Origin of the sequence: Paraburkholderia sp. MM5384-R2, assembly GCF_014201025.1 — a bacterium.
In the GTDB taxonomy this organism is placed as follows: Bacteria; Pseudomonadota; Gammaproteobacteria; order Burkholderiales; family Burkholderiaceae; genus Paraburkholderia; species Paraburkholderia tuberum.
In genome coordinates, this window is sequence record NZ_JACHDI010000019.1 from 1 (window position 1) to 57,671 (window position 57,671).

Sequence of the window (57,671 nt, forward strand, 5' to 3'; positions counted from 1 at the left end):
GCGGATGGCCGTGCCGGCTTCGCGATGTTCGCGACGCAGGTGGCGACCGCCGCGGCGGCGCTTGCGTGGATGTTCGCCGAATGGGCGGCCAAGGGTAAGCCGTCGGTGCTCGGTATCGTGTCGGGCGCGGTCGCGGGTCTGGTGGCGATTACGCCGGCGTCGGGCTTCGTCGGCACGCTCGGGGCGCTCGTGATCGGTATCGTCGCGGGTGTGGTCTGCTTCTGGTCGGCCACGTGGCTCAAGCACAAGTTCGGGTACGACGATTCGCTCGACGCGTTCGGCGTGCACTGCGTGGGCGGGATCGTCGGTGCGCTGCTGACCGGCGTGTTCGCGGTCAAGGACATCGGCGGCGCGGACGGTGACGTGATGCTGCAACTCAAGGGTGTCGCGACGACGCTGATCTACAGCGGGGTGGTCTCGTTTGTTCTGCTCAAGGCAATCGACGCAGTGATGGGGTTGCGTGTCGCCGAGGAAGAAGAGCGCGAAGGACTGGACCTGGTGCTGCATGGCGAGGCGGTCGAATAACGGTTGCGCCGCGGATGGAGCGGGTACGACGGTCACCGCCCCTCCTTTGGATGGGGTGCCGCGTACCTGCCGGCATCGCTTCCATGCGGGGCAGGGCGCCAGCGTGCCTTGGGTTGGGGCCTGGCGCTTACAGCGGCCAGGCCGCGACAGAAGTCGGGGCACCCTTCGTACTTGAGAGCATGCGGGTGTCTGCCAGGTACGCGCCCGTACTGCCGAAGTTCGGCCGGACGAGCGAGGAGGTCGTGCCGGGTTCGAGCAACCGGATTTCCGCCAGCCGATGAAAAAGAATAATCAGCAGCATGTTGTCGTACTGGTTGTTCTCATATCGCAAATCGCCTTTTTGGCAATGTTCGCATTCGCCGAACCTGTCGTCAGGCATAACAGATGGCTCGCCGCAGGATTCGGATTCGACTTTTTATTCGGGCTGATTCTGTCGGTCGGCTTTGTCGGGATGTGGCGCACGCGCGCCGTCGATTCAGATTTTCTCGGATTTCTTCTGGCCAATCCGGTTGATCTGGCGATCGTGATTGCGACCGCCGGTCAGCTTGTGGCCATTCTGCTTGTTTGATGCGATTGGAAAGCACATTTCGATTTAGAAGGGCGATCGCAATGCCGCTTATGCGCGATGCGGCCCGACGATGCCTAGTCGCGCGATGCGCCGGTACAGCGTCGCGCGCGATATGCCTAATGCCAGCGCGGCGGCGTTAGGCCGCCACTGGCAACGCGTGAGTGCCGCGACGATCCGTCCCCGCTCGTCGTCGGCGCTGGCCGGCGACGTGGAGTTCGCCGCGAGCGCCGGCGTGACGGCGGGCGCGAGTTGCGCCGCGAACTCCGGCGACACGTGCCGCAACTCGACGCGAGCCGAATCGCAGACCGCGCACGCATAGCGCAGCACGTTGCGCAGTTGCCGGATGTTGCCGGGCCACGAAAAAGCGGCAAGACGCCCGGCGAATTGCGGATCGAGCATCAGCACATGCGTGCCCGCCTGGGCTTCCTCGTTGAACACCGTATCGATCACATCGCGGATATCGGTGCGCTCGCGCAGCGGCGGTATGCGCAGCGTCGCGCCGCTCAGGCGATAGTAGAGATCTTCGCGGAACGATCCCGCTTCGACCATCTGCATCAGATCGCGGTGCGTCGCGCAGATCACGTCGATATCGACGCGCACCGGCGTATCGCCGCCAAGCGGCACCACTTCGCCCTCGGCGAGTACACGCAGCAGACGTGTTTGCAGGCTGAACGGCATGTCGCCGATTTCGTCGAGAAACAGCGTGCCGCCATGCGCGAGGGCGATCTTGCCGCGCGCGCCGCGACTGCGCGCGCCGGTGAACGCGCCAGGCGCATAGCCGAACAGCTCGCTCTCGATCAGCGGCTCCGGAATCGCGCCGCAATTCACGGCGACGAACGGCCGCGTGCGCCGCGAACCCGAGTCGTGCACCGCGCGCGCGAACACCTCCTTGCCCACACCGGTTTCGCCGAGCAGCAGAACCGGGAGCCGCTTGCCGGCGATCCGCAATGCGACTTGCGCGTTGCGCGCGATCCGTTCGTCCGAGCTGTGCAAAAAGCGGCTCATCGCGCCGATGCTGCCGTCCGCATGCGGATCGGCCGGCCGTGTCGCGACGAGCGGGCGAGCCGTGCGTCTCATCGGCGCGCGAATGCGCGCATACAGCATCGCGCCGGTCGCGCGCAGCCGCAGCGCCACGATCATGCCGGTGCGCGCGACGTCGTGCAGACGGACCTCGGACGTGTCGAATATCTCGTCGATGTGACGCGGCCCGTCGAGCCCCGCGATGCTCTCGTGCGCCTTGCGGTTCGCGGCGGCGATGTTGCCGCATTCGTCGAATGCGATCAGTGCTTCGGGCTGCGCTTCGACGAAATGGCGGCTTTGATGGCCGAACAGGATCCAGTGCTGCGCGGTCTGATTCAGAAAGTAGCCATCCTCGATCAAACTCGCGCTTTGCCGCACCAGCTGAAAAACCAGCCCCTGGCTGTCGCGGTTGTCGGGCGATCGAATCGCCGATGCATCGAGCACGCCGATCAATTCGCCGGTCGGCGCGAAGATCGGCGAAGCGCTGCACGTGAGCGTCGTGAACGCGGCCCGGAAGTGATCGGTCTTGTGCACGGTGATCGGCGCGAGATCGGTGAGTACGTTCGCGATGCCGCAGGTGCCTTCTTCGCGCTCGGACCAGCACGAGCCGATATATAGCCCCGCATGCTTGAAATCGTTGCGCCGGTCGCGATCGATCCGATAGTCGATCGTGACGCCGTGCGCGTCGGACAGCATCACGCAATAGTCGGCGACACGAATCATTTCGTGCAGCCGCGTCAGGCACTGGCCCGAGGCGCGCAGAAAGGCTTCCTCCTTGCCCTGGACTTCGCGCAGTTCGGCGGACGTCAGCACGCGCGGGCCGATCACCGAACTTGGGTCGAGCCGGTACTGCTCGTACGACCGCTGCCACGACGACACGAGGCGCGACGAATTGGCAGGGGCCGGCAAGCGTCCTTCGATGGCCCCGCGTACGCGATCGACGTGCTGCGTTTGAGAAACATAGGGCATGGCCGGCTCCAGGCGAGCGACACCGAGTAGGGCGCGTCCCTGTCTTGTAGCACATCCACACTGAGCGATCACATTGCGGCGCAGCACGTCAGAGGCGTGAGACGAACGTCTCAGAGATGAGCGAGACGCTGGTCGCATCGAGCAAACCCTTGTCTGGCGCGGTATCGCGCAAGCGTCGCGACGTGCTGTGAGCCGCGCACCGCGTCGCGGGACGGGCCCGTGAGACACAGTGAACTGCGCGGCGCAGGTCTGATGAAAGCGGCCGCGACCGTCCGACTTCCGCGTCCACCCCGTGAATACGGCGCTTTCGGCGCGTGCGCACGACGCACAAGCAACTGGCCCGACCTTTGCAGTATCGCTGGCAGACAAGCAAACGCGAAAGCAAGCGCGCTTCATCACAGCAAGTCCGCTTCGCTACTCGCCCACAGGAGACAAGCCAGTGTCATCACCCATCACCGTCGGCGTGATCGCGAACCCGGCATCGGGCCGTGATATTCGACGCCTCACCACGCACGCTTCGGTGTTTCCGACCGCCGAGAAGGCGAACATGGTCGTGCGCCTGCTCGCGGGCCTCGGCATGCTCGGCGTCGCCCGCGTGCTGACCTTGCGCGACCGGACCGGTGTCGCTGCACTGGTACTGCGTGCGCTTGAAACGCACGCGGCCGTGGCCGAGCCGCAGCCTTGGCCGACCGTCGAATTTCTCGAACTGCCGATCACGGACAGCGCGGCCGACACCCATGCGGGTGTCGCGCGGATGGTCGGGTTGGGTGTCGATCTGATCGCGGTGCTCGGCGGCGACGGCACGCATCGCGCGGTTGCCGCGCATTGCGGCGAGGTGCCGCTGCTGACGCTGTCGACGGGTACCAACAACGCGTTTCCGGAACTGCGCGAAGCGACGGTGGCGGGCCTCGCGGGCGCGCTCGCCGCTTCGGGGCTCGTGCCGCCCGAGGTCGCGCTGACGCGCAACAAGCGTCTCGTGGTCAGTTGCGTCGCGGGCCCGAACAAGGGGCGGGAGGAAATCGCGCTGGTCGATGTGTGCCTGAGCCGGCAGCGTTTCGTCGGTGCGCGCGCCGTCTGCGAGCCGGCTGATATCGAAGCGCTGTTTCTGACCTTCGCGGCGCCGGATGGTATCGGCCTGTCGTCGATCGGCGGCGCGTGGGCGCCGGTCGAGCGCGGCGCGCCGTACGGGCTGCATCTGACGTTCGCGCGCGCGGGCGAATCCGGCGTGCCGATCTTCGCGCCGCTCGCGCCGGGCCGTGTCGATCGGGTGACGATGCGCACCTGCGAGCGCTTCGAAGCGGGCTGCTGGACGCCGCTGCATACCGAACAAGGGACGCTCGCCTTCGACGGCGAGCGCGAGATCGAGCTCGAACGCGACGACCGCTACGAGATCGCGCTCGACTGGGCGGGACCGCTCACCGTCGATGTCGGCCGCACGCTGCGCTATTGCGCGTCGCGGCAGTTGATGCGTGAAGCGGCGGCGCGTCGGAGGTAATCAACTCAGGAGGAAGCGAACGCCTGAAGCAAAGCTGGTTGAAGTAGCAGTGAACATCGAGATCATTCCCTGGAGACACACCATGTCTGTATCGACGCAGTTGAGCAAGGAAAAGCTGCTGGAAGCGTACCGGATGATGCGCACGATCCGCGAGTTCGAGGAGCGCCTGCACGTCGAATTCGCCACCGGCGAGATACCCGGCTTCGTGCATCTGTATGCCGGCGAGGAAGCGTCGGCGGTCGGCACGATGATGCATCTGAACGACGCGGACTATGTCGCCACCACGCACCGTGGTCATGGCCACTGCATCGCGAAGGGCGTCGACGTGCCCGGCATGATGGCCGAAATCTACGGCCGCAGCACCGGCGTGTGCCGCGGCAAGGGCGGCTCGATGCATATCGCCGATCTGTCGAAAGGGATGCTCGGCGCCAACGGGATCGTCGGCGCGGGTGGTCCGCTCGTGTGCGGCGCCGCACTTGCCGCGAAGCTCAGGAAGACCGGCGGCGTCGGCGTGTGCTTCTTCGGCGACGGTGCGTCGAACCAGGGCGTGATCTTCGAATCGATGAATCTCGCTTCCGTCTGGCGCCTGCCGGCGATCTTCGTCGCAGAGAACAACGGCTATGCGGAGGCGACCTCGTCGACGTGGTCGGTCGCGGCCGACAACATCGCCGACCGCGCGAGCGGCTTTGGCATGCCCGGCGTGATCGTCGACGGCTTCGATTTCTTCGCGGTGCACGAGGCGCTCGGCGCCGCGATCGAGCGGGCGCGCGGCGGCGGTGGCCCGACGCTCGTCGAAGTGAAGCTGTCGCGCTATTTCGGTCACTTCGAAGGCGATGCGCAAACGTATCGCGCGCCCGGCGAAGTGCAGAAGCTGCGCGACGAAAAAGACTGCCTGAAGCGTTTCGAGGAACGCGTGGTGCGCGCCGAAATGCTCAGCACCGACGAACTGCGCAGCGTCGATGCCAAGGTGAAGCAACTGATCGACGGCGCGGTGACGGAAGCGAAGGCCGCGCCTCTGCCGACGGCCGCCGACCTGCTGACCGACGTCTACGTGTCCTATCCGTAACCCGCGGCGCGAAACCATTCAATCTTGAGCTTTGCATAGGATCGGAATAAGTGCGTTGCATGGGACCAGAGTAAGCGCTAAAGCGCCAACTCTGTTCGACAGCTAAAGCGCTAACTCCGATCGACAGGAGACAGTCATGGCAAGGAAGATCACGTTTTCTCAGGCGATCAACGAAGCGCTGAGCCAGGAGATGGCGCGCGACGAAACTGTCATCGTGATGGGCGAGGACAACGCGGGTGGCGCCGGGTCCCCCGGTGAACAGGATGCGTGGGGCGGTGTGCTCGGCGTGACCAAAGGGCTCTTTCACAAGTATCCGGGGCGCGTGCTCGACACGCCGCTGTCCGAAGGCGGCTTCATCGGCGCCGCGGTCGGCGCGGCCGCGTGCGGCATGCGTCCGGTGGCAGAACTGATGTTCATCGATTTCATGGGCGTGTGCTTCGACCAGATCTTCAATCAGGCCGCGAAGTTTCGCTATATGTTCGGCGGCAAGGCGCTGACGCCAGTCGTGATTCGCACGATGCAGGGCGCTGGCCTGCGCGCGGCCGCGCAGCACTCGCAGATGCTGACGTCGATGTTCACCCATATCCCCGGCCTGAAAGTGGTGTGCCCGTCGACGCCGTACGACGCGAAGGGCCTGTTGATCCAGGCGATTCGCGACAACGACCCGGTCATCTTCTGCGAGCACAAGCTGCTGTATGGCCGCGAGGGCGACGTGCCGGAAGAGTCGTATGCGATTCCGTTCGGGGAAGCGAACGTGGTGCGCGAAGGCGACGACGCGACCATCGTCACCTATGGCCGGATGGTTCACCACGCGACGGATGCCGCCGAAAAGCTCGCGAAAGAGGGCATCCAGGTCGAGGTGATCGATTTGCGCACGACCTCCCCGCTCGACGAGGAAACGATCCTGGAAAGCGCCGAGCGCACCGGGCGCGTCGTCGTGGTCGACGAGGCGAATCCGCGCTGCTCGATTGCGACCGATATCGCCGCGCTGGTCGCGCAGCGCGCGTTCCATTCGCTGAAGGCGCCGATCGAACTCGTGACCGCGCCGCATACGCCCGCGCCTTTCGCAGGCGTGCTCGAAGATCTGTATATCCCGTCGGCCGAGAACATCGCCGCGGCCGTGCGGAAAGTAAGGAGCTGAGCAATGCCGATTCACATGATCACGATGCCCAAGTGGGGGCTGTCGATGGAGCAGGGACAGGTCAACGGCTGGCTGAAGGAGGTCGGCGAAAAAGTCGCGAAGGGCGACGAGATACTCGATGTCGAGACCGACAAGATTTCGTCGGGCGTCGAGTGCGCTTTCGACGGCACGCTGCGCAGGCAGATCGCGCAGCAGGGCGACACGCTGCCGATCGGAGCGCTGCTCGGCGTCGTCGCCGACGAAGCGAGCTCCGAGGCCGACATCGATGCGGCGGTCGAGGCGTTCCAGCGCGACTTCGTGCCGGCCACCGCGGACACGGCGGAGGCGGGGCCGCAGCCGCAAAAGGCGCAGATCGGCGGGCGCACCGTGCGTTACCTGAAGATCGGCGACGGCGGCACGCCCGCGGTGCTGATCCACGGTTTCGGCGGCGATCTGAACAACTGGCTCTTCAATCATGCGGAGCTCGCCGCGCACCGCGCCGTGTGGGCGCTCGATCTGCCGGGGCATGGCGAGTCGGGCAAGGCGGTCGACACGGGCAGCCTCGACGAACTGGCCGACAGCGTAATCGCGTTTCTCGACGACCGGGGCATCGAGCGCGCGCATATGGTCGGCCATTCGATGGGTGGCGCCGTGTCGATGACGGTCGCCGCGAAGGCGCCCGAACGCGTCGCGTCGCTGGCATTGATCGCGGGCGCGGGGCTCGGCGACGAGATCAATCGCGAGTACATCGAAGGTTTCGTCGAGGGCAGCAGCCGCAACGCCCTGAAGCCGCATCTGGTGAAGCTTTTTGCCGACGGGTCGCTGGTCACGCGGCAACTGATCGAAGACATCGTCAAGTACAAGCGGCTCGAAGGCGTGAACGACGCGCTGCGCAAGATTGCCGCGTCCGCGTTCGAAGGCGGGGTGCAAAGCCGCGTCTATCGCGAGCGGCTCGACACGCTCGCGCCTCGCACGCTGGTGATCTGGGGGGCGCAGGACCAGATCATTCCTGCCGCGCACGCGCAGGGGCTGCCCGCTCAGGTGCGTGTGCACGTGATCGACGGCAAAGGACACATGGTGCAGATGGAGGCTGCATCGGAGGTGAACCGCCTGCTCAACGAGTTCTTCGGATAACCGCGATGGACGCCGCTCCTCATACCGACAGCCTCACGGCGCTTGGCCAGCATGGCAAGCGCAACCGCGACAAGCTCGCCCGCATTCCGGTGAAGATCGTGCCGGCGGACCATTCGACCGTATTGCCGAAGCCGCCCTGGCTGCACGCGCGGCCGATGATGAGCGAAACCGTCGCGGGCATGGCGGCGGTGCTGCGCGAGCACAGCTTGCATTCGGTCTGCGAGGAGGCGATGTGTCCGAACATCGGCGAGTGTTTCGCGCAGCGCACGGCGACATTCATGATCATGGGAGGGATCTGCACGCGGCGCTGTGCGTTCTGCGACGTCGCGCACGGACGGCCGCAAGCGCTCGACGACGACGAGCCCGCGAGGCTTGCCGACGCCGTCGCGGCGCTCGGGCTGCGCTACGTCGTGATTACATCGGTGGACCGCGACGATCTGCGCGACGGCGGCGCCGCGCACTTCGCGCGTTGTATTGCGCTCGTGCGCGAGCGCGTGCCGGGCATTCGCGTGGAAATCCTGACGCCGGATTTTCGCGGGCGAATCGACCGCGCGCTCGATGCTCTGTCCGTGGCGTGGCCAGACGTTTTTAATCACAACCTCGAGACGGTGCCGTCGCTCTATCGGGCCGCACGGGCCGGCGCGGACTACCTCGGCTCGCTCGAACTGCTATCGCGCGCGAAACGCCAGAACGCGGCGGTGTTGACCAAATCCGGCCTGATGGCCGGGCTCGGCGAGACCGACAGCGAACTGCTCGCGACGATGCGCGATCTGCGTGCCCATGACGTCGACGTGCTGACGATCGGCCAGTATCTCGCGCCGTCGCGGTTTCACATGCCGGTGCGGCGATACGTGCCGCCCGCGACGTTCGACATGCTACGCGACGAAGGTTTGAAGTTGGGGTTCATGGAAGTGGTGTCGGGGCCGCTCGTGCGTTCGTCGTATCACGCGGATCGGATCGCCGGAAAGCTCTGAATGCATGTGTGCCGGACCTTTGGTGGCGCAATTCGACGAATACCTCCCCGTAACCTCGGCTTTTCGAACGATTGACCGCCGGGAAACTACTCGACAATTCGTAGGTATGCGAGGCGAGTCCCAGCGCGGGGCCGCTTCCCGAACGACGAAACGGTATTCGTCACCACGTGCACTTTGTCGAGGCAGGCATGTCAAGCAACATTACGATCACGGACGAACTCGTCGCTGAAATCGCAAACCGGATGGCCGAAGAGGGCGAGAAGGTGTCTCCGGTAGCCATCTGGTCCGAAGTCCATACAGGCTCGGTGGTCGCGGTGGCAGCGGCATTGCGCAAGTGGCGTGAAACGCGTGCCCCGCGGGTGCCGCAGGTCGTCGAACGTCCGGCTTTGCCGGAGACCGTGACCGACACCATGCGCGATGCGCTCGACCGGCTGTGGAGCTCAGCGCAGGACGAAGCGGAACGCGCGGTGGCGCGACGCCTCGCCGCGATGCGCCAGCGTGTCGAGGACGCCAGCGACGAGCGCGACGACGCGCTTGCGGAACTGCAAACCACCGTCCAGGAACTCGATGCGCTGCAAGTCCAACTGGATAAGATGACGAGCGCCTACGACGAGAAAGTCGACGCGGTAGCCGGTCTCGAAGAGGACATTGCGCTCGCCGTGCAACGGACCGACGCGGCGGAGAAGCGCGCGCAGGAACTTGCTGAGCGCGTTTCGCTCCTCGAAGCGGAACTGCAGAGCGCGGAACTGGCCGCGGAGCGCGGAGCGGTTTCGCACGAAAAGACCGACGCCGCGGGCGAGGGCGAGGTGGCGAACGAGTCGGCTGGGTCAGTCGTCGAAACGCCGGCCGACGAAACGGAGCGTGCGGCGCTGGAAGCGGCGCATTCCGAAGCGGTCGCTCGTCTTCAAAGCGAGCTCGAGGCGATTCGCGCGGAGCTGCAGGCCGAGCAGGAAGCGCACGCGGCCCGCCGGGAAGAGGTCGCGGGCGCGCAGGCTGAACGGAATGCCGCCGCACTTGAATTGCAGAATGTCCAGACGCAGATCGCCAGCCTGACCGATGAGCGTGACGCGGGCGCCTCCGAAATCGCGAGACTGTCGGCCAGCTTGTCCGAGGCGCAGGAGCGTGCCGACGCGGAGCAGCAGCGCGCGGCCGAACTGGCCGAAAGCGCGGTGGCGAGCGAGAACGTCGCGGGCCTGGAGTCGGCGTCGCCGGTGACTGCCGACTCTCAGCAGCTCGAGGCATTGAAGGCGCAGATGACGCGCGACGCGGACGCGCATGCCGCCGCAATTGCCGAAGCGCGGGAGACCGTCAGGAAATGGTCCGACTACTCGAACGCACTGAAGCAGCAACTGGCTCAGGCGAATGAAAAAATGGTCGTCGTCCTTGCCCGCGGCGCAGGTGAAGCGACATTGAGCCGCCGGCTTGCCGCTGAACTGGCCCAGCTCAAGCCGGAGCATGAATTACTGCGCAAGGAGATTCAGCAGCAGGTGCTCGTCGAAACGATCAGCGCTCAACTCGAGAAACAAGGCTACCGCTACGACGAGAAGACGGGTGCGGTGTCGAAGCTGAACACCGAAACCTCGCCAGCGTGACGGGATCGTTGATGGGATGGCGGCAGCGCCGATCGATTTTCTCTGTGCGCGGGAAGCCGGTGCCGTCGCATCGCGATGCAACCGTTCTCCCAGGTCGTTACCGGTGCACCCATATGCGACTTGCTGTCGTCGATCGAAGCACCGGTCGCAAGCTCAGTCAGAAGAAGTGCTGCACGCCAATGCGCACCGACGCCTGATCGCTGCGCGACGACGGCGACAACGAGAGCAGCGCCGCTTGCGCGCCGCCACCCGCGTGCTGATAAGTCAGCTCGGCGTAGAGCATGGTGCGCACCGAAAGGTGATACAGGTTCGAGAGACCGGCGGTCGTGTAGGTCTTTCCGTCGAACCACGTGCGGTAGCCGCCGAGCAGCACGGTGTCGAATGGCGTGACGTTCCAGTCCACGCCTAACTCAGTTGTCGTAGCACGCGTTGAATCCGTATCGCTGGCGATTTTCACCGTATCGACGACAGCGTGAAACGCCCATTGGCGATTGGGTATATACGTGCCGGCCACACCGAAGATCTCGGTATTGCGCGCCTTGAATGGCGTGCCGCCGGTAAGGTCCTGACCGAGGAAACTGACGTAGCCAAGCGACGTATTGAAGGCGTACGACTTGTTGCGGGTGTCGCTGTATACCGCGCCCAGTTGCAGCGCCGAGGTCTTGTAGAGGAGCGCGCCGCCTACATAGCGGCCCTGTCCCGTCGAAGGATCGGTGAAGCCGTACATCGCGCGCGCCGACACTCCATGCCACGGATTGCTTGCGTACTTCACAGTGTTGTTCACGGGGGTGACCGCATCGTTGTCGATGTTGGCGGGGCGGTACAGCAAGTAGTTGTACTGGACAGCGCCGTTCGCGTTGGGCAGAAGCACATCGTCGGTCAGATCCCACTGCCTGCCGAGTGTGAGCGTGCCCCAACGTTTGTCGGAAAGCCCGACGAAGGCCTTGCGGCTGAACAGTACGCCCGAAGTGGCGAAAGCGCCCGTATTCGAGAAGAAACCGTTCTCCAGCTGGAATACGGCTTTCGATCCACCCCCTAGATCTTCCGAGCCTTTGAAGCCGAACTGGTCGGGCACGCTGATCGGCCCCATGACGACTTGCGAACTTCCCTTCGCATTGGTCACGTAGCCAACGCCTTCATCGATGCTGCCGTACAGCGTGACGCTGCTTTGCGCGTGTGCGGACGATGCTGTCACACCCACACACAACACCAGACAACTCAACGAAACATAAGGGGTACTGATTGCGTATGCGAAAGGATTAGGTAACGGTCTCATGCCGATGGCAGGTAGGAAAAAAGAAGGAGGAGATCAGGTCGCAGGCCGGTTTGCACCGGCTCTGCGGCGTGTCATGCGTGGCGCGGCCTGCACAGAGCGATGGCGAGCGCGGCGACGAGGGCCGACGCGGCGAAGGCGATGAAATTCAGGCGCACGTCGAGATGCGACGCGGCGAACCATGCGCCGAGCATCGGCCCCGCCATCGCGCCGATCCGGCCTATGCCGACTGCCCAGCCCGTCGCGCTCGCTCGTGCGAACGGCCGGTAGAAGCTTGCGATATAGCCGAGCTGCACCATCGCCACTCCGATACTGCCCAGCCCGGCGAGCGCCACCAGCGCGTAGTTCGTGAACACGCCGCCCCTCACCGTCAGTCCGCAGATCGCGAGCGCGCCGATCACGTAGCCGCCGACGATCGTCTTGCGCGGGCCGAGCCGATCACCGACGCGGCCGATCAGAATGCCGCCGATCGCCGAGGAGAGCATGAAGACCGCCAGAAACGACAGGCTCGAGCCGAGGTCATAGCCGAGCTTGCGCATCAGTTGCGGCAGCCAGGTGCCAAGCCCGTAGATCACGAGTACCGCGGCGACTTGCGCGAGCCACAGACAAAGCGTCGACCACCAGTTGCCGTGCGAGAACACCTCGCCGAAGACGACGCGCAGCGACGGCTTGGCCACCGCCTCGACGGGAATGCTGTCGAGCGACGCGATCGACAGGCCGAGCCGTTGCGCGAGCTCATCGGCCTCGCGTCGCTTGCCGCTCGCCATCAGATAGGCGAGCGACTCGGGCAGCAGCTTGATCAGCACGGGAAGGGCGAGCAGCGGCAACGCGCCTACCGCGACGACGAAGCGCCAGCCATGCGACGCGAGAAACGCCATCCCGATCACAGCGGAAACCAACGCTCCGATCGCGTAGCCCGAATACATGATGGCGAAATTGAGGTTGCGCCTGGGCGTCGGCGAGTATTCGACCGTGAGCGCCGCCGCCGCGGAAATGACGCCGCCGAGGCCGAGTCCACCGATGAAGCGCATCACGCTGAAAATGAACGGCGTGGGCGCAACGGCCGCACCCAGCATCGACAGCGAGAACAGCGCCACGCACGCAATCAGGAGACGTTTGCGGCCCATCAGGTCGGTCAGAACGCTGATGAAATACGAGCCGAACAGCGTGCCGAACAGCGCCGCGCTACTCATCGCGCCGACTTCGATCGGCGTGAGCTTCCACACCGGGTCGGCGAGCATCGACGGAACGATAGTGCCCATGACGCCGATGTCATAGCCTTCGGTCACGATCGTAAGGAAACAAAGGGCCAGCACGCGGCGCGTGGTGCGCGCGGGCGGGTCGAGTGCGAGTGCGAGAGGACTTTCGGAGATGGCCGCCATGGGATGACTTTTTCGAACGAACTACCGGAAAGATCAGGCAAGCACGATGCCAGTCCCTCGTGGATGACCTCGTGGCCGAAAGCGCGGATCACGTGTCTATCCGCGCTTTGTGCGGCTTGCCCGCCCGGCGCAGGCGGAAGCTGTTGTCTGCGCTCGAATACAGAATGACATTCTATTTTCGAGGCGTCAAAGATTTCAAAATAATTTAGGCGTGGTTCGGGAAAATCCTGGGTCGAGGCCGCGTCGCCTGCTCAGCTTACGTCATGTCGCGGCGCCTCACCCAATAGCAGCGTGGTCATGAGCGCGGTGATGCGCTGGATGTCGCGGTGATCGCCGATACGCTGATTGATCACGAAGCCGTCGAACGCCATCCAGATCACGTGAGCGAACAGGTCGCCGCCGAGGGCCGCGACGCGCTCGGCGGGCAGCGCGTCTTTGAGGAGCTGCGTGAGGAAATTCTCGACCGATACGAGCAGATTGTTCGGTTTCGCAAGACCCGCGGGCGCGCTCGCGAGTGCGTCGATCAACGAGTTCGCGAAGGCGTTGTCGGCGGCCGGGATGTCGTCCCAGAGGCCCGCCAGGATGCGCTCGATCTTCCTGCGCGGACCGTTGAGCAACGCCACTTCGCTGCGCAGCCGATGCAATTGCTCGATCAGCCAGGGCTCGTAGATTTCATAAAGGATGACGAGCTTGGAGTCGAAGTAGACGTACAGATTGGCGACCGTGGTGCCCGCGAGACGGGCGATTTCGGTCATCGTCGTGGCTGAATAACCCTTTTCGCTGAAGGCGTTGAACGCGGCCGTCAAAATGGCTTCCCGCTTGACGGCTTTTTTGATTTGCGGCACTTGAGGGCTCTCTATCGGAAGGGCGGTGGTCGGTTCGGGGCATTCTATCAAGCCGCCACGCCTACGCCGGTGCGTGTCGGACGCTGCCGACCGCGACTTCCATTTCGTTCAGAAAAGCGCGCGACGGCACGGCTCGGCGGTGCCGTCGCGCGAGAGCTTCGATGAGCGCGCATTGGCGAAGTTCGCGTCGACGCCTGGAATGTCGCGCCAAAGACCGATACACCTCATAGAGGATCGCGAGCTTCGAGTCGAAGTACACGTACAGATTCGCCGCGGTCATGCCGGCGGCCGAGGCGATCTGCGCCATCTTCGTCGCCGTGAAGCCTTGCTGCTGAAAGAGCCTGTGTGCGGCTTGCGCGATCAACCCATGCTTCCCGTGTTTCATTACAGCGCTCCCGTTCGGATTCGCGCGGACATGCCCCTGTTTCGCGAAATCAGCAAAAGACACTTGACGATCAAAATTTTTCAAAACAGAATACTATTCATTAATAAACGACATTCGTTTTTGAGGTGAAGCTATCGTGTCCACGACCTTGCTGTCCCCCGAAGTCCCCGCGCCGGCAGGCACGCTGACCGGCCGGTATCCCGAACTCGGCTCCGGTCCGATCCCGGTCGAGCCGTACATTTCGCCGGAGTACTACGAGCGCGAGAAGCAACACATCTTCAAGAAGACGTGGCTGCAGGTCGGTCGGATGGAGGAGATTCCGAAGCCGGGCGACTACTTCGTAAAGGACCTTGCCGCGTGCGACACGTCGATCATCGTGGTGCGCAATCGTCAGGGCGAGATCCGCGCCATGCACAACGTGTGCGCGCACCGCATGAACGAGATCGTCTACGACAAGTGCGGCAACACCCGCAAATTCTTCTGCAAGTTTCATGGCTGGGCCTACGACCTCGACGGCAAACTCACGGGTGTGCCCGACGAGAAGTGCTTCTTCGGTCTCGATCGCGAGCAGTTCGGCCTCTCGCGTGTGGCGTGCGACGTGTGGCAAGGCTTCATCTTCGTGAACATGGACCCGAATCCGCCGGTCTCGCTCGCGGATTACATGAGGCCGATGTTCGGCGACATCGAGGGCTATCCGTTCGATAAGCTCACCGCCGGCTTCGGCTGGCAAACGGTCGTCAACTGCAACTGGAAGCTCGCGCTCGACGCGTTCCAGGAGGCGTATCACGTCGCCTACGTGCACGGCAATTCGATCGCGGACGCGATCGACAAAAGCGACAACGAAAGCATGCCGCCGCTCGACGCGCTGTGCGGCGAATTTCATCGGCGGCTCTCGCTGGCGGGCAACCAGAAGTCCGTCTATGGCAACCCGAAGGCGGTGACCGAGGGCGGCGCCGCCGCGCAGAACGCGTTGTCCGAGCAGGGGCATAAACGCCCGATCGCGGCGGCGGCATTGCGCGCGGGCATCGGCAGCGCGAAGCACGCGTTTGCGCTCGACGCGCTGCCGTCAGGCGTGAACTGGACCAGGAGCCCGAACTGGCTGTTCGACATGAACATCGTGTTCCCGGACTTTTACGTTTCGCTGCGTCCGAACTATTGCCAGGCGTACAACTTCCGTCCGATCTCGCACAACCAGACGCTCGTCGACGCACGCGTGTACTACCCCGAAATGACGACGCCCGGCGGCCGCTTCTTCCTCGAATACATGAAAGTCGCGCTGCGCGACGTGCTGCTCGAAGACTTCAGCACGCTCGAACGCACGCAACGCGCGGCCGAAACGGGCGCGAAAAAAGTGATGGTGTTGCAGGACAACGAACTGCTGGTGCGCCACGCGTATCACGTCGTCGAACGGATGCTGGCGCAAGGCGTCGCGGCCGGTGCGACGGTTTAACCAGGAATCGAACATGAGCACCGCAATGCCTACCCAGCCGGTCAATTTCGTCAGCAGAAAAGCGCCCGTCGCCCGCACATTGCCCGCGGGTTTCGAGTCGCTCGCGCCGTTCGTCGACATCTGGGCGCTCGAGACCGAAACCGCACGCAACGCGCAACGCCACGCGGTCGGCATGGAAGCCATTCTTGCGTTTCGCGACGCGATCCTGCCGCAGGTCGACGACGTCGTCGCATATCTGAACGGCTACGCGCTCGCGACGCTCGACGAGCATCCCGGAGCGATGACCTTGATGTACCTGCTGCTGTCGCTGGCCGAGATCGCGCCTGCAATCGAGTTCTATAACCAGCCGGCCGTCATCGACGGATACGAGTCCGCGCGTTTTCGCGCCGACGAGACTTTTGTCATGCGTCCGCTGCCCTGAACGTTGACGCGATCGGCCGGTGCGTCCGGTCTGAACCTGAAGGAGACAGCAAATGGCGAAATGCCGCGTGTTTGGCATCGATCACGGCCTGAAGACCGTGGTCGAAAACGGCCTGTACATGAAGACGATGATCGGCGCGACGATGAGTGTTGCGGTGATCAGGTTCGTCGAGCAGGAGGGCACGAATCTGCCCGCGAAGGCGCACGATCACGGCGAGGAAGCGTCGCTGCAGGTGCTCGGTTCGTGCTCGATCTTCGAGGTGCGGCCGGACACGCCCGACGTCGAGCGCACGCTCGCGCAAGGCGACGCGATGATCATTCCCGCAGGCCTCAGTCACTACGGCAAGAACTGCTACGGCGCGCAAGGCGTGAGCATGCGCTTGAACGTGGTGTCGCCGCCGCGCGCGGAATATGGCGCGCAGGACGACACGCCGTATTACCCGCTCGCCAATCGATGATGAGGGACGCAAATGAATAATCGCGCTGACAATCTGGCCGGCGACATCGCGCAATGCACGGCAGTTCAGGCAGGTGAGCGCTGGCGCGATCCGCACGCGGCGAGCCAAACGGTGCGCGCGCAAGGCGCGCTCTTGAGCACGGAGTTCGCGGTGTTCGAGCCGAGCGAAGTGCGCGACGAGGCAGCGGGAGCGCGCGGCGAGGAAGTCGTCGCGATTCTCGAAGGCCAGTTCGATATCGATGCGGCCGGCGAGCATTACCGGCTCGTCGCGGGCGAGGCGATCCTGATTCCGCCGCGCGAGCCGCGTCGCTTTACGTGCATCGGCGCCAAGGGCGTGCTGTATCGCGCCGGGACCAGTGTGTGAGATCGAATCATGAAGCACGATCCATTTGAACCGGATGACGTGAAGCACGTCGTCGTCGTCGGCGCGGGCCATGCTGGCGGACGCGTCGTGCAGCATCTCGTGTCGCTGGGCTTCGCGGGGCGCATCACGCTCGTAGGCGACGAGCGTCATCCGCCCTACGAGCGGCCCGCGCTCTCGAAGGAATGGCTGACGAGCGAAACCGAGCCGACGCTCGCGGCGTCGCCGCTCGTTCTGGCGCCCGCAGCGTTCTGGGAGCCGTCGGCGTTGCGCGATGCGCGTATCGACCGCCTGCAGGAACGTGCGGTCGCGCTCGATGCGACTGAGCGCGTGCTGACACTCGCGAGCGGCACCCAAGTGCGGTTCGATCGCCTGGTCGTGGCGACGGGCGGCGCGCCGCGCGACGGCGCGATTCCCGGCGCGAACCGGCCCGGCGTACACCTGCTGCGCACGGTCGACGATAGCCTCGCGCTGCGCCGCGCGCTGCGCGAGAGCCGTGGCCTCGCCATCATCGGGGCAGGCGTGATCGGCATGGAAGTGGCGTCGTCGGCGCTCGAGCTCGGCGTGCCGGTGACGGTGCTCGAAGCGGGCGAGCGCGTGCTCGCCCGCTGCCTGTCCCCCGTGATGTCCGAGTGGCTGCTGCGCGAGCATCGTGCGCGCGGCGTGCGGGTGGAACTGGGGGTCGCCGTCGAGTCGATCGCGGACGCAGCGCAAGCGGCGCAACTTGCCACCGACGGCACGCGCTATGTCGTGCGTTGCAAACTCGTCGACACCACGCAAACGCGATCACGCGAAGCCTTCGACGTCGCCGCCGACACGATCCTGATCGCGATCGGCGTCGATTGCGCGCCGGCGTTTCTCGCGGGCACGGGGCTCGCGGGACGCCAGGGCGTCGACGTCGACGAAACCTGCCGCAGTCCGCATGCGCCGTGGCTTTACGCGGTCGGCGACGTCGCGCATGTGCTCGATGGCGAGAGCGAGCGCGGTGGTCTGCGTCAGGAAACGTGGCGCAATGCCGAGAACCAGGCGCTCGCGGTCGCGCAGACCCTGATCGGCCGCGCGCAGGCGTATCGCGAAACGCCATGGATGTGGACCGATCAGCTCGGCAACAACATCCAGGTCGTTGGCCAGCCCGATCCGCGCGACGAGGTCGTGCTGCGCGGCGAACCGGGCGCTGGACCCTGCGCGGCGCTGAGCGTGCGCGACGGTCGCATCGTCGCGGGTGTGCTCGTCAACGCGGGCCGTGAGCGGCGCTTCCTCGAAAAGCTTGTCGCCAGCGCGATGCCCGTGGACCTCGCGCGCCTCGCGGACCCCGGCACGTCGCTCAAGGAGCTTGCCGCATGAGCGCGATCTCGATGGGAGTGGCCGACGCACGTACCCGCAACGACACGCCCACATACAGCGGCGCGCAGATGGCAGCGCTCGCGGCACGCGTCGAACGGCTCGAAGCGATCGAAGCGATTCGCGCACTCAAGGCGCACTACGGCGCGCTCGCCGACGCGAAGTACGGTGGCGACTACCGCAAGCTCGACCGCGAAGCGCTCGCGGACATCGCACACCAGCAAGCGGCCTGCTTCACCGGCGATGCCGTCTGGGCGGGCGGCAATGGTTTCGGCGGCGACCTCGTCGGACGTGAAGCGATCGAGCGCTGGTTTCTCAACTCGCCGTGGCGCTTCGCGATGCACTACTACGTCAGCGAGACGCTCAAGGTGGATGTCGCGCGCGGCGTGGCGCAGGCGAACTGGCGGCTGATGCAGGTGGCGCTGCGCGAGGACGCGGACACGCGCGCAGGGGCGGTGTGGCTGGGCGCGGTCACGAACGAACACTACCGGCGCGACGCGGCGAGCGGCCTCTGGTTGATCAGTTACATGAAATTCGAAGCGCTCCACATGATGACCCTGGCGGATAGGCCGCTGCCGATCGCCAGCAATTTCGCGGACCTCGACGCGCTGCGCGTCGACCGCACCGAGGACAATCAGTCATGACAGAAGTCATTGCGTCGCCCTGCGCGACCCATACGGATTCTTGCCGCGGTACTGTCGCGCTCGATATCGCCGAGCACGCGTGCCGCGTGCTGCAGAACATACCCGTCAACGCGGAGTATCGTCACATGATCGTCGCCGCGCCGATCGGCGCCGCGCTCGCGCAACCGGGCCAGTTCTTCCATCTCGCGTGCCCGCCGGGCGCCGCGGGCACGTCGTTTCTGCGGCGGCCGATGAGCGTCTACGGCGCCGATCCGCTGCGGCACACCGTCGAGTTTCTCTACAAGGTGCAGGGTATCGGCACGCAAGGGCTGGCGACGTTGCGGCCAGGCGACACGCTCGATGCGCTCGGACCGCTCGGTCGTGGCTTCGAATTGCCTGAAAAGACGCGCCATGTCTTGCTGCTGGCGCGCGGGGTAGGCCTTGCGACGCTCGCGCCACTCGCGGCGCATGCCATCGCGCGGGGCGCGTGCGTGAGCTCCGTGCTAAGCGCGCGCAGCCAGGCCGTGGTGATGTCCGCCGAGCGTTTGCGCGTGGCGGGCGCGACGGTTCATATCGTCACCGACGAAGACGGCAGCAGCGATCCCGCGCGCGTCGAAGCGCAACTCGAAGCGCTGCACGCCGAAGCGCCGTTCGACTTCCTGTCCACCTGCGGCTCGAACCGGCTTCTGATGCTGCTCCAGAAGCTCGGCAAGTCGTGGGGCGTGGCGGGACAAACCGCGATCGAGCAGCACATGGGTTGCGGAATCGGCTCGTGCTATGCGTGCGTGCGTCCATTCCGCGCGCATGCCGATTCCGACCGTCTGACCTTCCGGCGCGTGTGCTGGGAGGGCCCCGTGTTCGATTTGCAGGAAACGACATCATGGTAGACCTGAGCGTCAAGGTGGGCGGACTCACGCTCGCCAATCCCGTCATGCCCGCGTCCGGCACTTTCGCGCACGGCAACGCGCGCGTGTTCGATCTCAATTGCCTCGGCGCGATCGTCACCAAGACGATCACCGCCGACATTCGCGAAGGCGTACCGCCGCCGCGGGTTGCCGAGTTCAAGGACGCGACGCTGTTTTCGATCGGCATTCCGAGCAAGGGCGCCGACTATTACATCAATACGACGGTGCCGTTCTACCAGCGCTATACGCCGCCGATCGTGGGCAGCATCTCCGCGAATTCGGTGGCCGAGTTCGGCGAGCTGGCGGGGCGCATCGGTACGAGCGGCATTGCGGCGATCGAGGCGAACGTGTCGTGTCCGAACCTGAAAAAGAACGGCAAGGCGTTCGGCATGGACCCCGAGGCGACGTATCAGGTCGTGCGCGCGATGAAGTCGAGCACCCGCGTCCCCGTGTGGGTCAAGATGACGCCGAACGCCGGCAACCTGGTCGAAGTCGCGCTCGCCGCGCAAGCCGCCGGCGCCGATGCACTCGTGTGCTGCAACGCGATTCTGGCGATGGCGATCGACGTGCGGACCTTCAGGCCGCGCGTCGCGAACGTGATGGGTGGCCTGACCGGCGCCGCGACCAGGCCGATTCTGCTGCGCATGGCCCACCAGTGCGCCGAGGCCGTCGAGATTCCCGTGATCGGCTGCGGCGGCATCAGCACGGCGGAAGACGCGATCGAGTTCATGCTCGCGGGCTGCGCAGCGGTCCAGGTCGGCACCGCCAACTTCATTACGCCGAACGCGATGCCGCGCGTGATCGACGGGCTGCGTGCGTTCTGCGAGCAGCGCGGTCTCGCGCGCGTCGCGGACCTGATCGGCGCAATGCAGCGTCATGACGTGATCAATCTGCAAAAGGACTATGCGCTATGAAGGTCATTCCTATTGCCTCGGTATGCGGGCGCACGGTTCACGCGCCTGCGCACGCGGCTGAGGCGGCGCTCGCGAGCGGCGGGGCGCCGGCGCTATCGATGGCCGCCGACGCGTGGCATCTGCTCGGCGAGCTCGATCGGTGTTTTGACGGTAACGATTGTCTGGGCGTGACGATCGACACCGTGAAGGTCGGCTTGTTTCGCGTCGCCGGCGAAATCCATGCGCTCGACGATATCTGCACGCACGGCAACGCGTTGCTGAGCGAGGGCCTGCTCGACGGTCACGAGATCGAATGTCCGTTGCACGCTGGCCTCGTCGACGTGCGCACGGGCAAGGGCACGACCGCGCCGATCGTGCGCGATACGCGGCGCCATGAGGTCCGGATCGACGGCGGCAATCTCTACGTTCGGCTGCGCCGCTGAGACGATGAGCTTTTTATCGACTGCAACCAAAACCGCGCGCGGGCCGAAAATCGCCGTGATCGGTACGGGCGGCACATTTGCGATGCACGCGCGTTGCCCGTTCGACTGGGTCGAGTATTCGGATAGCGGCGTCGTGCATCCGATCGACGCCCTGCTCGCGACGCTCGGCGAACTCGCGCCCGACGTCGAACTGCTATCCGTCACGTTTCGCAGCCTCGGCAGTGTGGCGATCCAGCCGGCGGACTGGGTGGAACTCGCTCGGCTGATACGGCACACGGCGCTCGCCGATCCGTCCATCACAGGGTTCATCGTGACCCACGGAACGGCGACGCTCGAAGAAACCGCGTGGTTCCTGCAACTCGTGCTCGACATCGCGCGGCCGGTGATCGTCACGGGAGCGCAGAGGCCCGCAAACACCGCGGGCAGCGACGTGCTCGCGAACCTGCGCGGCGCGATTGCGGCAGCGCGCGATCCGCTGAGCGCGGCACACGGCGTGCTGGTCGCGATGGACGGCTGGCTGTTCTCGCCGCGCGACGTGACCAAGGCGGCCAGTTTCGAACTGAACGCGTTCGAGTCGCCGGGCTACGGTCCGCTCGCGCGCATCGAGCCCGACGCGCGTGTTGCGTGGCGGCGCGGTGCGATTGCAACGCGTCGCGGTAGCGAATCCGCATGGTTCTCACGAGCGCTGCTGGAAGCGGATGCGCCATTCGCGCTGCCGCGCGTCGATATCGCGATCTCGTATGCGGGTGCCGACGGTGTGGCGATCGACGCGCTGGTCGCGGCAGGCAGCGCCGGCATCATCAGCGCGGGACTGGTGCCGGGACGGCCGGCGGCAGCCGAGGCGGCCGCGTATCGCAAGGCGGTTGAGGCCGGTGTCGTGGTCGTGCAGTCGAGCCGCGCGGCGCGTGGCGTGGTGCCGCCTCAGGCGTTTCTGGCACGCGACGGCGTAGTCGCGGGCGGCGATCTCGCGCCGCACAAGTTGCGCATTGCGTTGATGCTCGCACTCACGTTCGATGGCGATTCGCGAGCCGATTTCGCGCAACGGCGCGAACGCATTCAAACCATTCTGCTCGCGTTGTGAACGCTTCGGCACGCAAGGAGGCATTTCGAATCATGCAGTTCTCTTACCTCGTGACCTGGGTGCATCCGGACCCGGCGGCATGCATCAGCGCCGACGACCTCGAACGCATCGCCGCGATCGTCAACTCGACGCCCGCGCTGCGCCGCTCCCGCCTTTACACGCCGGAATCCGCCGACGATTACTACACGCGGGACGGCGCGTCGCCGATCTTCGCGATGCAACTCGACTACGACTCGGTGTTCGATCTCGAAGCGCCGATCGCGGCAGGCGGCCATTTGCAGGCGCTCGCCGCGGCCAATCTCGCGAGCCTCGCCGGATGCCGCGTTGAGCAGCAGGCGATGCTGCGCCGTCCGTTTCCCGTGGCCGATGCCGACGCGCGCGTGCCAGCAGGCAGCCTGCCATGCCAGTTCCTCGTGCACTACCCGGGCCACGCGCTCGACTTCGACGAATGGATCAACTACTACCTCACGCATCATCCGCAGATCATGTTCGACTTTCCGAGCGTGCGCGAGATCGAGATTTTCACGCGCATCGACTGGCTCGACGCGATGCCATGGACGCGCGTGCACTACATGCAGCGCAACAAGCTGATGTTCGACAGCGCACGGGCGATCACCGAGGCGATGCACTCGCCGGTGCGCCACGCGATGCGGCAGGACTTCGAACGATTTCCGCTGTTCGAGGGCAGCAACATCCATCATCCGATGGCGGCGCGCACGACCTTCTTCGACTAACGCAATTCGCAAGGGGCAAGCATGAGCATCGGGTTCGGTCATCTCGCGCGTATCGGGCATCTGTACCCGTCGGGTGGACTGTGCGACTTCGAGATTCAGGCGATGGCGCCCGACGGCGTGCAATTCGTCACGACGCGTTTGCCGTTTCGCGACACGTCGATCGAATCCGATCGCACGTTGATCGACGACATCGAACAGCACGCGCAACTGCTCGCCGACGCGAAGGTCGACCTGATCGCGACGAATTGCACGGCCGCGGGCGTCGTGAACGGACCTGACGCGATCAATGCACGGGTGACGGCAGCGACGAACATCGCGGCGGTCACGACGATCGAGGCCGTGCTCGCCGCGTGCGACGCGCTGGGCGCGAAGAAGCTGGGACTCGTGACGGCTTACGGCGAACGCGTCGTCGCGGCGGAGCAGGCATTTTTCGAGCAACGCGGGCTGAGTGTCGTCGCCGAAGCGAGCCGCGCGTGCCGCACGCCTTTCGAGCAGGGCACGGTGCAGCCCGAGGTCTGGTCCGACATCGCGACGCGACTACCGGGCGATTTTGACGTGTTGCTGATCAGTTGCGCGGGCATTCGGGTGAGCAGCGTGATCGCTTCGATCGAGACGAAAGTCGGACGGCCGGTGATCAGCAGCAATTCCGCGCTGTTGTGGTACTGCCTGAGGAAGCTGAACATCTCTGCGAAGTCGCCGGGATATGGCGTTCTGTTAAGCGATTGAGACGGTCCCTCTCCTGGCCGCACCACTTTCACGGTTTCTCCCGTTGCCTGCTGCACCTGGCGCGCCAGGGCGAGATATCGGCCGCATCTGGCGCGTGGCGGAGCAACTCGAATATGGCATGGTGGGCATCAATACCGGCCTGATTTCCAACGAAGTCGCGCCGTTTGGCGGCGTGAAGCAGTCGGGTCTCGGCAGGGAGGGCTCGCACTACGGGATCGATGACTACCTGGTGATCAAGTACCTGTGCATGGCGGTTTGACGCCGGTCCGATAGTCAGCGTGCGGCACGGCCAGGCGTAGAATCGCGGGCGCAGCGGCGAGTCCATTCGTCGCCGGACCGGAGACCGATGGCTGATGGAAATCAAGTGGATCGAAGACTTCATCGCGCTCGCCCGCTATCAGAGCTTTTCCCGGGCGGCGGAGTTTCGCAACGTCACGCAGTCGGGTTTCAGCAGACGGATCCAGTCGCTCGAACAATGGGTCGGCGCCGATCTCGTCGATCGCAGCGGCTTTCCGCCGACCCTGACCCCGGCAGGGCAACTGTTTCGTGACGCGGCCGAAGACATCCTCGACAAGCTGTTCGACACGCGCGCCATCATTCGCACCGAACAGCGCATCGCCGGCACGAGCCTGCAGATCGCAGCCGGCCACACGATCGCACTCAACTTCCTGCCCGCGTGGCTGCGCACGCTATCGAAGCATGTCGGCGAAGTGCGCGCGCGCGTGATTCCGGCGAACGTGCACGATTCGATACTGATGCTGGTCAACGGCAACTGCGAGCTGATGTTCGCTTATCACCATCCGCAGCTGCCGTTGCATCTCGATCCGACCAGGTACGAATGCGTGACCGTGGGCGTCGATACTTTCATGCCGGTATGCAGGCCCAATCAGCGGCTTGCGCACGTGTACCGTCTGCCCGGCGTGATCGAACATCCGATGCCGTTCATCGCCTATACGGAGACGAGCTACTTTGGGCGCTGCTTCGCGTTGCTGATGGAGCAGAGCAAAGCGTCGCCCGCCTTGCATCTTCACTATGAATCCGACATGGCCGAGGTCGTGAAGAAGCTCGTGCTGGAAGGCGAGGGTGTCGCCTGGCTGCCGAAGAGCTCGATCGCCGCCGAACTCGACAGCGGCCAGCTTGTCGCCGCCGGCCGCTCCGAATGGCAACTGGAGCTGGAGTTGCGCGTGTATCGCGACCTCACGAACCGCACTGAACTGCTCGATACGCTGTGGCGGCATCTGCGGGCCTCGTCGGGGTCAGCCGAATAGCGCCGCTAGGGTTATCCCGCGTTATGCGAAAATTGCATAGCCGTATGCAACACTAGCATTCACGTCTTTTCTGCCGTCTCTAGAATTCCGTCCAGACGCAAATAATCTCAGGACGGAGACACATGAAGAATCGGCTTACCCTCTACATCCTCGCCGGCATGCTGCTCGGCGTGGCCGTCGGTTATGTCTGCCATCGCACGGCGGCCGATGCCGCGCAGGCGAAGGAGATCGCCGGCTACTTTTCCATCGTCACCGATATCTTCCTGCGGCTCGTGAAGATGATCATCGCGCCGCTCGTGTTCGCCACGCTCGTGTCAGGTCTCGCCGGCATGGAGGGCACGAGCGACGTGCGCCGCATCGGTCTGCGCTCGATCGCGTGGTTCCTGTGCGCGTCGCTGTTCTCGCTCGCGCTCGGCCTCGTGCTTGCGAACCTGCTGCAACCGGGCGCGGGCTTGCACATGTCCCAGACGAGCGCTGACGTGGCGACCGGCCTCAACACGTCGAGCCTGAACTTCAAGGACTTCGTCACACACGCGTTCCCCACCAGCATCGTCGATGCGATGGCGCGCAACGATATCCTGCAGATTCTCGTGTTCTCGGTGATGTTCGGCATCGTGCTCAGCGTGATCAAGTCCGACCCGCGCGTCGCGCCGCTGATCGCGGGCGTCGAAGGGCTCGTGCCCACCATGCTGAAACTGACCGATTATGTGATGCGTCTCGCGCCCGTCGGTGTGTTCGGCGCGCTGGCATCGGCGATCACGGTGCATGGCCTCGACGTACTGACGACGTACGGCAAGCTCGTCGCCAGCTTCTATGCGGGGCTCGCGCTGCTGTGGACCGCGCTGATCCTCGCCGGCTACGCGTTTCTCGGCAAGCCGGTCTGGGCCTTGCTCAAGGCGATCCGCGAACCCGCGATGCTGGCGTTCTCCACCGCGAGCAGCGAGGCGGCGTATCCGCGCCTGACGGAGAAGCTGGAGGAATTCGGCGTCGACAAGAAAGTGGTGGGCTTCACGTTGCCGCTCGGCTACGCGTTCAATCTCGACGGCTCGATGATGTATCAGGCCTTCGCCGCGATCTTCATCGCGCAGGCGTTCGGCATCGACATGCCGATCGGCACGCAGATCGTGATGCTGCTCGTGCTGATGGTGAGCAGCAAAGGCATGGCGGGTGTCGCGCGCGGCTCGGTGGTGGTCGTCGCGGCCGTGGCGCCGATGTTCCATTTGCCGCCATCGGGCGTCGTGCTGGTGCTCGCGATCGACCAGATTCTCGATATGGGGCGCACGGCGACCAACGTGATCGGCAACAGCATCGCGACGGCAGCCATCGCGAAGTGGGAGGGCCAGCGCGTGGCGCGCCAGCAACGCCGCACGGCGATGGCGACGGCTTCGTTCGGCCAGCTCGAAGGCGAGACGAAATGAGCGGCATGGACGTGACGGCTGCCACGAGCGCGCGCAAGTTCGGCGTGGTGGGCGGGCTCGGCCCGCTCGCGAGCGCGGACGTGTTCTTCAAACTGATCAAATCGACGCCGGCCACGCGCGACGCCGAGCACTTCGATGCGATCTTCGAGCAGCAGCCGTTTCGCAGCGCCGATGCCGACAGCGAGACGTTGACGCAGCGCAAGCTGTACATTTTCGATCTGATCGGCAGCTTCGAGAAGCGCGGCGTGACGACGGTCGTGCTGCCGTGCTTCCTGAGTCACACGTTCATCGACGAACTGAAAGCCAATTCGCCGCTGCAGATCGTCGACATGATCGATGCGGTGCGCAGCCACGTGCGCAGAAGATTTCCCGCGGTGCGCCGCGTGGGCGTGCTCGCGTCGGCGCATACGCGGCGCAGGCGCCTGTTCGAGAAGTACTTCGCGGCGCCCGAGTTCGAAGTGATCCACCCGCGCATCGGCGACGGCATCGATTTCGTCACCGAGGCCGTTTATGGCGAGGATGGCGTGAAGAGCGGCAATCTGCGTGGCCGTCCGGTCGAGTTGCTGCGGGCGGCGTGCGAGGACCTGATCGAACAGGGCGCCAACGTCATCGTGCCGGGGCTCACCGAGATCGCGCTGGTCGCGGACGAACTCGGTGCGTTGCGCGTGCCGCTCGTCGATTCGAACCTGGCTTATGGGCAGTACGTGGTGTGCGGCCAGTACCACACGCCCGAGACGATCTTCAAGGTCGGCGTGGTGGGCGGCGTGGGTCCGGCGGCCACCGTCGATTTCATTCACAAGATCGTGCGCGCGACGCCCGCACGGCGCGATCAGGACCACCTCAAGCTGCTCGTCGAGCAGAACCCGCAGATCCCGGATCGCACGGAGAATCTGATCGGCGACGGACCCGACCCGACCATCTCGCTCTATGCGACCTGCAAGAAACTCGAAACGGGCGGCGCGGATCTGATCGCGATCCCGTGCAATACGGCGCATGCCTTCGTCGAGCGGATACAGCCTTATCTCGGCGTGCCGATCGTCAATATGCTGACGGTGACGGTGCGTTATCTGCGCGAGTCGTTTCCCGCGCTGCGCTCGGTCGGCGTGCTCGCGACTTCCGGCACGCTCGCGAGCGGCGTCTACGAAAAGGCGCTCGAATCGCACGGCTTGCGGCAGGTCGTCCCGGCACCCGCGCTGCAGGCGCGCGTGATGGACGCGATCTACGGCAAGGAAGGCGTGAAGGCCGGATTCACGGCGGGGCAGTGCCAGCAAGACCTCGCCGCGGCGATCGACGGGCTTGTCGCCGACGGCGTCGAAGTAATCGTTCTCGGCTGCACGGAACTGCCGCTGCTGATTCGCGAGCCGTATGCGATCGGCGCGAACGGCGCGCGCGTGAGCGTGGTCGATCCGACCGACGTGCTCGCGAAGCAGTGTGTCGCCTGCGCGACGGCGCCGCCTCGATAACCCAACCGCATCACCCAGTCAATGCGACGGACCTGCACACGAGGTGTGCCAGATGACCCCGCTCGCCTGTCGATTTCAGAACCTGAGAGGTAATCATGCTTGCACCGACCGAACGTATCGAACACGACCTTCTCGGCGATCTCGCCGTGCCCGCGACCGCGTACTACGGCGTACACACGCTGCGCGCGCTGCAAAACTTTCCCATCACGGGTATTCCGATCTCCGTGTATCCGAACCTCGTCAACGCGCTGGCGAGCGTGAAACAAGCCGCCGCGCTCGCGAATTGCGATCTCGGCCTATTGAGCGCAGTGAAGATGCAGGCCATCGTGCACGCATGCAGGCAGGTGCGCTCAGGCACCGCGCACGAGCATTTCGTCGTCGACGTGATTCAGGGCGGCGCGGGCACGTCGACCAACATGAACGCGAACGAGGTCATCGCCAATCTCGCGCTCGAACATCTCGGGCAACAGCGCGGCGAATACGCGGTTCTCCATCCGAACGAGGACGTGAATCTCGGCCAGAGCACCAACGACGTCTATCCGACCGCGCTCAAGATCGCCACCTACGCGGGCATCATGCAACTGGTCGACGCGATGGGCGTGTTGCGCGCATCGTTCGAACGCAAGGCGGTGGAATTCGGCAACGACCTGAAGATGGGCCGCACGCAGCTTCAGGACGCCGTACCGATGACGCTCGGCCAGGAGTTCAGCACCTTCGCTGTGATGCTCGGCGAAGACGAAGAACGGCTGAAGGAAGCGGCCCAGCTCATCTGCGAGATCAATCTCGGCGCGACGGCGATCGGCACCGGCATCAACACACATCCGGAATACGCGCAGCTTGCATGCAGGCACTTGAGCGAAATAACCGGTATCGCGTTGACCACGTCGCCGAATCTGATCGAAGCGACGCAGGATGTCGGTTCGTTCGTGCAGCTCTCCGGCGTACTGAAGCGCGTCGCCGTAAAACTCTCCAAGACCTGCAACGATCTTCGCCTGCTTTCGAGCGGTCCTCGCGCGGGCCTCGGCGAAATCAACCTGCCGCCGGTGCAGGCGGGTTCGAGCATCATGCCGGGCAAGGTGAATCCGGTGATTCCGGAGGTCGTCAACCAGATCGCGTTCGAAGTCATCGGCAACGATGTGACGGTCAGCTTCGCCGCCGAAGCGGGGCAGCTCCAGCTCAACGCGTTCGAGCCGATCATCGCGCACAGCCTGTTCAAGAGCGTCGCCCATTTACGCGCAGGGTGCCTCACGCTCGCGTCGAAATGCGTCGACGGCATTACCGCGAATCGCGAGCGGCTGCGCGCGATCGTCGAGAGCTCGATCGGCATCGTGACCGCGCTGAACCCGTACATCGGCTATACGCACTCGACCGAAGTCGCGAAGGAAGCGCTTGCGTCGGGCAAAAGCGTCGCGCAGATCGTGATCGACAAAGGGCTGTTGAGTCAGGCGCAGCTCGACGAGATCCTTCAACCCGCCATGCTGACGCAACCAAGAAAGATGTCGTCGGCGGCGTGAGCGACGAAGGTTGTTCCGGTCACAGGTCGCGTGCATACGCACGCGACGCTTTTAAACGATGGAGGAGAGAAAGATGAACGGCAACACGATCAATCGAAAAGCAAGGCGGCTGTGCGGTTCGGCGGCACTGCTGATCGCGGCACTTGCCGCGGGTACCTGCGCACAGGCTGCCGACGCGCCATCGCAACAGGCCAGCGCCGTCACGGCAACGCCGCGTGTTCTGGTGCTGGCCACCGGCGGCACCATCTCGGGAACCGCCGATCCCCGTTCGGCGATCGGCTACAACTCGGGCAACGTGAAGGGGCAGGAACTGGTGCGCGGCGTGCCGGGCATCGAGAAGCTCGCGAGCATCAGCGCGGAGCAGATCTCGAACGTCGGCTCGCAGGACATGAACGACAGGATCTGGTTGCAGCTTGCGCGGCGGATCGACGAGGTCTTCGAGCGGAACGAGGCCGACGCCATCGTGATCACGCACGGCACCGATACGATCGAGGAAACGGCGTTCTTCCTGAGCAACGTGCTGCGCTCCGACAAGCCGGTGGTGCTGGTCGGCTCGATGCGACCGGGCGGTTCCGCGAGCGCCGACGGTCCCGGCAATCTGTACGAAGCCGTCGAAGTGGCGGCGAGCCCGCAGTCGCGTGGCCGAGGCGTGATGGTCGTGATGAACGACCAGATTCACGCGCCGCGCTGGATCACCAAGACCAATACCACGGCGGTACAGGCGTTCGCGTCGCCGAATGCCGGCGCGATCGGTTATGTCGATCCGGCCAGCGTGCGCTTCGTGATGCCGGCGGTGCAATCGACGCGCGCTGCGCTGAGCCTGCCCGCGAGTGGGCAATTGCCGCGCGTCGATATCGTCTACGCGCATAGCAACATGGATGGCCGCCAGATCGATCATGCGATCGCCGATGGCGCGAAGGGCATCGTCGTCGCCGGCGAAGGCGATGGTGACATGTCGAAGGAAGCCCTCGCGGCGCTCGACCGCGCGGCGGCAAAAGGCATCGTGGTGGTTCGCTCGACGCGCCTGGTGTCGGGGTTCGTGAACCGCAACGTCGAGGTGGACGACGACAAGCGCGGTTTCGTCGCATCGCTCGATCTGAATCCGCAAAAGGCGCGATTGCTGACGCAATTGCTGGTGGCCAACGGCGTGACCGATCCCGTCAAGGTACAGCAGGCGTTTAGCGGGACGTGGTGACGGGTTGGGGGCGCCGCCGGTCAGGGGCGCTGCCGCTTATAAAGCCGCGCGTAGTGCCTCGTCGGCAACGGCAAGACGCAACGCAATGGTCTTCACGAGAAACCGATGCAACTGTTGCGCCGTCGCCGGGTCCTGCTGTTCGAGTTCGAGCAGCCGGGAGATCGACAGGCGGTACACGCGCGTCGGTGCCTCGGCAATCACATCCGCGCTGCGCTGTTGCTGCGTGTACACCGCCATTTCCCCCACGACCGTGCCCGGGCCGAACGAGCGCAGACGCGCCGAGCGGCCATCGCCGAGCGGCAGCGAGACCGCGACACGTCCTTGCTCGACGAAATACAGCGCGTCGCCCGGCTCGCGATGACGAAACAGCGCCTGCCCCGAAAGCAGATCCCGCACCTCCAGACACGCGATCAAGCCGTTCAACGCGCCGGCCGTGAAATGCGGCTCGAGCATCGCCCGCAGATCGCCGCCATGCGCGATCGCGAGCGAGTTCGACGCGAGCAGTTTGTCTTCGATCCATTCGAGACCCGCATCGAGCGTATCGAATTCATGGATCTTCAGATTGAGCGTGCCGGTCTTCACGAGCAGATCGCGCGAGCGCGGCGGCAGCGCGGTCAACACGAGGTCCACGCTTCTTGCGGCGCAGAGCTGCCTGAGTTTGACGAAGCTGATGGATACGGAGGCATCCATGCCATGTGTCGCCGCAAAGTCGAGCACGACGAAGCGGACCTGCGACGGATTCCCGGCGCCGAATCGCTCGCGAAGGCGCTGCAGAATCGAATTGGCCGTGCCGAAGAAGAGAAACCCTTGCAGGCACATTCCGCATACCTGGGGGCCGATTGCGCGCAGAGCCTGGGTGTCTTCGATGCTGCGCTCAACATTCGAGGTCCGCGCGCGCAGGTCGAACTCCATGCGTATGCAGCCGACCCGACCGTAGAGCAGCGTGAACATCACACACGCTGCAACGACGCCCACCCCTACGCCGACGATCACGCCATACGCCGCGATAGTGCCGAGAATCACGGGCACGAGCAGATACTCATACCAGTTGAGCTTGGTCCAGGCGCCCGCGAGCCAATGCACGAGCAAGCGCAACCCCATGAAGAGCTGAAGGCCGACCAGCACCGGCACCGGAAAGAGCGCCACGATGTCCGGCGATGTGGCGAGCACGACCACACACGCGAGCGAGGCGAACACGCCCGCCACCCGGCTCGTCGCGCCCACCCGCGCGTTGAGCATCGAGCGATTGAACGACTGGTAGCCGACCATGCCGCCCAGCAGTCCGCTCGCGAGATTGGCGAGGCCGGCGGCGCGCATCTCGCGATTGAGGTCGACGTCCTCCCCGGTGGCCGCGCCGATCGCCGTTGAATTCATCAGGATCGTCACGGCCGACACCGAGGTCACCACCAGACTCTCCGGAAGATGCGCGCCGACCGCCGACCAGTCGATGCCGCCCCGTCCGAGCCTCGCGGCCAGGTGCAACTCCGGCAGCCCGGATAGGTGCAGCTTGACGCGCGGCAGCAGCAGACCCATGCCGCGCGCGTCGTCGATCGAAACTCCGGCAACCTGCAGCAGAACGTAGAAAAGCACGACGCCGAAGGCCAGCGTGAGCGGCAGCGCGGCAATGTGCTGCCACGTGCGCATCAGCACCGTGGCGAGCACGCCGACGACCAGCGCCGGAACCCACGTGAGCCAGTGAAGGTGCGCGAGCAACGCGAGCGTGTGCCACTGCAGCGGCTGGCCCGTCAGCACGCGGAACGCCCCGGCGAGCAGCAGGTAGCCCGTGCCCGCGAGAAATCCGCCGAGCACCGGATAGGGCAGGAACTGCAAGGAGCGGCTGCGCTTCGACGAGCCGATCGCATAGAGCACGATGCCCGTCATGAGCGAACAGAGCGCGATGGCGATCAGCACAGTGAGGATCAGCGTCTGCGGTGAACCTCCGTCCGCGCGCACGCTGCTGGCCACCCCCGCCGCCACGCCGGCGAGAAAGGCGGCGGCGTTGCTGTCGGGGCCGCCAATATTGACGCGCATCGAACTCGTCAAGGCGATCACGAGCGCCGTGACGACGCAGCTCACGAGCGCGGTGGGCACGCCCAGCATCGCGTAGCGGGCAAGATCGGCGCTAAAGATCATCGTGCCGAGGCTCATCGCATAGCACAGCATGACGAGCGTCGAAACGGCGCCCGCCGCCACGTCGCCTGGCAGACCCGCCAAACGCGAGCGCAGCGGGATCTCGGAGACGGAAACGGTCTTGCCCGGCTTCACGTGGATTCCCGGTCGAATGCAAGGGCGCCGTGAGGCGCGCCAGCCAGTATCCTGCGCGGCTCGAACGGCTGTCAAACGCGATGCAGCGTGCTTATCGGACACCTACACTGATTATTCATCGGCCCCGTACCTGGCGAGCTCCACGCAAAGGCCATGCAGTTCCGGAGCCGTTCACACCGGCGGCCGGCACGCGCGCTATTCGTCATAGCTTTTGCCCGCGGGGCCACGCATCGGAGGCGGGGCGACGAATATGGATATCGAGAAATGGCTGCGGGACCTCGGGCTCGAGCAGTACGCCCACGCGTTCGCGGCAAACGACATCGACATGTCGCTGCTCGGGCAACTGACCGACGTCGACCTGAAAGAGCTGGGGGTACAGTCGCTCGGCCACCGTAAGCGCATTCTGGCCGCGGCGGCAGGCGCCCTAACGGCGGCCGCGCCGCTACCGTCCCAGACCTCCGCCGACAACGACGTGCCCGCGGACGAGCGCAGGCAGGTCACGATTCTGTTCGCCGATCTCTGCGGCTACACGATGCTGTCGCGCTCGCTCGATCCCGAAGACTTGCGCGCGCTGATCGGACGCTACACTGCGCTGGTCGACGGGATCGTGCTCGCCTATGGCGGCACGATCGACAAGCACATCGGCGACGCGGTGATGGCGCTGTTTGGCGCGCCCCGCTCGCACGAGACGGACACGCTGCGCGCCGCCCGTGCCGCTCTCGACATTCACGACGGCCTGGCGCGGCTGGCCGCGCAGACCGGGCGGCCGTTGCAGGCGCATATCGGCATGGCGAGTGGCGAGGTCATCGCGGGCGCGCTGGGCCGCGCCGACGCGCAGGACTACACCGTGCATGGCGATCCGGTGAACCTGGCCGCTCGGCTCGTGGCAGCCGCGGCCGCCGGCGAAACCTGGATATCCGACGACGCGGCGCGCACGCTCGGCGACGCCGCCAGTTGCGAAGCAATCGGCGAGCGGCGCTTCAAGGGCATCGACACGCCGGTGCGGGCATGGCGGCTCGTCGCGCTTGGCAGCGAGCCCGTCAGGACGAGCCGCAGCCGCTTCGTCGGACGCGAAGCCGAGCTCGAACAGTTTCACGGCATCCTTCATGCGTGCATGGCAAGGCGCGCAGGGCATGTCGTTCATGTGCGGGGCGAAGCCGGGATCGGCAAGACGCGGCTCGTCGACGAGATGCGCCGCCATGCGCAGGCGCAGGGCTTCACGCTCCATCGGAGCCTCGTGCTCGATTTCGGCGTCGGCAAGGGCCAGGATCCGGTGCGGACCATCATTGGAAGCCTGCTCGGCTTACCGGCCGGTGCATCGAGTGAAGCGCGGCAGGCCGCCGCCGCGCAGGTCGCGACCCAAGGTATCGTCAAGGCCGGGCAGATCGTGTTTCTGCACGACTTCCTCGATCTCCCGCAGAGCGCCGAATGGCAAACCATCTACGAGGCCATGGACCACGGCGCGCGCAAGCGCGGCAAGCAGGCGCTCGCCGTGAGGCTGACCGAGGACGCTTGCGCCCATGCGGCGACGCTCATCGTCGTCGAAGACCTGCATTGGGCCGATTCCGAAGTCATCGGCTACCTGTCGGCGTTCGCGTCGGGCATTGCCAACGGCACGGGCCTGCTGGTCACGACTTCGCGCGTGGAAGGCGATCCGATCGATGCAGGCTGGCGCGCACGTTGCCGCGACACCCCGTTCGCCACGATCGATCTCGGACCGCTTCGCAAGGACGAGGCTTTGAGCCTGGCGGGCAATTTCATCGATGCGACCCAGCGCGTCGCGCTGGCCTGCATCGAGCGCGCGGGCGGCAACCCGTTGTTTCTCGAACAACTGCTGCGCAACGCCGAAGAAGGCAGCGGCGGCAACGTGCCCGCGTCGATCCGCAGTCTCGTGCTCGCGCGGATGGACCGGCTCGCGCCCCGTGACCGCCTGGCGTTCCAGGCGGCCGCCGTGATCGGTCAGCGTTTCGACCTCGCGCTGCTGCGAGAGCTGGCGGACGATCCTGGCTACGTCTGCGACGGCCTGCTCGTCAATGCACTCGTGCTGCCGGAAGGCGAGGACTTCCTGTTCGCCCACGCATTGATCCAGGAGAGCGCTTACTCGACGTTGTTGCGCGCGCGCCGCCGTGAACTTCATCTGCGCGCGGCCGAATGGTTCGCACAGAGCGATGTCACGCTGTACGCCCAGCACCTCGACCGCGCCGAAGACGAGCACGCGCCGCACGCCTACCTGGGCGCGGCGGCCGCACAGCGTGCCGCCCATCGTTTCGAAGCCGCGCTGCGGCTGGCCGAGCGCGGCATCGAAATCGCGCAGTCGGACGCAGACCGCCATGCACTGAGCTGCTGCAAGGGCGAACTTCAGCGCGACCTGGGCGACATCGCAGGATCGATCGTGACGTACCGCACCGCACTCGCCGCCGCCGCCGACGACGCCGCCCGATGCGATTGCCAACTCGGGCTCGCGGAAGGTCTGCGTGTCAGCGAGGGTCTCGACGAAGCACTCGGCTTACTCGCGCAAGCGCAAAAGATCGCCGAGCGAGACAACCGGCTGGCGGAGCTTGCAAGCCTCCACTATCTGCGCGGCAACATTCTCTTTCCGCTCGGCAAGATCGACGCCTGCAGCGCCGAGCATGAGCGCGGTCTTGGCTACGCGCGGCGCCTCGGTCTGCCCGAGGCAGAGGCTCGCGCGCTCGGCGGCCTGGCGGATGCGGCGTATGCGCAGGGGCGCATGCGGACGGCGTTCCATCATTTCAGCGAATGCGTAGCGATGAGCCGCGAACACGGGTTCGGCCGCATCGAGGTTGCCAATCTGTCGATGCAGGGCTTCAGCCGCATTTACCTGAACGACGCAAGTCAGGCTCGCGAGGACGCAAGCGCCGCCGCCCGCGCCGCCGAGTTGATCGGGCAGCCTCGCGCGCAATTGCTGGGGGAGACGCTGGGGGTGTTCGCCTGCCAGGAACTGGGTGATGCGCAGGCGGCCAGCAAGCATCTGGTGCAGGAAATGCGTGTGATCCGGCAATTGGGTGCGCGCCGCTTCGAAGCGCAGAATCTGGAGATGCAGGGTCGCCTGTTACTGGACCAAGGATGCCGTAGTGAAGCAGTAGTGGCGCTGCGCGAAGCACTCGCCATCTCACGCGAGGTAGGGACTCAGTTTTCCGGGCCAAAGGCCTTGAGCGCACTGAGCCGCGCGGTTGACGATAACGGCGAGCGTACGCGGCTACTGGCTGAAGGCGAGGCGCTGTTGCGCCTCGGCGCGGTCGGCCACAATCACCTGTGGTTTTACCGCGACGCCGTCGAAGCGATGCTGGGGGCGGGCGATCCTGCTGGCATGCTGCACTACGTGGACGCACTCGAGGCCTATACACAGCGCGAACCGTTGCCGTGGTCCGAGCTTTTCGCGGCGCGTGGCCGTGCGCTTGCACTCGCGCTTCAGGCGCCGCTCAGCGAAGCCACGCGACATGAACTGCTGCGACTGCGAGAGGCGCTGCAGCAGGCCGGCTTTCGCCATTACGTAAGCGCGGTCGAAGCGGCCCTTGCGGCTTGAGACACGCGCGTAGCCGATCCTCAGCGTGGCGCGGAATCGTCGTCGGGCGGGTCCTTGTGGACGACCTCCATGTCGATGGTGCGGGCGTCGTCGCCATACGCGACCGTCTGCCGGCGCAACGCGCGCATCTTCCACCACAGATACCCGACGACGATCGTGCCGACCGCGAACAGCACGGCGAACAGCACGATCGACAGCATCGCGGCCACCACGAACAGGATCGCGCTCAGGGCGACGGCCAGCAACCGGCCGAACCAGCCGGGGCCGCCGATCCGGATCCCTTTCTCATATGTCACCCGCCGCGGCGGCGGTCTGTCGTTTTGCATCGCTCGTCTCCCGGCCGCCGTCCGGCGGATGATGCGGGTAAATCCTCATGCGTGGTCATTATGCAGGATGCGAACCGCTAACGTCGTCGGCGCGGCTCAGCGTATAGTCGACTGACGTCGTTAAGAAGCCCACGCGTTGGCTCGTTTAACTTCGGTAGTAAGTTGCCGCTCGCGAAGGCTGACAGGCGCGGTGTTTAGCGTGCAGGCCTTCTCTGTCTACCCGGTTGCACACTGCCAGGGCACGTTATGAAATCCGCCGGTTTTCAGTTACCTCGGTTGCCCGCGTGATCATGCGACGCCTGCATCTGCTCGAAATCGAAGACCAGCCGTGGTGCCCACGGGCGATCCGTGACGGCGGGACGGACTGGCTGCATTTCCTGGCGAATACCCTCAAGGGCTTCAACGTCATCGCGGACAAGCTGCGCGAAGCGATGCGGCGGGTCGGCAACGACCGGATCGTCGATCTGTGCTCGGGCGGCGGCGGCCCGTGGCAGACGCTGGCACCGTTGCTCGCGCAGTCCGGACGCGTGACGGTGCAGCTGACCGACTTCTATCCCAATCGCGCCGCGTGCGAGCGCGTATCCGCCGGGGCAGCCGGCCGCGTCACCTATGTGAGCGAACCGGTGGACGCGATGGACGTGCCATCGGGATTCGACGGTGTGCGCACGATGTTCAACGCTTTCCACCATTTCCGGCCGGACGATGCGCGGGCGATCCTCGCCGACGCGGTGATGAAGCGTCGCGCGATCGTCATCGTCGAGGGTGCCGACCAAAGGGTGCTCGGTATCGTGTTCATCCTGGCGATGCCGCTGATGATGCTAGCGCTGACTCCGCTGATCCGACCGTTTCGCTGGTCGCGACTAGCGCTCACCTATGTGCTGCCGGCTATCCCGCTGCTGTGTGTGTTCGACGGCATCGTGTCGATGCTGCGCATCTACAACCCCGACGAATTGCATGAGATGGTGGCGAGTATCCCGGACCAGCAGAGCTTCGAATGGGACATCGGCACACTGCCGGTGCACGGCTCGCCGATCGGTCTGACTTACCTTGTGGGCGTTCCGCGCGGACGCGCCGGCTGAACGCAAGCGGGCGCCGTCGGCAGCGGGGGGCCGATCACTTGCCGGCCAGATGGTCAGGTGTCTGGCTGCTGCCCGCCGGCAGCTCGCCCATCGCCTGAAACAGCGTCGCCGTATCGGCCAGGCGCCGGCCGATCAGGCGGATTTCTTCGAGCCTCGCTGCTTCGTACTGCTGCTCGCCGCCGCGGGCGGATGCAGCGGGCAGCGCGCCGAGCCGGTGACGTGACGTGGCATCCTCGAACGCCTCGCGTGCCTCACGGGCAGCGCCGCTCGCTGCGTCGAGCGCCTGCGCGTCGTGTTCGAGCGACGCAAGCGTGTCCGCGACGTTTTCGAACGCCGCCAGCACGGTCTGCTTGTACTCGAACACGGCGGCCTCGTAGGTGTCGATTGCCGCGCGCCGCTGGGCAACGAGGGCGCCGCCATGAAAAAGCGCTTGCGACATCGTCGCGGCGATGCTCCAGATCGCGCCTGCGCCCGACAGCGCGAGCGGCCAGTTGAAGCCGCCTTGTCCCATCGAGGCGTTCAGCGTCAGGCTCGGAAACAGCTGTGCCGTCGCGACGCCGACGTCGTCTGCGGCGGCTTTCAGCGCCGACTCGGCGGCCGCGATATCGGGCCGCGCGCGCAACAGGTCCGATGGCAGCACGACGGGCAGGTCCTGCGGCAAGTGCAGGCTCGCCAGCTCGGGCTCGGGCGGCGCCGCGTCGGGCGTGCGGCCGAGCAGCACCGCAAGCGCATGTCTCGTCACCGTCAGCCGTTGCCGCAGATCGGCCACGCTGACCTCGAGCGCGGCGATGCTTTGCCGGGCAGTCGACACGTCGCCGCGCGTCAGCGATCCGAGTTCGTAATGCCGTTCGGTGTCGTGAGCCTGATCGCCCGCAAGCGCGATCAATCGCTCGGTCGCGTCGATCTCGGCGCGCAACATCGCCGCCGCGATCGTCGCCGTGACGATGTTGGTGGCCAGTGCGCGGCGCGCGGCTTCGCGTTGATACGCGTCGATCTCGACACGCGCTGATCGGGCCGCGTTGGCTTTACGCACCGCGCCGAACAGGTCGAACGTATATTGCGCCTGGACTACGCCGATGAACTCGTTGTAAAGCAGCGTATTCGGGCCGCCGGGGACCGGAATGCCAAGATCGCGCCCGCGCGAGGCCTGCCCCACCAGATCGACCGACGGCAGCAGCGAGGCGCCGATCTGCGCCCGCAGTTGTTCGTGCGCGGCGGCCAGGTGCTTGTCGGCGGCAGCGAGGGTCGGGCTGTTGCGCAAAGCTTCTTCGACGAGGTCATTCAACGCTGTCGATTCGAACATCCGCCACCATTGCGGCACAGGCTGCGCGCCGGTGGTGAAGTGCTGCGCGACACCAAGCGCGGCGACCGTTTGCGCGGGCTGAGGCTCGACGCCGTAATGGGTGGGAGAGGGCATCGCGGGCGGCTCGCCGCCCGGACCGAACGAGCATGCGCCAAGCGCGATCGTCGCGGCCGCGCCGAACGCCGCGCGCCAATCATGGATCGCCGCTGCCCGCGTTCGACCCGGCGCGCCGGCGAAATGCGGCGCGCTCGCGAGCGCTGGCCCGTCGACGGGGTTACAGTCTGTGCTCACGATCAGCTCCACGTAGATTCGATTGTCAGGGTCGCGGTTCGCACACCGCGTTCGAAGTGCCGCACCTTGAACGCGGTCGCGTACAGCGCGGGAACGAAGAACAGCGTCAACACCGTGGCGCCCGTGATGCCGCCCATCAGTGCGGTCGCCATCGGTCCGAAGAAGGCCGAATGCAGCAGCGGGATCAGCGCGAGCACGGCCGCCGCGGCGGTCAGCATGATCGGGCGGAAGCGTCGGACAGTGGCACCGACGATCGCATCGAAGCGCCCCTGGCCCGCGGCGATATTGCGTTCGATCTGATCGACCAGAATCACCGAGTTGCGCATGATGATGCCGGACATCGCAATGACGCCGAGCATCGCCACGAAGCCGAACGGCTTGCCGAACAGCAGCAGTGCGGCGACCACGCCGATGAGCCCGAGCGGCGCGGTGAGCACGACCATCAGCACGCGCGCGAAGCTGCGCAGTTGAATCATCAGCAGCGTCAGCACCACGACGAGCATCAGCGGAAGCTGCGCGATCACCGACGCCTGCGCCTTGCCGCTGATCTCGCCCGCGCCGCCGGTCTCGATCCGGTAGCCGATCGGCAGCGACGCGCGTAGCGGCGCGAGCGTCCGATCGATCGCCTGGGTCACGTCGATATCCAACGCGTTGCCGCGCACGTCGGCCTGCACCGTGATCGTCGGTTGACGGTCGCGGTCCCAGATCACCGCGTATTCGAGTTCGTTGTTCAGGTGAGCGAGCGCGCCGAGCGGCACCGGGCCGTTCGGCGTTGGCATCGCGAGGTTCACGATCTCGTCGGGGTCGACCCGCTCGCGCTGGGGCGCGCGCAGGTCGACACTGATCAAGCGGTCGCGGACCCGGTACTGCGTGAACGTATAGCCCGACAGCGTCATGGCGAGGAAGCTCGCCACGTCTTCCGAGGTGACGCCGAGCTCGCGCGCCTTCTGCTGGTCGATCTCGAAGCGCACCGAGCGTTCGCCGGGTTCGTCCCAGTCGAAATGGACGCCCGTTGTGCGGGCATCGGCTTTCATCGTCGCCGCGACCTTTTCCGCGATCTCCCGCACGGTGGCGAGGTCGCTTCCGCTGACGCGAAACTGCACCGGATAGCCGACCGAGGGGCCCGTCTGGAGCGGCGAAACGCGCGCGCGCACGGCGGGAAAGCTGTTTGGCAGCATGCTCGCGAGCCAGCGTTCGAGCTTTGCGCGGTCGTCGACGGACTTCGCGGTGATCACGAGCTGCGCGAAGTTGGGCTGGGGCAACTGCACGTCGAGCGGCAGATAGAAGCGCGGTGCGCCCGCGCCGACGAAGTCGACCAGATGATCGATCTCGGGCCGGCCGGCCAGCGTCTTTTCGAGGCGCGCGGCTTCGCGCAGCGTCGCTTCGAACGACGCGCCTTCGGGCAGCCGCATGTCGACGAGCAGTTCGGGCCGCTCGGAGCTCGGGAAGAACTGTTGCGGCACGAACGCGAAGCCGGCCAACGCGGCAACGAACAAGGCGGCCGTGACGCCGAGCACGACGAGGCGCCGCTTCACGCACCACGCGATGCAGTCGCGCAGGCGGTCATGAAAGCGGCTGGCGCGCGGCGCCGCCACCGGGGTCCGGCGCGTCTGCGCGTCGTCGCGCCGGCGGAGCTTGCGAAGCGCGCGCCGAGGCGTCTCGCGTGCGGTGTCCTTGCGTTCGGGTAGCAGGTGATAGCCGAGCAACGGAATCAGCATGACCGCCGCGAACCACGAAGCGATCAGCGCAATCGCGGACACCTGAAAGATCGAGCGCGTGTATTCGCCGGTGGCCGATTTCGCCAGCGCGATCGGCAGGAATCCCGCCACCGTGACGAGGGTTCCCGTCAGCATCGGAAATGCGGTACTGCTGTAGGCGAACGCCGCGGCCCTCGTGCGGCCCCAGCCCTGCTCGAGCTTCACGGCCATCATCTCGACCGCGATGATCGCATCGTCGACGAGCAGGCCCAGCGCGAGGACCAGCGTGCCGAGCGAGATCTTGTGCAGGCCGATGTCGAAGCCGTTCATGCATAGCGCGGTGACCGCGAGCACGACCGGGATCGAGATCGCCACCACCACGCCGGCGCGCCAGCCCAGTGAGATGAGGCTCACGGCCAGCACGATCACGATCGCTTCGGCGGCGGCCCGCAGAAAACCGTTGACCGAATGCGAGACCGCGTGCGGCATGCTCGACACCTCGACGAGTTCGAGCCCCGCGGGCAGACGCGCACGCAATTCCGCTGTCTGCGCATCGAGCCGCTTGCCGAGCTGAATCACATCGCCGCCAGCCTGCATCGTGATGCCGATGGCGAGCACCGCGCGGCCGCCGGTGCGAACCTGCGAGACCGGCGGATCGTCGTAGCCGCGCCTGATCGTGGCAATGTCACCGAGACGAACCAGGCGGTGATTGATGTCGATCAGCGTGTCGGCCATCGCCTTCAGGTCGGTGAACTGGCCGCTCGGACGCACGTACACGCGGTCGAACGCGGTGGTCAGCGTGCCGCTCGGCGTGACCGCGTTTTGCGCGTTGATCGCCCGCGCGAGCTGTTGCGGCGTGATACTGAGCCGGGTCAATTGCGCATTGGGAATCTCGATCGTGATGTGCTCGTCGGGGTCGCCGAAATAATCGACTTTCGCGACCCCGGGCACGCGCAGCAGCACGCCGCGCAGTTCGTCGGCATAGTCGTGCAATTGCGCCGGCGAGAACCCGTCGCCGGCGAGCGTATAGATGTTCGTGTAGACGTCGCCGAACTCGTCGTCGAAGTACGGCCCCCGCACGCCGGGCGGAAGCGTATCCGCGATGTCGGCCATTTTCTTGCGTACCTGGTACCACGTCTCGCGCACTTCGTTCACCGGCGCGGAGTCTTTCATCGTGAAGACGATCAGCGATTCGCCGGGACGCGAGTAGCTGCGCAGGTAGTCGAGATGAGGCGTTTCCTGCAGCTTGCGGCCGATCCGGTCGGTCACCTGTTCCTCGACCTGGCGTGCGGTCGCGCCGGGCCAGAAGGTCCGGATCACCATCGCGCGGAACGTGAACGGCGGGTCCTCGGATTGTCCGAGCCGGGAATAGGCGAGCACACCGAACAGCGTCGCGAGCACGACGGCGAAGATGACCAGCGCCTGGTTACGGATCGCCCACGCGGACAGATTGAAGCGGCCGGTATCGTCCGCTGCCGGCCGCCGCGGTCCGCCCGCTCCACCGGGTCCGCCGGGTCCGCCCGCTCCGTCGGGCCCCTGGCCGAACGGCGCTCTCATGATGCGAAGTCCTCGGGATGCAACGGCGCTACCGCGCGCACGGTTTCGCCGGCGCTGACGGTATGCACCCCTTGCAGCACGACGCGCTCCCCGTCGTTGAGGCCTCGCGCGACCGAGATCGTGCGGTCGTCGTAGCGGCCAACCTGGACCCGGCGCAGTTCCAGCGCCTGGTCGCCCGGCCGAACGACCCAGACGGCCGGCGCGTTGCCGTCGTGAAAGAGCGCGCTGGCGGGCAGCGTGATCGGGTCGTCCGCTTGCGCCTCGCCGGCCGCGGCGGCGAACGTGACGGTGGCCGTCATGCCGAGGCGGACCTCGGGGCCTGGCGCATCGAGCGTCAGTTTCGCGCGATAGGTGCGGCTGCCGGGGTCCGCGGCCGGCGACAGCTCCCGCACGTGTGCCGTGAAGCGTCTGCCCGTGGCGGCCGGCAGCGAGACGCTGGCCGCGCTGCCGATCGCTAGCGCGTTCAGCAGACTCTCGGGCACGTCGCAGAGAATATCGACCTTGCCGGACCAGGCGAGATGGTAGACCGCTTGTCCCGCCGCGACGTTCTGCCCGGTATCGGCGTCTTCGGCGGTGATGACGCCGGCATGGTCCGCCGTGAGGACCGTGTACTGCGTCTGATTCTTCAGCAGCGCGAACTGTTGTAGCGCCTGATCGCGCTGCGCGGAGGCCGCCACATACGCATCCTGGGTCTGCTCGAGCTGCGCTGTCGAGATCAGCTGTTCCTGCGCCTGGGCCCGGTCGCGATCGAGTTGCTGCTCGGCGAAGGTGAGCCGATGCTGCGCCGCCATCAATTGGGCCTGCGCGCTCGCGAGGCTGCGTTGCGCATCGTCGGCATCGAGCCGCGCGATCGCCTGGCCGGCCGTGACCGTATCGCCGAGCCGCACCTTCCGCTCGATCAGCTTGCCCGCGATGCGAAACGACAGCGGCGTCGCATAGCGTGCATTGACTTCGCCCGGCAGCGTCGCGAGCACGGGCTTGCTGTCCCGGTGCACGACCACGGCGATGACCGGGCGCGGCAGCGTCACCTCGGCTTCTTTCGCGTGACAGGCGGCGAGCGTGAGCGCGCCCGACAGCGTCAGCATGATCTCGCGCCAGCGCTTGCTCACGAGTGTTCCTCCAGCTCGCCGGCTTCGAACTGTGCCTTGGTCCGGCGGCGCTGCACCTTGCCGCTCGAGGTCCGCGGCAAGCTGCCCGCCTGCACGATCGCGACGTGACCGACCTGCAGGCCCGCGCATTCGGCGACCTTCTGCGCGATCGCACGCCGCAGCGCCGTGGCCTCCGCCGGCTTGCCCTCGGCACAGACGACCAGTGTCTCGTCGCCGTTGCGCATCACGCTGAACGCGATGACGCCGCGGCTTTGCACGCTCGGCAACTCGGCCACCGCCCATTCGATGTCCTGCGGATAGAGGTTCGAGCCATGAATGACGATCAGGTCCTTGCTGCGGCCGCAGATATACAGCTGGTCGCCGGCGAGGTAGCCGAGATCGCCGGTCTGCAGCCAGCCGTCGCGGTACGCGTCGGCGCTCGCGTCGGCCTGGCCGTAATAGCCCACGGTGATGCTGGGCCCGCGCGTGACGATTTCGCCGACGCAGCGTTCGGGCAACGCTCGCCCGGATTCGTCGACGATCCGCAACTCGTGGCCGGGAAAGCAATGGCCGCAGCCGACCAGTTCGATGGTGCGTAAGCCGTTATCACGCGCAGCCGGTATCGCTCGACCAAGCCCTAGCGCGGCCGCATAGACGACGTCGGTAACGAGCGGCTGGCCGTGGTCGTGAAACGTGATCGCGAGGGTTGCTTCGGCCATCCCGTAGCACGGCAGCAGCGCTTCGGCACGAAAACCGGCCGGCTCGAAGCGCGTGCAGAACTGGCGCAGCGCTTGCGCGTTGATCGGCTCGGCACCGCAGCCGGCGACGCGCAGCCGTCGCAGATCGAGGCCCTCGAGGTCCTGGTCGCGGCTACGGCGAGCGGCGAGCGCGTACGCGAAGTTCGGCGCGAAGCTGATGGTGCCGCGGTATTTCGTGATCGCCTCCAGCCAGAGACCGGGCCGGCGCACGAACGCTTCGGTTGCCAGCAGCACGCACGGCAAGTCGCAGATCAGCGCGCCGAGCACGCTGATGAGCCCCATGTCGTGGTGCAGCGGCAGCCAGCTGACATAGACGTCCTGCTCGCGCAGATCGATGCCGCGGGGTCCGAGGAACGCTGTCGCATTCGCGACCAGATTGCGATGCGTGACCATCACGCCTTTCGGCAGCGACGTGCTGCCCGACGTGTATTGCAGGAAGCACAGGTCATCGGGATGCGGCGTGGGCAAATCGCACTCGGGCGGCTCGCCGTCGAGCAGCGCTTCAATGGTCACGATACGTTCGAGACCGGTGTCGACGGCGAGCACGTCCTCGATGGTCTCTCTTGTCGAGGTCGACGTGAGCAGCATCCGGGCGCCTGCCGAGCGCACGATGTGACTGACGGTTTCGGCGTAACGTGTGCGGGTCCTGAAGTTCAGGCTTCCGCGCGGAAATATCGGTACCGGGACGAGACCGGCGAACGAGGCGCCGAGGAAGCTCAGGATGAACGCTTCCGGGTCGAGGACCACGAGCGCCACGCGCTCGCCCTTGTTCAGCCCCAGTGCCACGAGCTTTTTCGCGTGGTTGCGCGCCTCGCGTTCGAGCGCCTCGTAAGGATAGTAGTGCTCGTCGCCGTGCGTGGAGACGAAGCGAAGGCCTCGAGCGTCGCCGCGCGGCAGCGCTGCAACGGCATCGACTAGCGTCTGGTCCATGGTGAGGGGTCCCCGGTCAGGTAATCTAGATTCAGTGATCGAGCGAAGCAACGGGCGTCCAGTCGCGGATCGGCTGCAGACGGCGGCGCAGCAGCGCGATCACCTCGTCGTCGCTGCGCTCCGGCGCGCCCGGCAAGCGCACGAAATGCGCGGCGAGCTTGCGGTGCTGGCGCGTGACGAGCAGCAGCCAGATCTGCGCGATGTCGATGCGATCGAACACGACCGCGTCCTCGCGACCGTACTTCTCGAGGTTCGCCGCGAATTCCTTCGTGAGCTCGCTGAAGTGCGTGCCTTTGCGGACGTGGTGGTAGATGTGATAACCGGCGTTGAAGACGCGCGCATTGAAACGCGAGTCGATCGTATTGGTGCTGCTCGTGTACGGGTTGTCAGGCTGATCGGGGTCGATGAACGCGTGCTGGACCCAGTTGCCGATCATCATCATCAGCCGCACGAACACGAACGGAAACACGAACACGACGAGCGTCGCCCGCAGGTTCCAGTACGCGGCGGCGGCAACCGCCGCGTAGAACGCGACCTCACCCACGAGCAGTTGCCTGATCAGCTTCGTATTGCGCGAGCGCCACAGATAGACGGACAGATCGAGCGGCACCAGCGCGGCGAAGCGCAGGTAGTAGTGCAGAAAGCCGATGACGCTATCGCGCTGAAATCGCATCGTGGAGCTCAGGTCGCGTGGCAGGTTGTCGTCGATGTGATGCATGCCCATGTGATGGACATAGAACGTGCCCGGCGTCTGACCGAAGAACGGACACAGCCCCCAGTCGAGCAGGATCTCGAGCGCCCGGTACTGCTTCCTGAAGAGCCGCCGATGCAGCGTGCAGTGGTAGCTCATCGTGAAACGGTCGCCGAACGCGTTCCAGACCAGCACGTATGCAACGCCCAGCCACCAGGGAAAGCGGCCGAGCCCAAACAGCACGGCTGCGGCGGGAATGAATATCAGCGCGCACTGGAGGTAGAGCCGCAGATGCGGCAGGTCGCGACGATCGTTGAGCAGGCGGTACATGGTGGTTTCCTTCAGGGGCGGTTTCAGTGGTCAACGGGCGGTCAATTCATGTCAGGTCGGCTCGGGCAGCTCGATCACGCCGCTATGGCCATCGACCTTGAGCTGCATGCCCGACTGCACGCGCGTGGTGAGGCCCGGAATCTGGACGATGGTCGGGATGCCGATTTCGCGGGCGACGATCGCGGCGTGGGTCAACGGACTGCCACGCTCGATCAGCAGTCCGGTCGCCGACGCGAATACGGGCACCCAGCCGGGGTCGGTCCGATAGGTGACGAGGATGCCGCCGTCGAACTCGTTCGCTTCGCGCACGACCTTCGCCCGTCCTTCGGCGAAGCCCGGCGAGCAGGGCGTGCCGCGCAGCGTCGTGCCGGCCGCGTGGGCAGGCGCCGCGCGCAACGCGGCGAGGTTCGCCGGGTTGCTGAGCCAGGCCGCCACCGGGCCATGCGTGACGAAGCGTGGCGGCAGGTCAGCCATGTCGCGATAGCTGGCATCGTCGCGCTTGCGCTGCTCGATGAGCGGGCGCAGTTCGCGGTGGGAGACGGTGCCTTCGAAGCACCCGCGGATTTCCTCGAGGCGCAGATGGAAGATGTCGCGGCCCGTCGCCAGCACGCCGTCGGCGGCGAGACCCTCGCCGATTGCGCGGAACATCCGGCGCGCGACCCCGAACGCGCGCGAACGGCAAAAGCGCACGGTCTCGCGCGCCCGGATCGCGGCGCGCACGCGGCCGCGCGCGCGTGCAAAAATCCAGCGCTGCAGCGGATTGAGCCGCTCACGCAGTAACGCGTCGATGCGCGCTTCGGTGGCGCTGCGATCGATCGACGCGGCACCATGCGCGAGCGCGGCCTTCAACATATCGAACAGCACGCCCGGGTCTTCGCGCAGATCGGGCTCTTCGAGCTTCAGTTCGTTGTTGCTGCGGTACGCGAAGTCGGCGAGGTAGCGCTCGATGTCGGCGACGATCTCGGGCGCGCCGCATCCGCGCAGCGCCGCATACGCAACGGCAGACGGCGTGCTGCGGATCAGCGCTTCGACCTGAGGCTTCGCCCGCACGGCTTGCGCAATCGCGCTCAGCCTGCGGACCGGCTCGAGCGACTCGATGTCGTCCATGCCGCCGATCACCGCCACTTCGAGCCAGTCGGGCGCACCGGGCATCCACCGCTTGATCAGTCGCCGGACGACGCCGTAACTGAGACCGATCGCCGACTCGAGCACGATCATCATGCCCCAGCGTGCTAGCAGCGCCTGCTCGAAGCGGCAGTAGTGCGCATAGACGGCGTCGGCGGGAAGCGAGCGATAGTCGAGCGCGTTGAACTCGTCGTAGACCGGATAGAAAAACGCGCGGAAGCGCTCGACGTTGCGCGCGAGACGCGCGAAGTGCCACGCGAACTTCGTGCCGCTCAAGGCCCGGATGCAGGCGAGTCCGGCGCGCGAGCCGGTCTGGTACGGCGCGATCAGCGCGGCGAAGCTCGCCAGATCGAGCGGCTCGTCGACGCCCATCTGGACTTCCATCATCTTGCGCCCGAGGTTTTGGAACGGCGCGAGCCCGGAAAGCTTGTACCAGTGCAGCAGGTTGTAGTACACGCGCCCGTTCAGGAACGCGAGCGTCGAGCCGAGGAAGCCATCCATCTCGCGGCGCTGCTTGTGCGGAATCGCGAGCAACCGGCAGAACTCGCGGAACACCTGCGCATAGACGTGCTGCGCGAAGGTGAAGGTCAGTTGCGTCGTCACGCCGGGATAGTTCTCGACGATGTTGGAGTTGTCCCACAGCTGAAATTCGCCGGTCCGCGATGGGGCCGGTGCGATCGGCGTGGTCACGGGGCGCGCCTGCAGAATCCACAGCTGGTGCTCCGCGATACACCATTCGATATCGAGCGGCTCGCCGAGCTCGCTTTCGAGCGTGCGGGCCGCCGCCACGACGCGCTCGATCTCGTCGTTAGAGAGGGCCGCTGCGTCGCGCAGCGCGGCCGGCACCTCGCGGATGTGGCGGCCGTCATGACGCTCGTGTTTTTCACCGATCACCACCTGCTTGAGCTGTCCGGTGTGGCGGTCCACGGTGATCGTGTCGGCGTCGACCGCGCCCGACACGAGTCCCTCGCCGAGCCCGTAGACGGCGCTCAGCACAAGCTCGTCGCGGTTGCCGTTGGCCGGGTTGAGCGTGAACACGACGCCGCTCGTGTCCGCCTGAACGAGGCGCTGCAGGATCACGGCCATTCCGGCGCCGGCGATATCGAGTCCGTGCTGATGCCGGTAGCGCAGCGAGCGCTCGGAATACGCGGAAGCCCAGCACCGGCGTACGTGTTCGAGCGTCGAGTCGAGCCCGCGGACGTCGAGGAACGTGTCGAACTGGCCTGCGAACGAGAAGCTGGCGCTGTCTTCTTCGATGCCGGACGAGCGCACCGCGAGCGGTCCGTCTCCAATGATGTCGTGCGCGCGTGCGATGTCGGCGCGCAACGCGGCGCTGATGTCGCATGTCAGCACGGCCTCGCGGATCGCGCTCGCGATCGCGGCGGCGTTCGCAGGCGTGAAGTCGCGCAATAGCGCGGCGATGGTCTGATCGAGGCCGCCGTCGCGGCGGAACTGCGCGAACCAGTCGGTGCCGAGAATCGCCCAGTGCGGCACCGCCACGCCGAGGTTCGCAAGCCGATGGAGCGATCGTCCCTTGTTGCCGGCGAGCCGCTCGATCGTTTCGGCCGGACTCGCCGCGCTCAGGATCAGGCGTGGCGATGCTGTCGGGGCGGCACCGCTTTCGGCCGATTCGAATTCGCCGCGTGCGCGCGTAGTGGTGTCGAAAGTCATTGAGGTCCCCGTTGCTCAGGTGCTCGACGAAGCGAGCAGGTCTCTTGCTTCCTCGGCTGTACCGCGCCCGCCGTGAGCGGTCTGCGGAAAGCGCGCGTGCAGATGCGCGCCGAGGTTGATCCAGTCGTAGGCGGCGTGGATCGTTCCGCGCCAGCCCGACGCCGTATCGAAGCTCGCCGGAAACTGCGGGTCGCCGCCGAGGTCGCGCAGACGCTGCGCGAGTTCATCGGCGAGCGGGACGTAACGCTGTGCATCGCGAGCCGATCCGATCGAGCACTGTTCGAGTTCGCGGATGCCGTCGATCAGCGCCGCATCGAGCGGCAGCAGCCGAATCGCGTCGAGCGTCGCTTCCTCCATCGTCGACTGGGGGGTCACGCCGTGCGCCCCGAGCGTGACCATGCAGGCGGTCTGCATCATCCGTTGCAGCGCGTACTCGAGCACCTTCCATTGGCCGCGCTGGAGTGCGCCCTGGGCATCCTCGCGCGCGTTCTCGAGACCGATGTTGGCCCAGATGATCTCGAGACCAGCTTCGGCGAAGCGCCCGGCGGGCATCGGCAGCAACTGGGCACCGCTCGCGCGGCCGCCCGCGAGGCGCGCGCCGTCGATCGAAATCAACGGCGCGCGCGACGCCGGCGTCGACGTCGCCTGCTGACGTGCGTGGATTTCTCCGCTGCCCTTCCAGCGCAGGCTGACGAGACCCAGCCGGCTGAAGTCCGCGATCAGCGCGCGCTGCCGGCTCGCCGCTTGCGCGTCGCCACGGCTGGCGATGGCCGTGCATGGCGTGTCGAAGGTGATCGCTCGCCAGGCCTCGGCCGCTTCGTCGTCGAGCGCAAAGACGTCGCTACCTCGCAGCACGTGGACCCGTTCGCCGATCTGCCAGGTCGTCGTGTCCTTGCCGGGGCCGATCAGCACCTTGTCGGCCATGAGGCTCACACCGTTGACGCCGAACTCGCGGATCAGCGCGACCCCCGCCGCGAGGAACCCGCTTTCGGCGCCATGCTCGCGCGGCGCGTGCAGCAGGCTCCACAGACGGCCGACGCGGCCGGCGTCGACGGTCGCGCGTTCGAGTTGCAGCGACAGCCATTTCGGGCTCATGTAGCACTCGCCGAGGCGCGCCACGTGACTCTTCGCCGCATGAAACGCGGCGGTCCTGATCCAGGCGCGTGCGTAGTCGGGCTCGCCGAGCGCGAACATCGCCACCGCATAACGGCCGGTCTGACGCGCGAAATCCTCGAACCACAGCGCCACCGCCTCGCAGAGCGCCTCGCGGCCAAGCGCCGCTTGCAGCGTCTCGATCAACGCCGGGTTGTCGATCGGCAGCGCGCCGATAAAGCGCTGGCACCGTTCGAGCAGATTCCACGACAGGCGCGCGACCGCGCGCCGGCCTTTGCCGAGCGCTGCGCGAACCTGCGCAAGTTCGCGGCGCAGCCGCGCCGGACTCAGCAACCTGACCTCGACGCGCCGGCCGTCGATGAACAGGATGTACGGCATCGTGGCTGGCTCTAGCCCGCTATCGACGATCGCGACGAAGTCGACGTCGGAGCGCTCGTTGCCGAAGCCTTCGGCGATCGAGCCTTCGAGAAACACGGCGCTCGGTGCCCGCTGTTCGAACTGGGCGCCGAGCGCGGCCCGCGCTTTTTGCCAGAGCTCGGCGAGCATCGGATCAGTCATCAACATGGTTAGGCTCCCTGAGCGTCAAGCCGTGCGCGGCACGAAGTAGCCCGCCGCGATCCCGTAACGAAAGATCCTGCGCAGCAGCGTTTTGCCCGTCGCCCGAGGCAGGGCCGGCAGGATCGCGGCGGTCGCGTCGCGTGCAAAGCGCACCTGGCGAGTCAGGTACGACTCGTACAGTTTCACGACCTCGTCGTAGTAACGCCGCTCGAGCGGTTTCATCGCGGCGGCGTCGAAGACATGCCGCGGCACATAGCGAGGCACGTGAAACGAGGGAAACTCCGCGCAGACGTCATTGATTTCGCGCAGCGTCGTCGGCGTGCCCGAGGTCAGATGCAGCGTGCGTCCGCGCACGAGCGGAAACTTCGCCAGCGCTTCGACGACGCAGTCCGCGACCCAGTCAATCGGCACGATGTTCAGCGTCGCCCCGTAGTCGCCCGGCATCGTGCGCACGAGTCCCGCGGCCGTCAGGCGCACGACGGTGTATAGCGTGTCGAACTTGCGGATCACGCCGCTCGCCGAGTCGCCGACGATGATCGACGGGCGCAGCACCGCCGCCGGCAGACCGCTGCGCATCGCCGCTCGCACCGACTGTTCCGCGCGGTACTTGCTCTGCTCATACGGGTTGCCCAGACGCTGACCGAGCTCGAGATCGTCCTCGCTGAACACGCCGGGGCGCTCGCCGCAGACATAGGCGGTGCTCACGTAGAGCAGCGGAATCGGCGCGTCGCCGCTACCTTGCGCGAACTCGACGATGCGCTCGGTGCCGCGAAAGTTGATCGCGTCGTAGACCTCGGGCTTGCGCCCGAAGCTGGTTAGCGCGGCACAGTGGACGATCGCGCCCGTTGCCGCGCGCAGTGCCTCGTAGGTGTGCGGATCGAGTCCAAGCCGCGACTCGGCGACGTCGCCCCGCACACATGCGAAGGTTCCGGCAGCGGGTGTGTGGCCGCCGTACGTTGTTGCCGCGAGCGGTGTGCCGTCGTTGCGGACAACCGGTCCATCGGAGCGCAGGAATGCGACGACCGGGTACCCCATTGCCGTCAGCCGGGCGATCACTTCGGCGCCCAACAGACCTCGCGCACCGGTGACGAGAACGTGCTTATCCATCGTGGGTGACCATCCAGGGTTGCGTGTCATTTGAGGAGAAGCCCGGCCAGCAGTCCGAGCTCGACGGCGACGATGAAGCGGGTGCCAGCCCAGCGTGGCCGGCCCGGTCTGCTCGCGGGGCCCGGCCAGCTCGCGTTGAGCCAGACGAGCCACACGAGCGGCAGCGTTGCGGCATAGATCGAATACGTTTGCGACAGGCTTGCCAGGCGCGAGAGCGACACGTTGATGCCGAGCGCCAGAATCAGCAGGGCATTCAGCGCGACCCGAATGGCGCGCGCCGACAGGAGATAGGGCTGCAGTGCGGTGGTGCCGACCTTGCGCGAGAACTTCCAGAATTCGTAGCCGGTCCACATCGAACCCGCTACGCACACCACGACGTAGAAGCTCAGTTCGCGCCCAGCAACGTCGCGCCACAAGAAAAAGCCGTACATGAAGATGGCCAAGGCCGCACCCTCGAAAACGGGTAGGCACAGCAGCGGGTGGGTCGGGAGCAGCCGCTTGAAGACGAACGGCGCGGCGAAGGCCAGTGCGGTGGCGGCAGCGGCGGCCGTCCTCGCGTGCCCCATGCCGGTGTTCAGCGCAACGAGCAGGATCGCGCTTGCCGCGAGGCTGGCGACGAGGCGTGTGCGTCGCGCCTCGCGTCGCGCCAACAGCGCGTGCCCGGCGGGATAGTCGCGTTCGAGGTCGTCGAGGTCGTCGATCAGGCGAAGCTGGATGAACAGCAAAAAAAACGACGCAAGACCGGCCAGCAAGCGCCAGCCCGGTTCAATGGCGACGCCGGCTATCCGTCCGTATAGCAGCAGCGAGCAGACGAACGCGCCGGCGATCGGCACCGCCTCTGCCGCCAGCGGCATGCGACCGAGCGTGTGGCCGAACGCGGCTGCCGCAGTGGCGAGCCGGCCACGTCTCGCATGCGGGGTGACCAGCGAAAGGCGCGGGCTCATGTGCGCAACCCCTCATTGGCGTCTACACGGACGGCGGCGTGCCGGATGCATAGGTCCACTAGCGATCCGACCGTGAAATACGCTTCGGCGCGTTCTTCGTTCAACGCTTCCAGCGGCAGACGCTCGATGCCAAACACCTGCTCTAGTGCGACCACCGCTTCGACGAGCGACAGCGAGTCGAGGCCGAGATCTGCGATCAGCGAACTGTCGAGGCGAATCTCAGTGTTGAAGTCGCGCTGATGCTCGCGGCAGACGCGCAGTAACTGCGTGCGTACGACGCCGAATACGGTGTTGCGCGTCGACGCATTTTTCGATGTGCTGGCCATGCTGGGATCCTTTCCGTTCACGCGTTGCTCGACGCGGCGTAGCGCCACGGCAGTGTCTGGCCGCCGGCCAGGATGCCCTGTGGATGCGCGAGCGCGACAGGCTCGATCGCCAGCTCCAGGCGGACGGCTTCGAGTGGCCGCTGCAACGCTTCTTCCCAGCGGTAGGAAAGGGGAATGCGCGCGCGCTTGCCACGCAGCCACGCGCGGCGCAGAAAACGATGGACCCAGAAGTTCGGCCACCACGGCGCAGTCAACGCGGTGCCGAGCAGACCGACGATGCGCGCACGCATCGGTTCAAGCCCGCAGTCGAATGCGAGAAGCGAGGTCTCGCCGGCCCAGTCCTGGCCATAGCCCGTCAACACGTGCAGCAGGTCATGAATGCAGCCGCTGCGCTCGATGAACCACTGACGGTCCGGGCCGGGGAGGATTTCTTCGAGGCCCGCGGCCAGCCGGCTCGCCTGCAGCAGACCATCGGCGCTGTAGCCGCTGTGCCCCATCATCGCCATGTAAGCGCGGCCGAACGAGCCCGGCGGCAAGCGCAGCAGCGTGTCGGAATCCGCGAGCGTGCCGAGCAGTGACGGCTGCTCGGCAAGCAGCGCGCCGGCGCCGGGCTCGCCGAGAAAACGCTGGTACATCGTCTCCATCTGGCCGCCGTCGAGCGCGATCATCACTTCGTAGGCATGCTGAATATCGTCTACGTTCGCCCTCAACGCCTTGATCGCCCGCAAGGCGCGCGGCCAATCGATGTGGCGTCGCGCCAGCGCGTCGTCCTTCAAGGTTGTTGTCATCTGCGGCTCCCGGCAAAGATCAAGAGGGCGGGTCACGAGTGGCAATCGACCGGTGCCTCGCGATTCGGGTTCGGCTACGGCAGGAAGGAATCGAGGCAGGCCGGCCACCTACTGTGGATGCTTTTTGCAGGGTTCATGCCAGTCGTGCGTCGGCAGCACGAAGGTCGTCCTCATTCCCTGCAAGAACGGACCGAAGTGCCCAGATCTCAAAAGGCCGCGCGGGTTTCGCGCCGATTGAAGTGGAGTCTGCGATTTGCCGACGCACGTTCGGGGCGAGCCCGTCGCAGCCTGCTGGATGTCGGTGCCGGGCCAACAGGTGAAGCGCATCTGTTGGTTGCAGATCGACTGCGGGACATTCGATGCCGGCCCGGTACGCATGCCGACGTCCAAACATCTAAACGTGCGCATGTATCGCGCTGCCCTTTGAAATCTGGCTGCCCGCTTGCGTCATTGCTTCTGACGAGGACTCATGTCGCACTGCAAGAGCGTGCCTGGCACGAACCGTGCGCCAGGAGCGCGAACAATGAGTGGTGCGTATTGATGGTCGCGAAACGTATCGCTTGGGAATACTCACGAGGATGGAGGTAGAGCAATGAATCAGGCATGGAAGGCGAAAGCGGGGCAGTTCCTGCCGGGTGCGAATCTGACTGTGTTGCCGCACTGGGAGCGCGACGCGGTACCGAGCTACGATCGTGCCGAGGTCTCGGTGCCAGGGCGCCTTCACTTCGCGGTATTCGACTTTATGCAAATGGCGCCTGGCTTCGGCGGCGGCGGACTCGGCGTATCGACGAGCACGGTCGGACACCGGATCACCGTCACGAAGACCACCAACGGCGAGGGCGGCTGCGACGTGCCGAGCGGGCGGCACATGCTCGAGTTGTTCAAGCGGGCCGTCGGCTACGCACGTGACGACATCCGCGTCGATCGGGTGCGCAGCATCCAGCACCAGCACAGCGGCTTCGGCTCGAATGTCTCGTTCAACACCGCGACGCTCGCCGGCTTGAACGCGTTGTTCGGCTCACCGTTTTCGCCGCACGACATGTGGGAAATGATCACCCGCAACTACGTCGAGACCGCGAAGGATGACGAGCACGTGTATTTCGGACTGGAGACCGGCGTCGGCGAAGCGTGCCTGTTCTTCGGCGGTCTGGTCTGGGTCGACGAGAAGCACGGCAACGGCCGTTTTCTCGGCAACCTGAGTTCGGAAAACCTGTGGGTGACCACCGCCGTTGGCAACTACGACACGCTATCGACCGAAGCGCTGCGCGCCCATGGCGAAGGCGCGGACATGTCCGGCACCACCGAGGCGGGCTTCGTGCCGACGCATTTTGTCGAGTGGCAGAAGCGCTACGGCACCGCGTGGCGCAACTTCATCGAACAGAAGTTGCGGCCGGCACTGCATCGCAACGACCTGTTCGCGTTTCTGAAGCACGGCTGGGAACTCAACAGCATGAGCAACATGAAGGTGCTCGAAGGCATTTTCCGGACCGACGTGATGCGTGAGTTCGACGAGACGATGCAACGCGAGGGCGCGGTGTACGCGGGGATGAGCAGCGCGGGTCCGGGCTTCTATGCATTCTCCGACTGCGAGGACAAGGCGAAGCACCTCGCGGCGGTGATGATGCATCGGTTCAGTGATTTCATGAGCGAGATGACGGTGGCCCGCGCGGGCCAGAAGATGTCCATCGACGTCGCCGTCTAGGCGCATTCCTGCGAGCCCTCGCGAACCTTTCCACCGAGACTGATCGAACATGGCCAAGCGCGTCACCTTCGTCAACACGAACCAGATCAAACCGGCGATTGCGCCGATTGCGTTCGACTACCTGTCGGCGCCGATGGAGCGAGCCGGGTTCGAGCTCGATTTGCTCGACCTGTGCTTCTCCGACGATTGCGAGGCGGCCATTTCCGCGCACTGCCGCACCGCCGCGCCGGATTACTGGGGGGTGACGCTGCGAAATACCGACGACGTCTATTTTTCCAGCGGCTACAGCTTTCTCGACAGAATCAGGGACATCGTCGCGTTGCTTCGGCGCGCGCGCGCGGTTCCGGTCGTGATGGGCGGCGCGGGCTACTCGGTGATGCCGGAAAAACTGCTTGCTTACCTCGACGCCGACTTCGGCATCGTCAGGGAAGGCGAATTCAGCTTTCCCGAGCTGCTGACCTGCCTCGAAGAAGGCGGGAGCTTCACGCACATACCCGGCGTGGTCTACCGCGATACGGCCGGGGTGCGCGCTACGCCGCTCGCCCCGAACGCATGCGGACCGCTGGCCAGCATAGGGCCTCACAAACGCGAGCTGGTCGACAACTCCCACTACTTCGCCAAAGGCGGCCAGATCGGCATCGAAACGAAGCGCGGTTGCAATCGCTCCTGCATCTATTGCGTCGAGCCGCTGATTAAAGGCCGCACGGTGCGCATGCGCGAACCCGATGATGTCGTCGCCGAGATGGCATCGCTCGAAGAACGTGGGGTCAACGTCTTTCACATCAACGACTCGGAATTCAATCTGAGCGTCGCGCATCCTCTTGCGCTGTGCGCGGCCATCATCCGGCACGGGCTCGCCGGCAAAATCCAGTGGTATGCGTACGGGATGCCGCGGCCGTTTCCCGATGAACTCGCGGCCGCGATGAAAGCAGCCGGTTGCGTCGGCATGAACTTCGGCGTCGACACCGCCAGCGAAACGATGCTGAAGATACTGCGCCGCACCTTTAGCGCCGACGACATCGAGCATGCGGTCAATACGGCGAAGCGCCACGGCCTCGAGCACATCATCGAGCTGCTGTTCGGCGCCCCCGGCGAGACGCAGGAAACCGCGCGCGAGACGATCGAGTTCATCAAGCGGGTCGATCCGGAGCGCGTTTCGGTGACGGTCGGGCTGAGGATTTTCCCTGGCACCGAGCTCGAGCAGATGATTCGCCGCGAAGGCCTGCACGTCGGAAATCCGAATCTTCACGGCCATATCGAAGGCAACGACGATCTGCTGCATCCGGTGTTCTATCTGCCGACCGCATTGGGCCCGGACCCGCAGCAATTCATTGCCGATCTGATCGGCAATGATCGGCGGTTCTTCGGGACCAACGCGAGTCTGTTCAACTACAACGCGAACGACGCGCTAGTCGAAGCGATCGCGCAAGGCGAACGGGGCGCGTATTGGTCGATCCTGAACCGGATCGAGAAACGCTTCGAAGCGGCCCACGACGCTCGCGGTTGTCACCGCACGTCCGCGGCCGGCGGCGATGCGGATTGGGCACCGATCGAGGTTGTGCCGATCGAGCAAAGTGCCTGATGCGGTGCGCGATGCCCGAAGCGGCCGGTCATCCAGTGGCCTGCGTACTTTCAACCCAGGAGGAGTGCATGCTTTTAGAAAACAGCCAGCCTGAGCCGTACAGGATCAAGATGGTCGAGCCGATCAGGCTGATCGACCGCGAGCAACGGCAGGCGCGGCTTGTCGCCGCCGGGTACAACGTCTTTCGCCTCGAAGCAGACGACGTCTACATCGATCTGATGACGGACAGCGGCACCTCCGCGATGAGCGCGAACCA

The 57,671-nt window shown here is 65.6% G+C and carries 47 protein-coding genes and 2 pseudogenes (1 of these 49 running past the window's edge); 31 read left to right on the forward strand and 18 right to left on the reverse strand.

The genetic code is table 11. The features are described from left to right. Nucleotides 1–525 (forward strand): annotated as a pseudogene (locus HDG37_RS25980) (ammonium transporter); the annotation flags it as partial. A gap of 277 nt (nt 526–802) precedes the next feature. Next, a complete protein-coding gene (locus HDG37_RS25985) occupies nt 803–1,093 on the forward strand; it encodes a hypothetical protein (RefSeq protein WP_090811592.1) in 291 nt (96 codons plus the stop codon). A gap of 48 nt (nt 1,094–1,141) precedes the next feature. Here the strand turns inward: HDG37_RS25985 and HDG37_RS25990 are convergent, their stop codons facing one another. Continuing rightward, nucleotides 1,142–3,082, reverse strand: coding sequence for a sigma-54-dependent Fis family transcriptional regulator (locus HDG37_RS25990; RefSeq protein ID WP_184052452.1), 1,941 nt, complete (start codon nt 3,080–3,082; stop codon nt 1,142–1,144). Between the two features lie 439 nt (nt 3,083–3,521). Here HDG37_RS25990 and HDG37_RS25995 point away from each other — a divergent pair, with 439 nt between their 5' ends. The 6 genes from HDG37_RS25995 to HDG37_RS26020 all read left to right on the forward strand — a co-directional run bounded on the left by HDG37_RS25995 (nt 3,522) and on the right by HDG37_RS26020 (nt 10,463). Beyond that, nucleotides 3,522–4,577 carry an NAD(+)/NADH kinase gene (locus HDG37_RS25995; RefSeq protein WP_184052455.1) on the forward strand — a complete coding sequence of 352 codons (1,056 nt, stop codon included), beginning with the start codon at nt 3,522–3,524 and terminating at the stop codon, nt 4,575–4,577. 82 nt (nt 4,578–4,659) lie between these two features. Continuing rightward, nucleotides 4,660–5,643, forward strand: coding sequence for a thiamine pyrophosphate-dependent dehydrogenase E1 component subunit alpha (locus tag HDG37_RS26000; protein WP_184052457.1), 984 nt, complete (start codon nt 4,660–4,662; stop codon nt 5,641–5,643). Between the two features lie 136 nt (nt 5,644–5,779). Next, nucleotides 5,780–6,784: an alpha-ketoacid dehydrogenase subunit beta gene (locus HDG37_RS26005; protein WP_184052459.1), complete on the forward strand. Its 1,005-nt coding sequence runs from the start codon at nt 5,780–5,782 to the stop codon at nt 6,782–6,784. A 3-nt stretch (nt 6,785–6,787) separates the two neighbouring features. Continuing rightward, nucleotides 6,788–7,897: an acetoin dehydrogenase dihydrolipoyllysine-residue acetyltransferase subunit gene (locus tag HDG37_RS26010; RefSeq protein WP_184052460.1), complete on the forward strand. Its 1,110-nt coding sequence runs from the start codon at nt 6,788–6,790 to the stop codon at nt 7,895–7,897. A 5-nt stretch (nt 7,898–7,902) separates the two neighbouring features. Beyond that, nucleotides 7,903–8,871 carry a lipoyl synthase gene (gene lipA, locus HDG37_RS26015; protein ID WP_184052462.1) on the forward strand — a complete coding sequence of 323 codons (969 nt, stop codon included), beginning with the start codon at nt 7,903–7,905 and terminating at the stop codon, nt 8,869–8,871. Nucleotides 8,872–9,059: 188 nt separating this feature from the next. Then, a complete protein-coding gene (locus tag HDG37_RS26020) occupies nt 9,060–10,463 on the forward strand; it encodes a DNA-binding protein (protein ID WP_184052464.1) in 1,404 nt (467 codons plus the stop codon). Nucleotides 10,464–10,620: 157 nt separating this feature from the next. Here HDG37_RS26020 and HDG37_RS26025 read toward each other — a convergent pair whose 3' ends face one another. The 4 genes from HDG37_RS26025 to HDG37_RS26040 all read right to left on the reverse strand — a co-directional run bounded on the left by HDG37_RS26025 (nt 10,621) and on the right by HDG37_RS26040 (nt 14,348). Beyond that, nucleotides 10,621–11,664 (reverse strand): porin, encoded by a 1,044-nt coding sequence (locus tag HDG37_RS26025; RefSeq protein ID WP_184052466.1) that lies wholly within the window; start codon nt 11,662–11,664, stop codon nt 10,621–10,623. Between the two features lie 146 nt (nt 11,665–11,810). Next, on the reverse strand, nt 11,811–13,118 hold the full coding sequence (locus HDG37_RS26030; protein ID WP_184052468.1) for an MFS transporter: 1,308 nt from the start codon (nt 13,116–13,118) through the stop codon (nt 11,811–11,813). A 251-nt stretch (nt 13,119–13,369) separates the two neighbouring features. Further along, nucleotides 13,370–13,963 carry a TetR/AcrR family transcriptional regulator gene (locus HDG37_RS26035; protein ID WP_184052470.1) on the reverse strand — a complete coding sequence of 198 codons (594 nt, stop codon included), beginning with the start codon at nt 13,961–13,963 and terminating at the stop codon, nt 13,370–13,372. 61 nt (nt 13,964–14,024) lie between these two features. Further along, the gene (locus HDG37_RS26040; RefSeq protein ID WP_260335005.1) at nt 14,025–14,348 is read right to left on the reverse strand and encodes a helix-turn-helix domain-containing protein; all 324 of its coding nucleotides are present in this window, start codon (nt 14,346–14,348) and stop codon (nt 14,025–14,027) included. Between the two features lie 136 nt (nt 14,349–14,484). On the opposite strand from HDG37_RS26040, the gene HDG37_RS26045 reads away from it, so the two are divergent. The 18 genes and pseudogenes from HDG37_RS26045 to HDG37_RS26130 all read left to right on the forward strand — a co-directional run bounded on the left by HDG37_RS26045 (nt 14,485) and on the right by HDG37_RS26130 (nt 30,640). Next, nucleotides 14,485–15,798, forward strand: a complete 1,314-nt coding sequence (locus HDG37_RS26045) for an aromatic ring-hydroxylating dioxygenase subunit alpha (protein ID WP_311541597.1) — start codon at nt 14,485–14,487, stop codon at nt 15,796–15,798. A 13-nt stretch (nt 15,799–15,811) separates the two neighbouring features. Beyond that, the gene (locus HDG37_RS26050) at nt 15,812–16,219 is read left to right on the forward strand and encodes a hypothetical protein (RefSeq protein ID WP_184052472.1); all 408 of its coding nucleotides are present in this window, start codon (nt 15,812–15,814) and stop codon (nt 16,217–16,219) included. 52 nt (nt 16,220–16,271) lie between these two features. Then, nucleotides 16,272–16,676, forward strand: coding sequence for a cupin domain-containing protein (locus HDG37_RS26055; protein WP_184052474.1), 405 nt, complete (start codon nt 16,272–16,274; stop codon nt 16,674–16,676). A 12-nt stretch (nt 16,677–16,688) separates the two neighbouring features. After that, on the forward strand, nt 16,689–17,039 hold the full coding sequence (locus HDG37_RS26060; RefSeq protein WP_184052476.1) for a cupin domain-containing protein: 351 nt from the start codon (nt 16,689–16,691) through the stop codon (nt 17,037–17,039). 9 nt (nt 17,040–17,048) lie between these two features. Beyond that, nucleotides 17,049–18,380, forward strand: coding sequence for an NAD(P)/FAD-dependent oxidoreductase (locus HDG37_RS26065; protein WP_184052478.1), 1,332 nt, complete (start codon nt 17,049–17,051; stop codon nt 18,378–18,380). After that, nucleotides 18,377–19,021, forward strand: coding sequence for a nuclear transport factor 2 family protein (locus tag HDG37_RS26070; protein WP_184052480.1), 645 nt, complete (start codon nt 18,377–18,379; stop codon nt 19,019–19,021). Before HDG37_RS26065 ends, HDG37_RS26070 begins: the two co-directional genes overlap by 4 nt. Further along, nucleotides 19,018–19,887, forward strand: a complete 870-nt coding sequence (locus tag HDG37_RS26075) for a dihydroorotate dehydrogenase electron transfer subunit (protein ID WP_184052482.1) — start codon at nt 19,018–19,020, stop codon at nt 19,885–19,887. The genes HDG37_RS26070 and HDG37_RS26075 overlap by 4 nt, the downstream gene beginning before the upstream one ends. Next, nucleotides 19,881–20,819, forward strand: a complete 939-nt coding sequence (locus HDG37_RS26080) for a dihydroorotate dehydrogenase (RefSeq protein WP_184052484.1) — start codon at nt 19,881–19,883, stop codon at nt 20,817–20,819. Before HDG37_RS26075 ends, HDG37_RS26080 begins: the two co-directional genes overlap by 7 nt. Further along, nucleotides 20,816–21,241, forward strand: a complete 426-nt coding sequence (locus HDG37_RS26085) for a non-heme iron oxygenase ferredoxin subunit (RefSeq protein WP_260335008.1) — start codon at nt 20,816–20,818, stop codon at nt 21,239–21,241. Before HDG37_RS26080 ends, HDG37_RS26085 begins: the two co-directional genes overlap by 4 nt. A 4-nt stretch (nt 21,242–21,245) precedes the next feature. Further along, entirely contained in the window at nt 21,246–22,322 is a 1,077-nt protein-coding gene (locus tag HDG37_RS26090; protein ID WP_184052486.1) for an asparaginase, read from the forward strand. A gap of 32 nt (nt 22,323–22,354) precedes the next feature. Beyond that, nucleotides 22,355–23,056, forward strand: a complete 702-nt coding sequence (locus tag HDG37_RS26095) for a hypothetical protein (RefSeq protein WP_184052488.1) — start codon at nt 22,355–22,357, stop codon at nt 23,054–23,056. Between the two features lie 21 nt (nt 23,057–23,077). Next, nucleotides 23,078–23,782: an aspartate/glutamate racemase family protein gene (locus tag HDG37_RS26100; RefSeq protein ID WP_184052490.1), complete on the forward strand. Its 705-nt coding sequence runs from the start codon at nt 23,078–23,080 to the stop codon at nt 23,780–23,782. A gap of 70 nt (nt 23,783–23,852) precedes the next feature. After that, nucleotides 23,853–24,041: pseudogene (locus HDG37_RS26105) on the forward strand (aldehyde dehydrogenase family protein); the annotation flags it as partial. A gap of 94 nt (nt 24,042–24,135) precedes the next feature. Next, nucleotides 24,136–25,050 (forward strand): LysR substrate-binding domain-containing protein, encoded by a 915-nt coding sequence (locus HDG37_RS26110; protein ID WP_090811571.1) that lies wholly within the window; start codon nt 24,136–24,138, stop codon nt 25,048–25,050. Nucleotides 25,051–25,172: 122 nt separating this feature from the next. Next, on the forward strand, nt 25,173–26,468 hold the full coding sequence (locus tag HDG37_RS26115; protein ID WP_184052492.1) for a dicarboxylate/amino acid:cation symporter: 1,296 nt from the start codon (nt 25,173–25,175) through the stop codon (nt 26,466–26,468). After that, nucleotides 26,465–27,931 carry an aspartate/glutamate racemase family protein gene (locus tag HDG37_RS26120; RefSeq protein ID WP_184052494.1) on the forward strand — a complete coding sequence of 489 codons (1,467 nt, stop codon included), beginning with the start codon at nt 26,465–26,467 and terminating at the stop codon, nt 27,929–27,931. The genes HDG37_RS26115 and HDG37_RS26120 overlap by 4 nt, the downstream gene beginning before the upstream one ends. 95 nt (nt 27,932–28,026) lie before the next feature. Next, nucleotides 28,027–29,445 (forward strand): aspartate ammonia-lyase, encoded by a 1,419-nt coding sequence (gene aspA, locus HDG37_RS26125; RefSeq protein ID WP_184052496.1) that lies wholly within the window; start codon nt 28,027–28,029, stop codon nt 29,443–29,445. A gap of 73 nt (nt 29,446–29,518) precedes the next feature. Further along, on the forward strand, nt 29,519–30,640 hold the full coding sequence (locus tag HDG37_RS26130) for an asparaginase (protein ID WP_184052498.1): 1,122 nt from the start codon (nt 29,519–29,521) through the stop codon (nt 30,638–30,640). 36 nt (nt 30,641–30,676) lie between these two features. Here HDG37_RS26130 and HDG37_RS26135 read toward each other — a convergent pair whose 3' ends face one another. Next, on the reverse strand, nt 30,677–32,905 hold the full coding sequence (locus HDG37_RS26135; protein ID WP_184052500.1) for an SLC26A/SulP transporter family protein: 2,229 nt from the start codon (nt 32,903–32,905) through the stop codon (nt 30,677–30,679). A 250-nt stretch (nt 32,906–33,155) separates the two neighbouring features. Between HDG37_RS26135 and HDG37_RS26140 the strand changes: the two genes are divergently transcribed. Further along, nucleotides 33,156–36,449: an adenylate/guanylate cyclase domain-containing protein gene (locus tag HDG37_RS26140; RefSeq protein WP_184052502.1), complete on the forward strand. Its 3,294-nt coding sequence runs from the start codon at nt 33,156–33,158 to the stop codon at nt 36,447–36,449. 20 nt (nt 36,450–36,469) lie between these two features. Here HDG37_RS26140 and HDG37_RS26145 read toward each other — a convergent pair whose 3' ends face one another. Further along, nucleotides 36,470–36,775: a hypothetical protein gene (locus HDG37_RS26145; RefSeq protein WP_184011883.1), complete on the reverse strand. Its 306-nt coding sequence runs from the start codon at nt 36,773–36,775 to the stop codon at nt 36,470–36,472. 290 nt (nt 36,776–37,065) lie between these two features. On the opposite strand from HDG37_RS26145, the gene HDG37_RS26150 reads away from it, so the two are divergent. Next, nucleotides 37,066–37,854 (forward strand): class I SAM-dependent methyltransferase, encoded by a 789-nt coding sequence (locus tag HDG37_RS26150; protein ID WP_260335009.1) that lies wholly within the window; start codon nt 37,066–37,068, stop codon nt 37,852–37,854. Nucleotides 37,855–37,888: 34 nt separating this feature from the next. On the opposite strand, the gene HDG37_RS26155 is transcribed toward HDG37_RS26150, so the two are convergent. From HDG37_RS26155 to HDG37_RS26205, 11 genes are all read right to left on the reverse strand, one after another. Then, complete coding sequence (locus tag HDG37_RS26155; RefSeq protein ID WP_311541598.1) at nt 37,889–39,448, reverse strand: efflux transporter outer membrane subunit; 1,560 nt, start codon at nt 39,446–39,448, stop codon at nt 37,889–37,891. Nucleotides 39,449–39,450: 2 nt separating this feature from the next. Beyond that, nucleotides 39,451–42,702 carry an efflux RND transporter permease subunit gene (locus tag HDG37_RS26160; protein WP_260335010.1) on the reverse strand — a complete coding sequence of 1,084 codons (3,252 nt, stop codon included), beginning with the start codon at nt 42,700–42,702 and terminating at the stop codon, nt 39,451–39,453. Next, a complete protein-coding gene (locus HDG37_RS26165) occupies nt 42,699–43,787 on the reverse strand; it encodes an efflux RND transporter periplasmic adaptor subunit (protein WP_184052673.1) in 1,089 nt (362 codons plus the stop codon). Before HDG37_RS26165 ends, HDG37_RS26160 begins: the two co-directional genes overlap by 4 nt. Before the next feature lie 20 nt (nt 43,788–43,807). Further along, nucleotides 43,808–45,529, reverse strand: a complete 1,722-nt coding sequence (locus tag HDG37_RS26170; RefSeq protein WP_260335012.1) for a fatty acyl-AMP ligase — start codon at nt 45,527–45,529, stop codon at nt 43,808–43,810. Further along, nucleotides 45,510–46,499: a fatty acid desaturase gene (locus HDG37_RS26175; RefSeq protein ID WP_184052506.1), complete on the reverse strand. Its 990-nt coding sequence runs from the start codon at nt 46,497–46,499 to the stop codon at nt 45,510–45,512. Before HDG37_RS26175 ends, HDG37_RS26170 begins: the two co-directional genes overlap by 20 nt. A gap of 51 nt (nt 46,500–46,550) precedes the next feature. Then, a complete protein-coding gene (locus HDG37_RS26180) occupies nt 46,551–49,295 on the reverse strand; it encodes a phosphoenolpyruvate synthase (protein ID WP_184052508.1) in 2,745 nt (914 codons plus the stop codon). A 15-nt stretch (nt 49,296–49,310) separates the two neighbouring features. Continuing rightward, on the reverse strand, nt 49,311–50,972 hold the full coding sequence (locus HDG37_RS26185) for a nucleotidyltransferase domain-containing protein (protein ID WP_184052510.1): 1,662 nt from the start codon (nt 50,970–50,972) through the stop codon (nt 49,311–49,313). An 18-nt stretch (nt 50,973–50,990) separates the two neighbouring features. Then, nucleotides 50,991–52,073: an SDR family oxidoreductase gene (locus HDG37_RS26190; protein WP_184052512.1), complete on the reverse strand. Its 1,083-nt coding sequence runs from the start codon at nt 52,071–52,073 to the stop codon at nt 50,991–50,993. 26 nt (nt 52,074–52,099) lie between these two features. Next, the gene (locus tag HDG37_RS26195; protein ID WP_311541599.1) at nt 52,100–52,906 is read right to left on the reverse strand and encodes a hypothetical protein; all 807 of its coding nucleotides are present in this window, start codon (nt 52,904–52,906) and stop codon (nt 52,100–52,102) included. A 107-nt stretch (nt 52,907–53,013) separates the two neighbouring features. Further along, the gene (locus HDG37_RS26200) at nt 53,014–53,343 is read right to left on the reverse strand and encodes a phosphopantetheine-binding protein (RefSeq protein WP_221312137.1); all 330 of its coding nucleotides are present in this window, start codon (nt 53,341–53,343) and stop codon (nt 53,014–53,016) included. Between the two features lie 17 nt (nt 53,344–53,360). After that, a complete protein-coding gene (locus HDG37_RS26205) occupies nt 53,361–54,131 on the reverse strand; it encodes a Coq4 family protein (RefSeq protein WP_184052516.1) in 771 nt (256 codons plus the stop codon). A gap of 592 nt (nt 54,132–54,723) precedes the next feature. Between HDG37_RS26205 and HDG37_RS26210 the strand changes: the two genes are divergently transcribed. The 3 genes from HDG37_RS26210 to HDG37_RS26220 all read left to right on the forward strand — a co-directional run. Next, entirely contained in the window at nt 54,724–55,833 is a 1,110-nt protein-coding gene (locus HDG37_RS26210; protein WP_184052518.1) for a hypothetical protein, read from the forward strand. Nucleotides 55,834–55,882: 49 nt separating this feature from the next. Then, nucleotides 55,883–57,415, forward strand: coding sequence for a B12-binding domain-containing radical SAM protein (locus HDG37_RS26215; RefSeq protein ID WP_184052520.1), 1,533 nt, complete (start codon nt 55,883–55,885; stop codon nt 57,413–57,415). Between the two features lie 68 nt (nt 57,416–57,483). Beyond that, nucleotides 57,484–57,671, forward strand: partial view of a tryptophanase gene (locus tag HDG37_RS26220; RefSeq protein WP_184052679.1) — the 5' end (the start) only. The gene runs 1,240 nt beyond the window's last position; 188 of the gene's 1,428 nt are visible here — the first part of the coding sequence; the start codon lies at nt 57,484–57,486; its stop codon lies off the right edge, out of view.

Bases quoted from the DNA above. Each gene is read 5' to 3' on its own strand.
- HDG37_RS26190 (WP_184052512.1), bottom strand. From the start codon at position 52,073: ATGGATAAGCACGTTCTCGTCACCGGTGCGCGAGGTCTGTTGGGCGCC.
- HDG37_RS26100 (WP_184052490.1), top strand. From the start codon at position 23,078: ATGAGCATCGGGTTCGGTCATCTCGCGCGTATCGGGCATCTGTACCCG.
- HDG37_RS26205 (WP_184052516.1), bottom strand. From the start codon at position 54,131: ATGACAACAACCTTGAAGGACGACGCGCTGGCGCGACGCCACATCGAT.
- HDG37_RS26180 (WP_184052508.1), bottom strand. From the start codon at position 49,295: ATGACTTTCGACACCACTACGCGCGCACGCGGCGAATTCGAATCGGCC.
- HDG37_RS26020 (WP_184052464.1), top strand. From the start codon at position 9,060: ATGTCAAGCAACATTACGATCACGGACGAACTCGTCGCTGAAATCGCA.
- HDG37_RS26140 (WP_184052502.1), top strand. From the start codon at position 33,156: ATGGATATCGAGAAATGGCTGCGGGACCTCGGGCTCGAGCAGTACGCC.
- HDG37_RS26210 (WP_184052518.1), top strand. From the start codon at position 54,724: ATGAATCAGGCATGGAAGGCGAAAGCGGGGCAGTTCCTGCCGGGTGCG.
- HDG37_RS26175 (WP_184052506.1), bottom strand. From the start codon at position 46,499: ATGTACCGCCTGCTCAACGATCGTCGCGACCTGCCGCATCTGCGGCTC.
- HDG37_RS26215 (WP_184052520.1), top strand. From the start codon at position 55,883: ATGGCCAAGCGCGTCACCTTCGTCAACACGAACCAGATCAAACCGGCG.
- HDG37_RS26110 (WP_090811571.1), top strand. From the start codon at position 24,136: ATGGAAATCAAGTGGATCGAAGACTTCATCGCGCTCGCCCGCTATCAG.
- HDG37_RS26130 (WP_184052498.1), top strand. From the start codon at position 29,519: ATGAACGGCAACACGATCAATCGAAAAGCAAGGCGGCTGTGCGGTTCG.
- HDG37_RS26150 (WP_260335009.1), top strand. From the start codon at position 37,066: ATGCGACGCCTGCATCTGCTCGAAATCGAAGACCAGCCGTGGTGCCCA.
- HDG37_RS25985 (WP_090811592.1), top strand. From the start codon at position 803: ATGAAAAAGAATAATCAGCAGCATGTTGTCGTACTGGTTGTTCTCATA.
- HDG37_RS26055 (WP_184052474.1), top strand. From the start codon at position 16,272: ATGGCGAAATGCCGCGTGTTTGGCATCGATCACGGCCTGAAGACCGTG.
- HDG37_RS26060 (WP_184052476.1), top strand. From the start codon at position 16,689: ATGAATAATCGCGCTGACAATCTGGCCGGCGACATCGCGCAATGCACG.
- HDG37_RS26080 (WP_184052484.1), top strand. From the start codon at position 19,881: ATGGTAGACCTGAGCGTCAAGGTGGGCGGACTCACGCTCGCCAATCCC.
- HDG37_RS26200 (WP_221312137.1), bottom strand. From the start codon at position 53,343: ATGGCCAGCACATCGAAAAATGCGTCGACGCGCAACACCGTATTCGGC.
- HDG37_RS26120 (WP_184052494.1), top strand. From the start codon at position 26,465: ATGAGCGGCATGGACGTGACGGCTGCCACGAGCGCGCGCAAGTTCGGC.
- HDG37_RS26070 (WP_184052480.1), top strand. From the start codon at position 18,377: ATGAGCGCGATCTCGATGGGAGTGGCCGACGCACGTACCCGCAACGAC.
- HDG37_RS26040 (WP_260335005.1), bottom strand. From the start codon at position 14,348: ATGAAACACGGGAAGCATGGGTTGATCGCGCAAGCCGCACACAGGCTC.
- HDG37_RS26065 (WP_184052478.1), top strand. From the start codon at position 17,049: ATGAAGCACGATCCATTTGAACCGGATGACGTGAAGCACGTCGTCGTC.
- HDG37_RS26160 (WP_260335010.1), bottom strand. From the start codon at position 42,702: ATGAGAGCGCCGTTCGGCCAGGGGCCCGACGGAGCGGGCGGACCCGGC.
- HDG37_RS26145 (WP_184011883.1), bottom strand. From the start codon at position 36,775: ATGCAAAACGACAGACCGCCGCCGCGGCGGGTGACATATGAGAAAGGG.
- HDG37_RS26165 (WP_184052673.1), bottom strand. From the start codon at position 43,787: ATGCTGACGCTGTCGGGCGCGCTCACGCTCGCCGCCTGTCACGCGAAA.
- HDG37_RS26005 (WP_184052459.1), top strand. From the start codon at position 5,780: ATGGCAAGGAAGATCACGTTTTCTCAGGCGATCAACGAAGCGCTGAGC.
- lipA (WP_184052462.1), top strand. From the start codon at position 7,903: ATGGACGCCGCTCCTCATACCGACAGCCTCACGGCGCTTGGCCAGCAT.
- HDG37_RS26010 (WP_184052460.1), top strand. From the start codon at position 6,788: ATGCCGATTCACATGATCACGATGCCCAAGTGGGGGCTGTCGATGGAG.
- HDG37_RS26075 (WP_184052482.1), top strand. From the start codon at position 19,018: ATGACAGAAGTCATTGCGTCGCCCTGCGCGACCCATACGGATTCTTGC.
- HDG37_RS26050 (WP_184052472.1), top strand. From the start codon at position 15,812: ATGAGCACCGCAATGCCTACCCAGCCGGTCAATTTCGTCAGCAGAAAA.
- HDG37_RS26185 (WP_184052510.1), bottom strand. From the start codon at position 50,972: ATGTTGATGACTGATCCGATGCTCGCCGAGCTCTGGCAAAAAGCGCGG.
- HDG37_RS26085 (WP_260335008.1), top strand. From the start codon at position 20,816: ATGAAGGTCATTCCTATTGCCTCGGTATGCGGGCGCACGGTTCACGCG.
- aspA (WP_184052496.1), top strand. From the start codon at position 28,027: ATGCTTGCACCGACCGAACGTATCGAACACGACCTTCTCGGCGATCTC.
- HDG37_RS26030 (WP_184052468.1), bottom strand. From the start codon at position 13,118: ATGGCGGCCATCTCCGAAAGTCCTCTCGCACTCGCACTCGACCCGCCC.
- HDG37_RS26090 (WP_184052486.1), top strand. From the start codon at position 21,246: ATGAGCTTTTTATCGACTGCAACCAAAACCGCGCGCGGGCCGAAAATC.
- HDG37_RS26000 (WP_184052457.1), top strand. From the start codon at position 4,660: ATGTCTGTATCGACGCAGTTGAGCAAGGAAAAGCTGCTGGAAGCGTAC.
- HDG37_RS26115 (WP_184052492.1), top strand. From the start codon at position 25,173: ATGAAGAATCGGCTTACCCTCTACATCCTCGCCGGCATGCTGCTCGGC.
- HDG37_RS25990 (WP_184052452.1), bottom strand. From the start codon at position 3,082: ATGCCCTATGTTTCTCAAACGCAGCACGTCGATCGCGTACGCGGGGCC.
- HDG37_RS26095 (WP_184052488.1), top strand. From the start codon at position 22,355: ATGCAGTTCTCTTACCTCGTGACCTGGGTGCATCCGGACCCGGCGGCA.